This window comes from Streptomyces sp. NPDC094448 (assembly GCF_044763775.1).
Classification (GTDB): Bacteria; Actinomycetota; Actinomycetes; order Streptomycetales; family Streptomycetaceae; genus Streptomyces.
This window is the reverse complement of sequence record NZ_JBIWGU010000001.1, coordinates 2,048-59,718: the sequence shown is the minus strand read 5'-3', so window position 1 is coordinate 59,718 and position 57,671 is coordinate 2,048. Positions and strand designations below refer to the sequence as shown.

Sequence of the window (57,671 nt, the reverse complement as noted above, 5' to 3'; positions counted from 1 at the left end):
AGAAGGCGTCGGAGTCGGGGGTTGCCTCCTGCCAGGCGAGGAGGCGGGAGAGCCAGCCGGGCCGGGTGGGGTCGGCGCGCTCGCCGTCGGCCGTGGCGGCGGATTCGGCGGCGCCTTCGGCCGGGGAGTACGGATTGCCGAGGGCGATCACTCCGGCTTCGGCGACCCGGTGCATCTGGTGGGTGCGGATCAGGACTTCGGCGACCGCGCCGTCCGGGCCCGCGACCGCGGTGTGGAGGGACTGGTAGAGGTTGAACTTGGGGGCGGCGATGAAGTCCTTGAACTCGGAGACCACCGGATTGAAGCAGGTGTGCAGTTCGCCGAGGACCCCGTAGCAGTCGGCGTCCTCGGCGACCAGGATCAGCAGCCGGCCGAAGTCGGTGCCGCGGAGTTCGCCCCGTTTGGCGGCGACCCGGTGGACGGAGAGGAAGTGGCGGGGCCGGAGGTGGACCTCGGCGGTGATACCGGAGTCCCGCAGTACGGCGCGGAACCGTTCCGCGACTTCGTCGAGCACGGCTCCGGCGGCGGTGTTGTCCGCGATGAGCGCCCGGGTCCGCTCGTACTCGGCGGGATGGAGGATGGCGAAGGCCAGATCCTCCAGCTCGGTCTTGAGGGCCTGCACCCCGAGCCGTTCGGCAAGCGGAATGAGCACGTCCCGCGTGACCTTGGCGATCCGGACCTGCTTCTCGTGGCGCATCACCCCGAGGGTGCGCATGTTGTGCAGCCGGTCGGCGAGTTTGATGGACATCACCCGGACGTCGTTGCCGGTGGCGACGAGCATCTTCCGGAAGGTCTCTGGCTCCGCGGCGGCCCCGTAGTCGACCTTCTCCAGTTTGGTGACCCCGTCGACGAGGTAGCCGACTTCGGCGCCGAACTCCCGCTCCACCTGGTCGAGCGTCACCTCGGTGTCCTCGACGGTGTCATGGAGGAGGGAGGCCGTCAGGGTCGTGGTCTCGGCGCCGAGTTCGGCGAGGATCAGGGTGACGGCCAGCGGATGGGTGATGTACGGCTCGCCGCTCTTCCGGAACTGCCCCCGGTGGGACGATTCGGCGAGGACGTACGCCCGGTGCAGCGGGGCGAGATCGGCGTCCGGGTGGTGGGCGCGGTGCACATCGGCCACATGCCCGATGGCGTCCGGCAGACGGTGCCGGGCGGCCGGGCCGAGGAGGGCGGCACGGCCCAGTCGGCGGAGGTCGAGCCGGGGCCGGCCGCGTCGGCGGCTGTGGGCACCGGGATTGGCGGCCTCTGCACTCATGGGGCACCTCCGCGCGGGGACTTCGGAACGCTGGGCCCGGCGGTCGGCGGAGCGGTCGTGCCCCCGGGGCCGGTGCTTGATGCTACCGAGCCCACCACGTGGAGCAGTCCGGCTCTCGCCGAGCGTGAACCGGATCACCCGTTCGAGCGAAGCTCTATCCGCCGGCGGTTTCGGAGCGTACGAGCAGGGCAGCTCCGATGTGACCCTCTGCGACGATCACGGCGGGCCCCGTCATCTCGATCTCCCCGTCCGGCCGCTCCGTGATCACCAGCCGTCCGCCCGGCAGATCGACGGTGTACGTGACGGGGAGCCCGGTCAGCGACGGATCGGCGCCGTCGCGGCGCGCGGCCGCCACGGCCACCGCGCAGGCACCGGTGCCGCAGGAGCGGGTCTCGCCGGAGCCGCGTTCGTGCACCCGCATGGCGACGTGCCGTTCGCCCCGGTCGACGACGAACTCGACGTTCACGCCGTGCGGATAGACCTCGGCGGGGGCGTAGGCGGGCGCGGAGTACAGCGGTCCGGCCCGGTCGAGGTCGTCGACGAAGGCGACGGCGTGCGGATTTCCCATGTCGACGTTGCGCGCGGGCCAGCTCCGGCCGTCGACGGTGACGGTGACGCCCTCCTGCGGCAGCAGCGCCCGGCCCATGTGGACGGTGATGTCGCCGCCGTCGGGGTCGTCGGCCGTGCCCTTGGCGATATGGACCTTCTTGACCCCGCCGCGGGTGGCCACGGCCAGTTCACCGGGTCCGGTGAGGCCGGCGTGCTGGAGGTAGCGGGCGAAGACCCGGACGCCGTTGCCGCACATCTCGGCGACCGAGCCGTCGGCGTTGCGGTAGTCCATGAACCACTCGGCCCGGTCGGCGTAGCGGCGGGCCTCCGGGTGGGCGGCGGAGCGCACGACGTGCAGTACTCCGTCGGCACCGATCCCGGCCCTGCGGTCGCACAGCCGGGCGACGGCCTGCGGGGACAGGTCGAGGTCGTTGTCCGGGTCCGGGACGATGACGAAGTCGTTCTCGGTGCCGTGTCCCTTGAGGAAGGCGACGGGCGCCGTCCGGTGACCGGTCTGCTGCGGGTGCCGCTGGGGCTGTGCGGTGCTCACGTCGACCATCGTACGAGCTGGGCCGCCCTGGTGGACCGGACCGGGTTCGGCGGGAGGGGGCGGCCGCTCAGCGCAGGCGGGCGACGCGCCAGACGGCCAGGGCGACCATCAGGGCCGCCGCGCCGACGTAGAGCGCGAGAACCCGCCAGTCCGGGCGCTCGCCGGAGCCCCGGGACGGCAGTCCCGGCCAGGTGTGACCCACCCGGCGGGCGGCCATCACCCCCCAGCCCGCGGCGCAGCAGCTGATCAGGAGACCCAGCATGGCGACGACGGCGCCCGTCTCCCCCGTACCGAAGGCGAGCGGAAAGGCGAACATCAGGGAGCCGACGGCGGCGAGGACGACGATGGGTGCGAGCTGCCAGATCCTCAGCCGGCGCGCGGGGCGCAGCTCGACCTCGACCTCTCCGGCGATCAGCTCCCCGTCCTCGGGGCCGTCGGAGCTGAGACCGGGCGCGCCGTCGACGGCGTCGCGGGGTTGCTGCTCGGTGTCGTGAGGGCCGGCCTCCATCGCCACGCGCCCTCCCAACTCGGACTCCAGGTCGATCGTTGCTCGATGATGGCACGGCCGGGACGGCCCGGATGACGGGCATGGCGTCCCGATGCCATCACGTGATCAGGCTGTAACCGCTCGTTCGATCAACGCCAGCGCCCGATGCGGAAGTTCCGCGCGGTCGTCCGCCGCCCCACTGAGCCAATGCACCCGGGGATCCTTCCTGAACCACGAATCCTGACGGCGTGCGAAGCGCTTGGTGGTGCGTACGGTCGCCTCGCGCGCCTCCTCCTCGGTGCACTCCCCCGCCAGCGCGGCAAGGATCTGCTGGTAGCCGAGGGCGCGCGAAGCGGTGAGCCCGTCCCGCAGGCCCAGTTTCTCCAGGGCGCGCACCTCGTCGACGAAGCCCGCGTCCCACATCACGTCGACGCGCCGGGCGATGCGGTCGTCCAGCTCCGGGCGGGCGATGTCGACGCCGATCTGAACGGTGTCGTACACCGACTCGTGGCGGGGCAGCTGGGCCGTGAAGGGCTTCCCCGTGATCTCGATCACTTCGAGGGCGCGGACGATGCGGCGGCCGTTGCCCGGGAGGATCGCACGGGCCGCCTGGGGGTCGGCGGCGGCGAGTCTGGCGTGCAGCGCCCCGGGGCCGGACTCGTCGAGTTCGCGCTCCAGCCGGGCCCGGACCGCCGGATCGGTGCCGGGGAAGTCCAGGGTGTCGACGGCGCCGCGGACGTACAGTCCGGAGCCGCCGACCAGGACCGGGGTCCGGCCCTCGGCCAGCAGCCGGTCGATCTCGGCGCGGGCGAGCCGCTGGTATTCGGCGACGTTGGCGGCCTCGGTGACGTCCCAGATGTCCAGCAGGTGGTGCGGGATTCCCCCGCGCTCCTCGACCGTCAGTTTGGCGGTGCCGATGTCCATCCCCCGGTAGAGCTGCATGGAGTCGGCGTTGACGACCTCGCCGCCCAGCTCCCGGGCAAGAAAAACGCCCAGATCGGACTTTCCGGCCGCAGTGGGACCGACGACGGCGATGACCCGCGGGGCGGGGGCTGCACTACTCACCGTCCCAGTCTCGCAAACCCGGCGCCGTGTCCCCGAACGAGCGAGGTGACGGGGCGCCCGGGGCTTCGTTCCTGTTGCGGAGTCGCGGGCACCGTTTTGCGGACTCATGGGCCCGGACGGCGCGACAGGGCGCTCCGGGCGCCGCGGATCGCGGCCCGCACAGGAGCTGATGGAGTGCTGATGAGCGTTTTCTCATGGTTCGGCCGGAAGAAGAAGGCGAAGCAGGAGGCGGAGACGGGGTCGGCGGGGGCGCCCGCCGGGGATACGGCGCAGGCGCCCGGTGCCGGTGGGGAACCCGGCGAGGAGAAGGGTGCCGACGGCGGCGCCCCGGCCGCGGACGGGAGCACGGAGACCGCGGCGGACTCGGAGAGGGCTCCGGACGGCGCGGCGGAGACGCCGGCCCAGGCAGGGGTGGAGATCCCCCGTCAGCAGTCGGCGGGCGATGTCGAGGGCAGCGAGGCCGGGGAAGGCGCCCGGCAGTAGGCCGGACGCCTGGTCACGATCCGTCCCGAACGCGAAACCGGCGCGGATTTGTCACACTGGATGTCACCAGTCGCTCACGAGGGAAGGTGGCCCATGGGTCTCATGGACACGCTGAAGGCCAAGCTCGCCCCGGCCAAGGAGAAGGTCTCCGACCTCGCGCAGCAGCACGGGGGCAAGATTGAGCACGGTCTGGAGAAGGCCGCCAAGGCGGTCGACTCACGGACCAAGGGCAAGTACAGCGACAAGATCGAAACGGGGACCGGCAAGGCCAAGGAGGCCCTGGACCGGATCGCGCACAAGGACGACGGCGGGACTCCTCCGCCGCCCGCCTCTCCCCCGCCGGCCGCCTGAGGCCGGCCCCGTTACCGGTCACGGCCGAGGGCCGCGGAGCATTCCGCTCCGCGGCCCTCGGCCGTTGTTCCGGGCCCGGTCCGCCGCTGCGCCGGCCGCTGCTCCGTTCAGGTCCAGGTGGCGACGGTGTAGCCGACTCCGTACGGCGCGTCCTCCGCCAGCAGGGTGCCCGTCGGCCGGGTGCCGTCGGCCGCACCGGCCAGGATCTGCCAGGGCGCACGGCCCACGGCCTTGAGTTCATGGGCGAGGGTGGCGTCGAGTGCGTTCAGGGCCGCGATATCGGCGGTGCCGAGGGCCCGCGTGGCGGCTGCGTCGAAGGCGGCTGCACGCTCGTCGAGATACCCGGGCGCCTTGAGGGTCCGGCAGGCGCTGCCGTCGCCCATCACCAGCAGGGCGACCCGGGGGGCCCGGGCGGCCGTCTCCCGGCCTGTGACGGCACACTCCTCGGCCCCGAGCCGTTCGTCGACCGCGAGTCCCTCCACCGGGCAGCGCGGCCCGCCGGCCCGTGCGAGCAGCCAGGCGCCGACGGCGAGGGAGTACGGCAGGGGCCGCTCGCCGGGCTCTCCGGGTCCGAGGCGTACCCCGACGTCGACGCCGAAGCCCCCGAAGTCGCCGGTGGCCCCGGACGGATAGCGGCCGAGCGCGTCCGGCCCGGCGGTTCCCACCACGACGAGCAGCTCGGGTTCGGCCGCGGCGAGGGCTGCTACGGCGTCGAGACACGCTGTCCGTACGGGGTCCAGTTCGGCGGCGGCACCGGCGGCCACCTCGGGGACGAGGAGGGGCGGACACGGGCACACGGCGGCGGCGACAAGCATGATCGGCAGCCTAGTGCGTGCGTCCGCCGGGCCTGGTCGCTGCCGGTGCTTCCCGGCCCGCTGCATCCTGGTGCCGCAGGAGACGGTGCGGAAGCGGGCCCGGGGGCAGGCGGCCGGCGCCGGATGCGGCGCCGTACCTGATCCGGGCCGGGTGTCCCCTACTTCCGTACCCCAGCGCCTTCCGTGCTTTCCGTGCCTGCTGTGCCTGCTGTGCCTGCTGTGCCTGCTGTGCTTTCTGTGGATTCCCGTTTCCCGGGTCCTCAGACCGCGCCGCAGGCGGGCGTCGAGGCGGCGGGCAGGGGTGCGGGGATGCCGACCGAGGGCAGCCCCAGCATGACCCCGGCGGGCGCCGGTGCCGGCGCTTCGTTCCGCTTCTGCCAGGCGTCCCCGGCGCGGGTGCGCCGCACCGCGGAGACGGGCCCCTCCGCGAGCAGGTGGTGCGGAGCCGCGTAGGTGATCGCGACAGTGACCACATCGCCCGGCCGTACGTCCTCGTCCGGCTGGGTGAAGTGGACCAGGCGGTTGTCGGGGGCGCGGCCGGAGAGGCGGCGGGTGGCACCGTCCTTGCGGCCCTCGCCCTCGGCGACCATCACGTCGAGGGTCCGGCCGACCTGCTTCTTGTTCTCGTCCCAGGAGATCTCCTCCTGGAGCGCGACCAGCCGCTCGTAGCGCGCCTGCACAACCTCCTTGGGGATCTGCCCGTCCATGGTGGCCGCGGGGGTGCCGGGGCGCTTGGAGTACTGGAAGGTGAAGGCATTGGCGAAACGGGCCTCGCGGACCGTGTGCAGCGTCTGCTCGAAGTCCTCCTCGGTCTCACCCGGGAAGCCGACGATGATGTCGGTCGAGATGGCGGCGTGGGGGATGGCCGCACGCACCTTCTCGATGATCCCGAGGAAACGCTCCTGCCGGTAGGAGCGGCGCATGGCCCGCAGGACGGCGTCCGAACCGGACTGGAGCGGCATATGGAGCTGGGGCATCACGTTCGGCGTCTCGGCCATGGCGGCGATGACGTCGTCGGTGAAGTCGCGCGGGTGCGGGGAGGTGAAGCGGACGCGCTCCAGGCCCTCGATGCCTCCGCAGGCGCGGAGCAGCTTGCTGAAGGCCTCGCGGTCGCCGATGTCGGAGCCGTAGGCGTTGACGTTCTGGCCGAGCAGGGTGATCTCGGAGACGCCCTCGGCGACCAGCGCCTCGATCTCCGCGAGGATATCGCCCGGCCTGCGGTCCTTCTCCTTGCCGCGCAGCGCGGGGACGATACAGAAGGTGCAGGTGTTGTTGCAGCCCACGGAGATGGAGACCCAGGCGGCGTACGCGGACTCGCGCCGGGTCGGCAGGGTCGAGGGGAAGGCCTCCAGGGACTCCGCGATCTCGACCTGTGCCTCCTCCTGCACCCGGGCACGCTCCAGGAGAACGGGCAGCTTCCCGATGTTGTGCGTACCGAAGACGACATCGACCCAGGGGGCGCGCTTGACGATCGTGTCGCGGTCCTTCTGCGCGAGACAGCCGCCGACGGCGATCTGCATGCCGGGGCGCTGCGTCTTCCGGGGGGCGAGCCGGCCGAGGTTGCCGTACAGCTTGTTGTCGGCGTTCTCGCGGACCGCGCAGGTGTTGAAGACGACGACATCCGCGTCGCCGTCGGAACCCTCGGGGGCGCGGACGTATCCCGCGCCCTCCAGCAGACCCGAGAGGCGCTCCGAGTCGTGGACGTTCATCTGGCACCCGTAGGTACGAACCTCATATGTACGTGTGGCATCCACTGCGCCGCTCCGGTCCCTGCTGCTCATGCAACAAGAGTAGGCGTTGTCCGGCGTGCCCCCGGCCGGAACCCGGGCGAAGGCAGGACTGCAACGGGGTCGGAGCGGGCTCGGGTACGGGCGCGGGCCGGGCCGGGGCCGTACACCGGCGCGGGTACGGGCGCGAGCGCCGGAGCGGGTGCGGGCGCCGGCGCGGGTACGGGTACGGGCACTGTGAACGGGCGCGGTGCGGGTGCGAGCCGCGCCAAGCCGGACGGGCCGAGGCCGGGCGGGGCCGGGCGGGGCCGGACACCGGCGGACACCGGCGGGCAGCGCTGGGCAGCGGGCGGGCCTGCGGCGGCGAGCGGCAGCCGGCCCGCCCCGCCGGAGGCTGGAATTCCGTCTCTGGCGAGTCCTCGCCATCGGTCTGGTCATCACGGTGAGTAACTGACAGGATCGCAAGCATGTTCACCAACCTGCTCCGGACGGGGCGCCGGCGCGCGCTGACCGTGTCCGCCGCCGTGCTCGCGGCGCTCGGACTGATGCTGTGGTGGCTGCTGCCGCTCGGCGAGCCGGACCCCCGCGGCTCGGTGACCTTCAGCACCGGTGTCCAAAGCGGCGTCTACCAGCGGTACGGCGCACTGCTCCAGGTCGCCCTCGCCAAGGACCTGCCGGAGGTGGACATAGCGCTGCGGACGAGCGAAGGCTCCCAGGAGAATCTGGCCCGGGTGGCGTCCGGGGAGGCGGACTTCACCATCGCCACCGCCGACGCCGTCGCCAAGTACCAGCAGGACGGCAAGCCGGGCGCGGACCGGCTGCGGGGCTGCGCCCGGCTCTACGACGACTATGTGCAACTGGTGGTGCCCGCCGGATCCCGGGTCCGGAAGGTCGCCGATCTCCGGGGGCTGAAGGTAGGCGTGGGACAGCCGGGGTCCGGGGTGCGGCTGATAGCGGACCGGCTGCTGGCCGCCGCCGGGCTCGACCCCGCGAAGGACGTCACCGCCGCGCCGAACGGCATCGACACCGTCCCCCAACTGCTGGCGAACGGCACGATAGACGCCTTCTTCTGGTCCGGCGGGCTCCCCACCACCTCGGTGGAGTCGCTCTCGGAGCGCTTCCGCATACGTCTGGTCCCGCTCGGACGCGACCTGGTATCGAAGGTCCACAGCACCGGCAATCCGACGACGTACTACCGCTTCGCGGTCATGCCGCCCGATCTGTATCCCCTCACCCAGAGCGGGCTGCCGGTCGACTCGATGGCCGTAGCGAATCTGCTGGTGACCACGGACCGGATCGACCCGGCGCTGGTGGAAGGCTTCACCCGCACGGTGATCAAGAGCCGCGATCGCATAGGCAACACGGTCCACCCCGCCCAGCTCGTCGATCTCCGTACCGCCATCTACACCGATCCCCTGCCCCTGCACGAGGGGGCGCGGCGCTACTACCGCTCGGTCAAACCGTAGGGACGGGCGGGGTGCGGGGGACGGTCAGGGTGACCTTGAGGCCCTGTGGCTCGTGGTGTTCGTACGAGATCCGGCCGCCGCCCGCGGAGAGGAGGGCACGGGATATGGAGAGTCCGAGGCCGGAGCCCTTGATGTTCTGGTGGCGGTTGCTGCGCCAGAAACGGTCGCCGATCCGGACCAGTTCGTCCTCGGTGAGCCCGGGGCCGCCGTCGGTGATCACCACAGTGGTGGTGTCGCCCTGGGAGGCCACGGCCACGGTGACCGTCTCGCCCCGCGGGGTGAACTTCACCGCATTGTCGATCACCGCGTCCAGCGCGCTCGACAGGGCGATCGGGTCCACCCAGGCCGTGACGGCGCCGCCGTTGCCCATGAGCCGGACACCCTTGTCCTCGGCGACGGGGCGCCAGGAGGCCACCCGCTCGGCGGCGAGTGCGCCGATGTCCGCCAGTTCGAGGTCGGCGGCGGAGTGTTCGGCGAGCGCAAGGTCGAGCAGATCGTCCAGGACCTGGGCGAGGCGGCGGCCCTCGGTACGGACGGAGGCGATCTCCTCGTTTCCCTCGGGCAGTTCCAGGGCCAGCAGTTCGATCCGCAGCAGCAGGGCGGCCAGGGGATTGCGCAACTGGTGGGAGGCGTCGGCGACGAACGCCCGCTGTTGTTCGAGTACGCCCTCGACGTTGTCGGCCATCTCGTTGAAGGAGCGGGCCAGCCGGCGCAGCTCGGGCGGTCCGCCCGCGGCCGCGACCCGGGACTTCAGCCGGCCGGTGGCGATGTCGTGGGTGGCGGCGTCGAGTACCCGTACGGGACGGAGCACCCATCCGGTCAGCCGGAAGGCGGCGCCGACGGCGAGCAGCATGGCCGCCGCCTCGCCCGCCGCGATCAGCAGCCAGCCGCGGAGGGTCCGGGAGCGCAGATGGCCGGTGGGCGAATCGGTGAGGACGACGGCGACGACGTCCCCGTCCCGTACCACGGGCGAGGCGACGACCAGCCGGCCGTCGCGGTCCCAGGGCCACACCTGCGGCGGGTCCTGCGACCGGCGCCCCGACAGGGCCTCGCGGAACGCCTGCTGGCCCTCGCCCTCCGGCGGGACCCCCCAGTCCTGGGGAGCCCGCGCCAGATGCGATCTGCCGTTCCGCAGGAAGACACCGACGTGGATGCCGTAGGTGGAGTAGTAGCGGTTCAACTGGTCCTGGAGCGTGGAGAGCCGCTCGTCCTCGACGCCCTCACCGTCCGAGACGAACTGCGCCAGGGCCGCGAACCGCACGGTGTCGTCGATCCGGTCGACCACCACTTCCTGTTGCTGTGCCGAGGCAACGCTGACGGCCAGGGGGAAGCCGAGTGCCAGCAGCACCCCCGCCATGAGGACGATGAGCAGCGGCAGCAGACGAGTGCGCACGGTCCCGTCAGTCGCCCGGCGTCACAAGGCGGTAGCCGACCCCGCGGACGGTCTCGATCAGCGCGGGCATCCTCAGTTTGGAGCGCAGCGATGCCACATGCACCTCCAGGGTCCGGCCGGTCCCCTCCCAGCTGGTGTGCCACACCTCGCTGATGATCTGCTCCCGGCGGAAGACGACGCCCGGCCGCTGCGCGAGCAGGGCCAGCAGATCGAACTCCTTGCGGGTGAGCTGGACGGTCTCGCCGTCCACCCGGACGCGCCGGGTGGGCAGTTCGACGGTGACTCCGCCGAGCCGCAGCGCATCGTCCGCCGCTCCTGCGGGCCCCGAGGCGGGCGACTCGTCGCCTGCGGAGGTGCGCCGGGCCACGGCATGGATACGGGCCAGCAGTTCACCGGTGTCGTACGGCTTGACGACATAGTCGTCGGCGCCGAGGTTCAGGCCGTGGATCCGGGAACGTACATCGGCGCGCGCAGTCACCATGATCACCGGAGTGGAGGTGAGCTTCCGCAGTTTTCCGCAGACCTGGTAGCCGTCCTGATCGGGCAGTCCGAGGTCGAGCAGCACCACAGCGAAGGGCGGTTTGCCGGGGTGGGTCGCGGGGAGGACCGCCCGCAGGGCCTCTTCGCCGTTGCGGGCGTGCACCACGTCGAAGCCGTGCCGGGCGAGGACGGCCGACAGGGCCGCGGCGACATGGTTGTCGTCCTCGACGAGCAGCAGTCTCAACGGCCCCCCTCCGGTCCGTGGCACCCCGCCGCGGTACTGACCCCGCGGCCTCGGTCCTTCGATGTGTTCGCGCTCCCCGGTGATGGTGCTTGCCCGGCGCGCGGCATGGTGTACCTCGGCATCAAGGCCGATCCGGTACGGAGAGTCAAGAGGCATTCGGGAGACCGCCGGTTTCCGTTATCCACCCGGTACGCCGCCGGCCGCCTTCCTCACGCATCGTATACGGACGAGGCCGGATCGTTATCCTCAATTTCCGCTCAGATGTAATGACGCTGGTCGCACCGCGTCACTACTGTCCTCCCAACCGAGGAGGACGGGAGCTGTGGGCCGATGAGCGGAGTGTCTATGTCCAAGGTCGACGGGGATGCAGTTCCCGGCGCCGAGGGACTGGTCGTACTGAGCGATGTGAACAAGCACTTCGGTGCGTTGCACGTGCTCCAGGACATCGACCTGAACATCGCCCGGGGCGAGGTCGTCGTCGTCATCGGGCCGTCCGGTTCCGGTAAGTCGACGCTGTGCCGCACGATCAACCGGCTGGAGAGCATCGACTCCGGGTCGATCACGATCGACGGCAAGCCGCTGCCGTCGGAGGGCAAGGAACTCGCCCGGCTCCGCTCCGATGTCGGCATGGTGTTCCAGTCGTTCAACCTCTTCGCCCACAAGACGGTCCTGGAGAACGTCGTGCTGGGCCAGGTCAAGGTCCGCAAGAAGGACAAGGACGAGGCCGAGCGGCGGGCCAGGGAACTGCTGGACCGCGTCGGCGTGGGCTCGCAGTGCGACAAGTACCCGGCCCAGCTGTCCGGCGGCCAGCAGCAGCGGGTCGCGATCGCCCGGGCACTGGCAATGGACCCCAAGGTCATCCTGTTCGACGAGCCGACCTCGGCACTCGACCCAGAGATGATCAACGAGGTGCTGGAAGTGATGCAGCAGCTCGCCCGGGACGGTATGACCATGGTGGTCGTCACCCACGAGATGGGCTTCGCCCGCTCCGCTGCCAACCGGGTCGTGTTCATGGCCGACGGCCGGATCGTCGAAGAAGCCACACCCGACGAGTTCTTCAGCAATCCGCGCAGCGACCGCGCCAAGGACTTCCTGTCGAAGATCCTGCACCACTGACCCCGGTGGTCACGTCACCCCCCTGAACACACCGGCTGCCGCAGGAACGGCGCTTCCGGCCGGGCCCGAGGCCCGGCCGGTCCGTACCGCACCCTCACGGACCGGGCTCCGGCCCGTCCGCTCCGGCAGCCGATGGACCGCATGCACGCAACGGCGACCCACGACGCAAGGGATGTTCACATGAAGCTCCGCAAGGTATCCGCGGCCATTGCCACCGTTCTGACCCTCTCGCTCGCCGCGACCGCGTGCGGCGACGGAGACTCGGGCAGCGGCGGCAAGAAGATCACCATCGGGATCAAGTTCGACCAGCCCGGTATCGGCCTGAAGACCCAGGACGGCAAGTACACCGGCTTCGACGTCGACGTCGCGACCTACGTGGCCAAGGAACTGGGCTACGAGGCCAAGGACATCGAGTGGAAGCAGACCCCGAGCGCCCAGCGCGAGACGATGCTGGCCAACGGTGACGTCAAGTTCATCGCCGCCAGCTACTCGATCACGGACCAGCGCAAGGAGAAGGTCGACTTCGCCGGCCCGTACTTCCTGGCCCACCAGGATCTGCTGATCCGCAAGGACGAGACCGGCATCACCAAGGCCGAGGACCTCAACAGCAAGAAGCTCTGCTCGGTCACCGGGTCGACCTCCGCCCAGAACATGAAGGAGAAGATCGCCCCCAAGGCCGACCTCCAGCCCCTGGGCGGCTACTCCGAGTGCCTGACCGGCCTGGAGAACAAGTCGGTCGACGCGCTGACCACGGACGACGCGATCCTGGCCGGCTACGCCTCGCAGAAGGAGCACGAGGGCAAGTTCAAGCTGGCCGGTCTGAAGCTGAGCGACGAGAAGTACGGCATCGGCGTCAAGAAGGGCGACAGCGACCTCAAGGCCAAGATCAACAAGGCCCTGGAGAAGATGAAGTCCGACAAGTCCTGGGACAAGTTCGTCGAGGCCAACTTCGGTCCGTCCGGCTACCAGAGCGAGCCCGCGCCGGCGATCGACGCGAGCTGAGGCCATCGGTGACGCGCCGCCGGCCGGTCCGGCCGGCGGCGCGCGCCACCTAACCACCAGGAGAGATCGCGGGTCAACGTGTTCGATTTCCTCGATTCAGGGCAGTACGACCTGCTCGACGCGTTCTGGGTGACGGTCAAACTCACCGTCTACTCGGCAATAGGTTCCCTGATCTGGGGAACGATGCTGGCCGGTATGCGGGTCGGCCCGGTCCCCATGATGCGGGCCTTCGGCACCGGTTATGTCAACGTCGTCCGCAACACCCCGCTGACCGTGGTCGTCGTCGCCTGTTCGCTGGGCCTCGCCTCCACCATGGGCATCACGCTCGGTGGTGAGAACTTCGAGGACATCGGCTTCCGGATGGCCGTCCTCGGACTGACCGCCTACACGGGCACCTTCGTCTGCGAGGCGTTGCGCTCCGGCATCAACACGGTCCCCGTCGGCCAGGCGGAGGCCGCCCGGGCCCTGGGGCTGGGCTTCTTCCAGGTACTGACCCTGGTCGTCCTCCCCCAGGCGTTCCGCTCGGCCGTCACCCCGCTCACCAACGTCCTGATCGCCCTCACCAAGAACACCACGGTGGCCTCGGCGATCGGCGTGGCGGAGGCCTCGGCCCTGATGAAGACGATGGTCGAGAACGAGTCCGACGCGCTCTTCGCCGTCTTCGCCGTCTTCGCCTTCGGGTTCATCGTTCTGACCCTGCCGACCGGTCTGCTGCTGGGCTGGGTGGCCAAGCGAGTGGCGGTGAAGCGATGAGTTCCGTTCTGTACGACGAGCCGGGCCCCAAGGCGAAGGCCCGGAACATCGCCTACACCGTCGTATTCCTGGTCGGACTCGGCCTCGTCCTGTGGTGGGTCCTGTCCACCATGGCGGACAAGGACCAGCTCGCGGCGGACAAGTGGAGTCCGTTCGTCGAAGACTCGAAGGTCTGGACGACCTTCCTGCTCCCCGGTCTCTGGGAGACGGTCAAGGCAGCGGCCCTCGCCCTGGTCATCGCCCTTCCGCTCGGCGCGGCCCTGGGCATCGGCCGGCTCTCCGACCATGCCTGGGTCCGTGTCCCGGTCGGGGCCGTGGTCGAGTTCTTCCGCGCCATCCCGGTGCTGCTGCTGATGGTCTTCGCCTTCCAGGCGTTCGTGGAGTTCTCCGATCTGGAGTCGGAGATCCGTCCGCTGTACGCGGTCGTCACCGGCCTGGTCCTCTACAACGCCTCCGTGATCGCGGAGATCGTCCGGGCGGGCATCCTGTCCCTGCCCCGGGGCCAGACCGACGCCGCCCAGGCGATCGGTATGCGCAAGGGCCAGATGATGGTGTACGTCCTGCTGCCGCAGGCGGTCACCGCGATGCTGCCCGCGCTGGTCAGCCAGTTGGTCGTCATCGTGAAGGACACCGCACTCGGCGGCGCCCTCCTCGGCTTCACCGAGCTGCTGTACCAGAACCGGGCGATCACGGCGAACTACGGCGCCAACACGATCGCGGCCCTCACGGTCATCTCCCTCATCTTCATCCTGCTGAACTTCGCGCTCACCAGCTTCGCGAGCTGGCTGGAGAAGCGCGTGCGCCAGGGCAAGAAGAGCACCGGGGCGGTCGTCGCCCAGGACGGCGTGGAGGCCGGAGCCGGCGGCGGAGTCCGGTAGGACGGATCCGATACCCGGCGGGGGGCGGCGGTGCCATCACGGCACCGCCGCCTCCCCGCGTACCCGCTCCTCCGCACACCTCGCCCGCTCCCGCCCGTCGGCTGCCGTGAAGGGCGCCCGCCACCCGCTGTGAAGGGCACCCGGCACACCCCGGACGGTCCCGGCCCCACGCGTACCACCCCGCATTCCCTCCCCGCCCGATCCTCGGCTTTCTCCCCTCCCGGCGGCCCCCGCGCACCACCGATGGATCAGTGCCCGCCGTGGCGCTCCCCCGTCACTTGACGCAGGCACCCCCAGTAGGTTGCATACGTTCTGTGATCGCGCACCGGGGCTCCACCTCACCTTCCCCTACGTCACCAACCGCCCTCACGCCCCTCAGAGCCCGAGGAGTCACCCTGTGGACCCGGTGATCGTCGTCGGGGCCGGACCGGTCGGACTCGCGCTCGCACTCGCGCTGGGGCAGCAGGACGTGCCCTCAGTCGTCCTCGACGAAGGCACGGGCGGCGAGGAGCCGCGCCCCGCCCGGACCGTTGTGCTGCGCGCCGACACCACGGCGGCCATGGAGCGCCTCGGCTGTGCGACGGTCCGTGACGAAGGGGCCCGCTGGACGCACTGGCGTGCGATGCGCCGTAAGCAGGAGGTACGCCGACTGCCGCTGGGCGGGGACGCCCCGCCCTCGCCCCTGCACATTCCCCAGCACGCCCTGACGCGCGGACTGCGGGATGCCGTCGCCGCTCAGCCGCTGGTCCAGCTGGTCGCCGAGAGCCGGGTGGACGCACTGGAGCAGGACGGCGACACGGTCACCGTCCACACCCGCGGCCCGGACGGCACCTGGTGGCGGGGCAGTCATGTCGTGGGCTGCGACGGAGCCCGGTCGACGGTCCGCAAACTGCTCGGTATCCGCTTCCCCGGGCGTACGGCCGTGGAGCGGCAGGCAGTCGCCACTCTCCGTACCGAACTCCCCTGGCCGGACGAGGCGCTGCTGCACCGTCAGCCCCCCTGGCGGGGCGCCGGTGACGAGATCGCCGCCCGCCCGCTGCCCGACGATGTCTGGCGGCTGGACTGGCTGCTGCCGCCCGGCGGCGATCTGGTCACACCCGACACCCTGGTAGCACGGGTACGGGACACCCTCGCGGCCTGGTGCGGCGGCACCACACCGCCGTACGACCTCCTGGACACCGGTGTCTACACGGTTCACCACCGGCTGGCCCGGCGCTGGCGGGTGGACCGGGCCTTCCTGGCGGGCGATGCGGCCCATCTGCTGGGGGCGCTCGGGACCCAGGGGCTGGACGAGGGGCTCAGGGACGCCGAGAACCTGGCCTGGAAACTGGCGCACGTCCACCGGCACGGCGGCTCGGAGACCCTGCTGGACAGTTACCAGGCGGAGCGGCGGAGCGCGGTCGCCGCCCGGCTGCGCGCCGCCGACCAGGTACTGCCGTCGTTGCGCAGCGGCAGCGCCCTGCGGGCGAGACTGCCCGGTGCGGCCCGGCTCGAAGGTCTGCTCACCGACGCCCATCTCGGCCGGGGCCCCCTGGGGTCCCCCCCGGTCCATCACCATTCACCGCTTGCCCCGGACCGCTCTCCGGCCCATGTACCGATCGGGACGGAACCGGGTGCTCCGGTCGAGGATGTACGGATCACCGCGCCCGACGGCACCGCGGCCCGGCTCCGCGACCGGCTCGGGCAGGGGCAGCTCCTGGTGGTGCTGGTGGCCCCGGGCACCGGGGTGTGGGACCGGCGGCACTGGCAGAGCGCGGGCGTGATGCCCCGGCTGGCATCCGCGGTCTCGGCTCTCCCGGTTCCGGCGGAGTTGCTGGTCGCAGAGGAGTACCCCGGGGCCTCCGCGCACACCGTGCTGCTCGTCCGGCCGGACGGCCAGTTCGTCGCCGCCTTCTCCGGGGTACGGCCCGAGGAGCTGTACGAGGCGGCGGACGCGGTCCGCGGCGGCAGCCCCTCCGACACCCCCAGCGACCGCACCGCGGACGTCAATTGACCCCGCGGGGGCACCATGGTGTACTCCGTTTTGTGACCGGCACCGATGTACGCCTGTGGCGGAGGGTCCATATGGATCTCCTCCGCTACGCGGGCTGCGTGTGTCGACCGTCGTGCTGACCTCGCGTCCTTTCCTTCCTTTCGCGCGCCCCGCGGGCCTTGTGCGCGCCTGCGCGCGCGGACTTTCGCGAACATCCAGGACGGTTCCTCATGTCCCAGCCCGTGCCCGCATCCCCTTCGACTTCCGGCTCGGCCACCACGGTCTCCCGCGCTCATGCCCCCACCTCCGCCGAACTGCTGGACTTCGTCCGCGGAGCGGCGGCCGACCCCGAACTGATCGCCTCGCTTCCCCTCGACCCCGAGGGCCGTACCTGGGTCCGGCTCGACGGACCGGGCGGCAGCGAGGCCTGGCTGATCGGCTGGCCGCCCGCTACGGGCACCGGCTGGCACGACCATGCTGAGTCGGTCGGCGCCTTCGCGACCGCGGTCGGTGAACTGACGGAACACTCGCTGGCCGTACGGCTCCCGGCAGACGGCTGGAAGACCCTCGAACTGCGCGAGGACGTCGACCGCGGGCGGAAGCTGGGGGCCGGCCGGGGCCGGGCCTTCGGACGGCACCATGTGCACGAGGTACTGAACGCGTCCGACGCGCACGCCGTCTCCGTCCATGCGTACTACCCGCCGCTGCCGCTGATCCGCAGGTTCAGCCGCAGCGGCGCGGTACTCCGTCTGGAACAGGTCGAACGTCCGGAGGACTGGCAGTGAACAACCATCGTGTATCCGCCGTCGGCGGCGCAGGCAGTGACCGAGCCGCCGCGCCCATCGGTATCGACGTCCTGCTCGAACAGGTCAGGGAGGGCCTCGACCGGGTGGCTCCCCGGCAGGCGTACGACGAGGCGCGGAACGGCGCCCTGCTGGTCGACATCCGCTATGCGGCGCTGCGCGACCGGGACGGTCTCATCCCCGGGGCCGTCGTCGTCGAGCGGAACGAACTGGAGTGGCGGCTCGACCCGCAGGGCAGCCACCGTCTCCCGGAGGCCGACCACCACGATCTGCGGGTCGTGGTCGTCTGCAACGAGGGCTACGCCTCTTCGCTGGCCGCGGTCTCGCTCCAGCAGTTGGGGCTGCACCGGGCGACGGATCTGATCGGCGGCTTCCAGGCCTGGCGGGCCGCCGGACTCCCGGTGGAGAAGTGACCCGTCACCGGGTGAACCGGCGACGGACGAGCCGTCGAACGGCAGCCGTGGAGCAGGGAACGAACGGGGCGCCCGGAACGGACTGACGGTCCCCCCTTTCCCTGCCTTCTTTGGAGCGTCCTCCGTGGAGCAGGGGAAGGGGCCCGGTCCGCCGTACCGTGTGTCACGGCACCGCGGTCTCCCCCGCGGAGCGCGCCGCCGTACTCACGGCCGGGCCTTCGAAGCATCCCGGACCGGTCTACGGAAGACCTTCGAGGTCCAGGGCGTCGATGGCCTCGTCCAGGTCCGGCTCCCCCTCTTCCTCCAGCGCCCGCCGGACCACCCGGAGCGCCATGCCCTCCCCGTAGCCCTTGCGGGCCAGCATTCCGGCGAGCCGGCGGATCCTCCGGTCGCGGTCGAGGCCCCGGGTCGCCCGCAGCTTGCGCACGACCAGGGCCCGGGCGGTCTCCTCCTCGCTCTCGGAGTCGAGCCGGCCCATCGCCTCGTCGATCAGGACCGTGTCCACACCCTTGGTCCGCAGCTCGCGGGCGAGAGCACGGCGGGCGAGCCCCCGGCCATGGTGCCGCGACTCCACCCAGGCGTCCGCGAACGCGGCATCGTCGATCAGCCCGATGTCCTCGAACCGGGAGAGCACGTCCTCGGCCACCTCCGGCGGGATCTCCCGGCGGTGCAGCGCATCCGCGAGCTGCTTGCGGGTGCGCGGGGTCCCGGTGAGCAGGCGCAGGCAGATCGCCCGCGCCCGCTCCGCCGGATCCTGGGGCGACAGCGCCTTCCCGGCCCTCGACGAGTCGGCACTGCCGCCCGGCCATTCGGTGCGCCGGGTCACGGCTAGCTCTTGGCCGCCGCCGCCTTGGCCGGCTTGGCCTTGGTGGCGGGGGCGGGCACCGACTTCGCCGCGTCAGCGGCCGGGGAACCGCCCGCCGCGTCCGCGCCGGGCTCCCCGGCGGGAGCCTCGGGCCGGACGCCCACGCCCAGCTTCTCCTTGATCTTCTTCTCGATCTCATTGGCGAGATCGGGGTTGTCCTTCAGGAAGTTACGGGCGTTCTCCTTGCCCTGGCCGAGCTGGTCGCCCTCGTACGTGTACCAGGCACCGGCCTTGCGGACGAAGCCGTGCTCCACGCCCATGTCGATCAGACCGCCCTCACGGCTGATGCCCTGGCCGTAGAGGATGTCGAACTCGGCCTGCTTGAACGGCGGGGCGACCTTGTTCTTCACGACCTTGACGCGGGTACGGTTGCCCACCGCGTCCGTGCCGTCCTTCAGGGTCTCGATCCGGCGGATGTCGAGACGGACCGACGCATAGAACTTCAGCGCGCGGCCACCGGTCGTGGTCTCGGGCGAACCGAACATCACACCGATCTTCTCGCGCAGCTGGTTGATGAAGATCGCGGTGGTCTTGGACTGGTTCAGGGCGCTGGTGATCTTGCGGAGCGCCTGGCTCATCAGACGGGCCTGGAGACCCACGTGGGAGTCGCCCATCTCGCCCTCGATTTCGGCCTTGGGCACCAGGGCCGCCACCGAGTCGATGACGATGAGGTCGAGCGCGCCGGAGCGGACCAGCATGTCGACGATCTCAAGGGCCTGCTCGCCGTTGTCCGGCTGGGAGAGGATGAGGGAGTCGATGTCGACGCCCAGCTTCTTCGCGTACTCCGGGTCGAGGGCGTGCTCGGCGTCCACGAAGGCGACAGAACCGCCGGCCTTCTGCGCGTTGGCCACGGCGTGCAGCGTGAGGGTCGTCTTACCGGAGGACTCGGGGCCGTACACCTCCACCACACGGCCGCGCGGCAGCCCTCCGACGCCCAGGGCGACGTCCAGTGCCGTCGACCCGGTGGGGATGACCTCGATGGGCTCGTTCGGGCGCTCGCCCAGGCGCATCACCGCGCCCTTGCCGAATTGGCGTTCAATCTGTGCGAGCGCGGCGTCGAGCGCCTTCTCGCGGTCGGTTCCTGCCATGGGTTCCACCCGATTTGCTTGTGTCGATCGCTTCACGTCAAAGACGCTAACCCCTGCCACTGACAATGCGCCCCGACACCCGTCCCGCCTGTGGACAACCGCCCGGTGAGGCGGGGGCCGGACACCCCATAAGAATGGATGTTCGATTTTTGTGTCAAGCGCATCGCCCGGCGTGCCGCCCGAGCGGTGAGGCCGCCCGCCGGGGGGCGGCCTCACCGGGCGGCCGGTCCGGAGCCCACCCCGGTCCACGAGGACCGGGCATCGGGGACCGGGCCGTCAAGGGCCGGACCGGTGATACCCCGGGGCGCAGGAAATCCCGAGAGCTTTGTCAGTGCCCCCCTCTACTCTGAAGCTCGTTCGTGATCTGTGAGGGGGGACCTCGCGATCGCCCGTTTCCAAGACCCCGGCTCGCGGAACCGTCCGAGCCGGTCAGCGCGTAATCGCGAGGTGATGCGGCATGACATCCACGACATCCACGACCGAAGCGGCACAGGGCCCGCCCGAGTCCAGCAGCTTCCAGGTCGACCTGCGGGGCCTGGTCGATCTGCTCTCCCACCATCTGTACTCCAGCCCCCGGGTCTACGTCCGTGAGCTGCTGCAGAACGCCGTGGACGCGGTCACCGCGCGCCGGGCCGCCGACCCCGGGTGCCCGGACCGGATCCGGCTCTCCGCCGAAGCGGGCCGGGTCTCTGTCGAGGACAGCGGGATCGGTCTGACCGCCGACGAGGTCCACACCCTGCTCGCCACCATCGGGCGCAGCTCCAAGCGCGGCGGCGAGCACGGTCTGGAGTCCGCCCGCCGTGAGTTCCTCGGCCAGTTCGGCATCGGGCTGCTCGCCTGCTTCGTCGTGGCCCGTGAGATCCGTGTCGTCACCCGCTCCGCGCGTACTCCCGGCGCGGCCCCCGTGGAGTGGCTGGCCCGGGACGACGGCTCGTACACCGTGCGTACGCTGCCCGACGAGGCCCGCCCCGCCCCCGGCACCACCGTCTTCCTGGAGCCGCGCCCCGGTTCCGGGGAGTGGCTGGCCCCGGCCCGGGTGGAGGAGCTGGCGCGCGACTTCGGCTCCCTCCTGCCGTACGACATCGTCTTCGCGGACGGCAGCGGGGCGGAGCGTCCGGTGACCGACCGGCCCGCCGTCTGGGACCGCGACCACCCCACTCCGTCGGCCCGCCGGGAGGCGCTCGCCGCACACTGCGCGGCGCTGTTCGGCTTCACCCCGCTCGACACGATCGACTTCGACCTGCCGGTCGCCGGGGTCCGCGGCGTCGCCTATGTGCTCCCCGACCCCGCCAGCCCCGCGCACCGCGGCGGACACCGCGCCTACCTCAAGGGCATGCTGCTCACCGACCGGGCGGACAATCTGCTGCCGGAGTGGGCCTTCTTCGTCCGGGCCGTGGTCGACACCGACGCGCTGCGCCCCACCGCGTCCCGTGAGAGCCTCTACGACGACGAGACGCTGGACGCCGTCCGCGACGCCCTCGGCTCCGCCGTCCGCCGATGGCTGGCGGAGCTGGCCGCGGGCGATCCGCAGCGGCTCGCCGCCTTCCTGAGCGTCCACCACCTCGGGGTGAAGTCCCTGGCGCGGCACGATCCGGAGCTGTTCGGGCTGATGCTGCCGTGGCTGCCGTTCGAGACCAGCGACGGCCGCCTCGGTCTGGAGGAGTTCGCCGCGGCGCACGGGGAGATCCACTTCACCCGTACGGTGGAGGAGTTCCGCCAGATCGCCCCCATCGCCGCCGCCCACGGCCTGGGCGTGGTCAACGCCGGATACACGTACGACGCGGATCTGCTCGCCCTGCTGCCCACCGTGCGCCCCGCGGTGAAGGTCACCGAACTCGACGCCGGCGCCGTCACCGAGCGCCTCGACCCGGTGCCCACCGAGGCCGAACTGGCGCTGGCCGGCTTCCTCTCCACCGCCCGTGCCAGGCTCGACGCGGAGGGGTGCGATGTGGCGCTGCGTGCCTTCCAGCCCGTGACGGTGCCCGCGCTCTACCTCGACGACCGGCAGGCGCGCCACGAGCGGGACCGGGCCGCCGCCGAGGCGAACGCCGACTCCCTGTGGAACGACATCCTCGGTTCCCTGCGCGGATCGGCACCCCGCGCCCGTCTGGTGCTGAACCACAACAACCCGCTGATCCGCCGGATCGCCGCGCTGCCCGATCCGGAGCTGACCGCCACCGCCGTCGAGTCGCTCTACGGGCAGGCGCTGCTGATGTCCCAGCGTCCCCTGCGGCCCGCCGACTCCACCCTGCTCAACCGGGCCTTCCTCGGGCTCCTGGAATGGGCGACCCACCCCGCCACGGGCGGTTCCGCCCAGGAAGGCCGCTGATGAGCACGATGACCGCCGAGGAGATCCGCCTGGGTCTCTTCGAGAACTCCGACGCGCCGTACGGCCCCGCCCGCACCGCCCGTGCCGAGGCCCTCGGCGCCGCAGCAGAGGCCTCCGGGGACAGCGTCCTGTTCCGCCAGTCCCTCATGGGGCTGATCGACGCCTATGAGCACAGCGCCGAGCGCACCAGGATCCTGGTGCCCTTCGCCCGGCTCCTCCAGGAGTACGACCGGGATCCGGCGGCCTTCACCTCGTGGGAGGTCCACAGCCTGTTCTGGCGGTTCAAGTGGGTGACCGGCGGCATCCTCGACTCTCCGGACATCCCGCTGGCGGCTGTGGAGCGCTGGCTCACCGATATGGAGCGGCGCTACCGGCTCGCGGGCCACAGCGAGCGGGCGGTGCGCCAGGCCGAGCAGCTGCTCGCCGAGGCGATCGGGGACCAGGAGCGCACGGATCGCGCCTTCGCCGCCTGGCTGGCCGCCGGCCGCGACTCCATGAGCGACTGCCATGCCTGCGAGCTGAACGACCAGGGTCGCTATCGGGCCGTCCGAGGGGACGACGCCGGGGCGATACGGCTCTGGGGGCCGGTCCTGGCGGGCGACGAGGACTGCCTGGAGGAACCGCACCGGGTCCTCGCGCACTCTCTGCTGCCGCTGCTCCGCCTCGGCCGGGCCGACGAGGCACGGGCCAACCATCTCCGCGGCTACCGCATGGCCCGGGGCAACGAGAGCCTGCTCCGCTCCATCGGCGCGCACATCGAGTTCTGCGCCCTGACCGGCAACGAGTCCCGCGGTCTCGAAATCCTCGCCGAGCACGCCGGGCATCTCGGCGCCCTCGTCGACGTCGACGCCCAGCTCGACTTCGACGGCGGCATCCTGGTCCTGCTGCGCCGGCTGAAGGACACCGGCCACGGCGACCGGCCCACGGTGCCCCACGAGGGCGCGGTGCGGACCGCGGCCGAACTGTACGACCTGCTGTACGCGGACGCCGCCGCGATCGCCGCACGATTCGACGCGCGCAACGGCAACTCGCTGAAGTCGGACCGGTTCGCGGAGCGGATAGCCCGGCAGCCGCTGGCCGACGTGCTGCCGCTCGGGGTGCGCAGCCCGGCGCTGCCCGCCCCGGCGGCCCCGGACCGCGTTACCGCGGCCCCGGCAGGGGGTGACGGTGCCGCGCCCTCCTTCGCCGACCTCGTCGAGCGGGCGCGTACGGCCCGCCGCCGGGGGCATCCGTCCGCCCGCGCCCTGTGGACGGACGTGGCCCGCCGGGCCGGTGCGGACACCGCGGCGGATCCGGAGCTGGCCGCCGATCTGCTGGAGTTCGGAGCCTGGAGCGCGTACGAGGACGGAGCCGCGGATGCCGCGGAGCGCTTCGCCCGCGCCGCCGCCGCACAGCGCGAGGCCGGATCACCGAGCCGGGCCGCGTACGCGGATCTGGCGGCCGCGGGCAGCGCCGCCCGGGCCGGTGCCCCGGCTTCGGAGATCACGGAGCGGCTGGCGGCGGCCGTCCGGTCGGCCGCGGATCTCGACGCTTCGGACCCGATGCGTGAGCGCCGGACCGCCCTGGCGGGGCTCGCCGCGCTGCGCCTGGAATCGTTGCTGCGCCACCGGGAGCAGCACACCTCCGAAGACGGATCCGGGGAAGGCGCCGAGCAGGTCGACACCGTTCTCCGGGAGCAGCTCGATGCCTTTGTGGCTGACCGGAGCAAGGACCGGGCCGTCGCGGCCCCGGGTGGCACGACGGACGTCCTGGCGCAGGCGGAGCTGTTCCTCGCGCAGGTGCTGCTGCCGGCCGGGGAGCAGGATCGGGCCGTAGAGCTGCTGGCGTCGTCGGCGGAGCATTTCCTGGCGGCCGGGCGGCCTTGGGAGGCGGCCCGGCCGCTGGAGCTCCGGGCGCGGGTGGTCGCGGCGGGCGGGGACCCGGAGGCGGCCGAGGCCGACGTCAGGGCCGCGCTCGCCCACTCCGCCGAGGTTGTCGAGCCCGATGTACTGGGTTCCGTGCGGCTGACGCTGTCCGAGGTCCTGATGGAGCGGGAGGGTGCCGCGGCGGAGGCGGCGGAGCACGCCCTCGGCGCCGCCCACTGGTTCGACCGGGCGGGGCTCTCCACCGGCCCCGGGGCGCGGGCGAGGCTGCTGCTCGCCCGTGCGTACGCCGATACGGACCGGCCTGCCGAGGCCGCCGAGGTGCTGCACTCGGCCCTCCCCGATCTGGTGGAGACGTACGGCGGGGCCGGTGGCGAGGAGGTGGTACGGGCCCGGCGGCTGCTGGGGAGCCTGCTCAGCCAACTGGATGATCCCCGGGGCGCGGCGGAGCAGTATCTGCTGGCCGCCGAGGGCACTACCGCGTGGGAGGACCCCCGGCCGCAGGCGAGCCTGGCCCATTCGGCGGCCGAATGTCTCGGCGAGGCGGAGCTGACCGACGAAGCGAAGGCGGCCTATATGCGGGCGCTGGAGCTGTGGCGCCGGGCGGGGGACTGTGTGGTCTCCGAAGTGCGGGTGCTCCGTTCCCTGGCGTGGCTCGGCCTGCGGTACGACTCGCCTCCGGAGGAGTACGAGCGGGCCCGGAGGTTCATGGGCGAGGCGCTTGCCCTGGTCCAGGACTCCGAGGCCGCCGAGCTGCGGTACGAGTGGGCGGAGACCTGCTCTCAGCTGGCGCGGCTGCTGGACGCGGAGACACCGGACGACGGGGAGGAGCGTTCCGTGGCGCCCGCTGCCGCCGGAGAGGTGCCGACCGTGCCGGACCGGGACATCACCCTGCTCGACCGGGCGGCGGGGCTCTTCTCGGAGTTCGGGGCGGCCGCGCGCCACGACCGCTTCAACGTCCTGGCCCGGGCGGCGTGGACGGAGTACAACCGGAACCGGGTGGATACGGCGAAGGCCCGGATGACGGCGCTGGTGACGGAGCTGGAGGAGGCGGAGCGGGAGGGCGAAGAGACCGCAGAACTGCTGGAGCAGGCTCGCGAGATGCTCGACGAGATGGAATAGCCGATCCGGCACCGGGGTACTGGTGGGCGGCCGTGAACCGCCCACCCGGCTGCGGACCGGAGGCCCGCCGCAGGCCCCGGCCGCAGACCGCTCGGCGGCCGTGTCCGTCCGGCCGGACGGAGCCGTCGGTGGCCGGTCGGCATTTCGGTCGGTCGGTCGACAGCGGGCCGGGGTCCTTCGGCGGTTGGCCGTATCCGCTGCCGGGCGGTGAACACGACGTCCGGACCGGACCGGGCCCGTCCCCTGCCCACGGGGTTACGGCCCCGGCCGAGGGCCCGGGGGCCCGGTCGGGGCATGACTCCGACGCCCCGACCCGGCCGTCGAGGCGGCCCGGGCGCGACACCGGGGCCGGGCCCGGGGGCGGTCAGTCGGCGGTGCTCAGGCCGCCGTTCGGCTCGGCCGTCTCCGGCCGGTCCCGGCGCACCGCCACGGCCGGCCGGAACCGCCGCAGCAGCTGTCTGCGCCGCCGGCGGTGGCCCTGCACCCGGGCGTCGTCGGCCACCGTGTACCGCTTCACATAGGCCCCGAGGAACGCCTGGAGGGTGGCGACGGCCGGAATCGCGATCAGCGCGCCCACGGCACCCATCAGCGCCGTACCCGCTATGACCGAACCGAAGGCCACGGCGGGGTGGATGTCAACGGTCTTGGAGGTCAGCTTCGGCTGGAGGACGTAGTTCTCGAACTGCTGGTACACCACGACGAACCCGAGCACCCACACCGCGTACCAGGGGTTCACGGTGAACGCGAGCAGCATCGGGAGCGCCCCGGCCAGATACGTACCGATCGTCGGGATGAACTGGGACACCAGTCCGACCCAGATCGCCAGTGCCGGAGCGTAGGGCACCCCGAGGATCTCCAGCAGGACGAAGTGCGCGACGCCCGAGATGAGGGCCATCAGTCCGCGGGAGTACAGATAGCCCCCGGTCTTGTCGACGGCGATCTCCCAGGCGCGCAGCACCTCGGCCTGCTTGGCCGGGGGCAGTACGGAGCAGAGTGCCCGGCGCAGCCGCGGTCCGTCGGCGGCGAAGTAGAACGAGAAGAGGAAGATCGTCAGCAGTTTGAACAGCCCGCCGAGGACCGTGGCGGAGACGTCGAGTACACCGCTGGCGCTGTTCTGCACGTACTGCTGCAACCAGTCCGACTTCAGGACGCTGTCCTGCACCTCGACCCGGGACAGCTCGGTCTTGAAGGTGCTGTTGATCCAGTTGATCACCGAGTCGAGGTATTTGGGGAACTCGTCGACCATGGCCAGTATCTGGTCGGCCAGCATCGACCCGAGCATGACGACGAATCCGACGACGGAGATCAGGATCCCGAAGAACACCAGGAAGGTGGCGACCCCGCGCCGCATCCCGCGCGCCGCCATCCGCCCGACGGCGGGCTCGATGGCGAGGGCGAGGAAGAAGGCGATCAGGATGTTCAGCAGGAGCCCGATGAGCTGGTGAAAGGCCCAGACCCCGAGCTGGAAGCAGGCGTAGAGCGCCAGGGCGAGCACCATCGCGCGCGGCAGCCAGCGAGGCATCCGGGCAGGGCCGAGGCCGCCGCCGACCGCGGAGGGGGGCGGCGGGCCGGGCGGGGTCACGGACCGGGCGGGCCCGCCGTCGGCCGGGGTGTCCGCCCCGGGCGCGGGCGCGTCGACGGCGACCCCGCCGGACCGGGGCGGTCCGCCGCCCCCTATGCCTTCGGCAAGGGGAGGACTTCCGGCCGCCGGGCCCTGCGCGGGCACGGACAGCCGCCCGGACCGGCCGCCGTCCGGCTCGCCGGAGCTGCGGGAACTCCGTCTGCCACGATCGGCACGGTCCTCACCGGCACGGTCCGGGGAGCCGTCGTGTTCGTTGTCGTCGCGCTTGTCACTCGTCGGGGCCACCGGCCCAGTGTCGCGCACAAGTGGCCCGGCCGGGGACCCGCCCCGTTGGCCTGTGGATAAACCCTGATGGCCGGTGGGAGAGGAGTGGACGGCAGGCCCGGCGGGCTGCGCTCAGCGCCGGTCGGCCGGGACGTCGACGGCCGCGCAGACCGCGCGCCACACGTCCTTGGCCTCCCAGCCCGCGTCGAGCGCCTGGTGGACGGTCCGCCCGCCCAGCTCGGACATCACATGGTCCCGTGCGAAGGAGTCGGCGTACGCCGCACCGAAGTGGTCCGCCATCCGCTCCCAGAAAATCGTCAACCGCATGACGCCAGTATCCCGCGCAGGGGGTGCGCCCCGGCCCTCTCGCCGCCCCCGGAACCTTTCGGCTCTACGGTCGGACCATGGCCGAACCCGAGGAAACCCGTGAGGAAGGACCCGAGGTGGCCGCCGAGCAGGCGGCGGGCCCCGGGAAGAACGCCGCGGAGGCATTCGCCGAAGGGTCAGGGGATCCGTCCGGAAACCGGTTCCGGGCCGGTGAACGGGAGGGGCCGGACGGGTCCCCACCGCCGTCCTCGTCGCCGCTGGCACGCGCCGAACACTTCATCTGGCTCACCGCCCGCGTCCTGGAGCAGCGCCGTTTCGCGTACCACTTCCTGGGCGGCGGCGCCGATGGCGTCGACGCCGCCCTCTCCCCGTACCTCAACGAGGACGGCGGCTACGGCCACGCCCTCGAACCGGATCTGCGGGGCCCGGTGAGCCAGCCGCTGCACACCGCTCATGCGCTGCGCGTCCTGGACTCCATCGGACGCTGCGGCGGACTGCGCGCGGAGCGGCTGTGCCGCTATCTGACGGGGGTGTCGACCCCGGAGGGCGCGCTGCCCGCCGTCCACCCGTCCCAGCGCGGCTATCCGGCCGCGCCTTTCGTCCCGATCACCGACGATCCGCCCGGATCCCTGCTGACCACCGGCCCCGTCGTGGGGCTGCTCCACCGCAACGAGGTGTGGCATGCGTGGCTTTTCCGGGCGACGGACTTCTGCTGGTCCGTGGTCGAGTCGCTGGAGGCCTCGCATCCGTACGAGGTGGAGGCGGCGGTCGCCTTCCTGCACGGGGTTCCGGACCGGGCACGGGCCCGGAGGGCCGCCGACCGGCTGGGACGGCTGGTACGGGAGCAGGGGCTCGTGGTCCTCGACCCGGATCGGTCGGACGAGCATCCCGTGTCCCCCGGCTATGCCCCGGGGGAGCACCACTTCGCGTACGACTACGCCCGGGTGCCGGAATCGCCGGCCCGGCACTGGTTCACGGACGAGGAGATCGCACGGTCCCTCGACCATCTCGCCGCCGCGCAGCGCGAGGACGGCGGCTGGCCGGTGAACTGGCGGCAGTGGGCTCCGGGGACATCGCTGGAGGCGCGCCCCCTGGTGACCATCGAGGCGCTGCGGACCCTGCGGGCGTACGGCCGGTCCATCGGCTGAGCGGCGGGGCCGCCGGGGCAGGGGGCTCGGCGCGGCCCCCGGCGCGACCGGTCGACGGCTCGGACGCGTCCCGGCCGCGACAACTCGACCGGTCGGGCCGCCCGCCCGTCGGTTCGCCGAGCCGCCGGATCGTCGGATCGGTGAGTCGGCGGGTCGGTGGGTCGGCAGGTCGGTGGGTCGGTGAGCCGGCGGCCCGGTCGTGGGTCAGCCACCGATCGCCCGGATGCCCGCGGTGACCAGCACGGCCGCGGCAACCACCACGAGGAAGGGGGCGCGCAGCACCAGGGCGACGGCGGCGACCGCCAGCCCGGCGGCGCGGGCGTCGACCACCAGGGAGCCCGCCGTGCTGAAGGTCTGCTGGGCCGTGAGCGCGGCCAGCAGCGCGACGGGCACCAGAGCGGCGAGCCGCCGCACCAGAGGACGTTCCAGCACCTCGGCCGGTATCAGCAGGCCCAGCAGTTTCACCGCGTAACAGCCGACCGCGGTCACCGCGATCGCGATCCAGACGCTCATCGTCCCTCCTCCGCGGACCGCTGTCCGCCGTCGGTACCGCCATCGCCACGTCCCTTGTGCACGCCCTCGGACCCCGCACCGTGTCGTGCGGTACGGGTGTCCGCGGCGTCCTCGCCACGCGGACCGGCGCCGGGTATCGCGGTACGGGTGTCCATGGCGTCCGCCGTCGCCCGGCCGGAGGTGCGGCCCTTGAGCCACAGCACGGCGGGCGCGGCGAGCGCCGCCACCAGGACCGGCACCCCGGCAGGCAGCAGCGGCAGGAATCCGAGTCCGAGGAGGACCGCGAGCCCGGCCACGGCCCGTTCGGTGGCGGTACGGAGCATGGGGGCGAGCAGGGCGAGGAAGACGGCCGGTCCGGCCGCGTCCAGCCCCCAGGCATTGGTGTCGCCGATGGCCTCGGCGCCGATCGCGCCGAGGAAGGTCGTGAGGTTCCACAGGACGTACAGCGTCAGTCCGGTCACGGTGAAACCGAGGCGTACGGAACGTCTCGTCGGCTGGGCAAGCGCGACGGCCGTGGTCTCGTCGATCACCCAGTGGGCGGCGAACGGCCGCACGGCGCGGGGCAGGGCGAGCAGCTGCGACAGGCGCAGCCCGTAGAAGGCGTTGCGGATGCCGAGGAAGAAGGCCCCGGCGGCGGCCGTGAACGGGTTTCCGCCCGCCGCCAACGCCCCCACCAGGGCGAACTGGGACGCACCGGTGAAAACCAGCAGGCTCAGGGCACAGGTTTGGAGCAGGCTGAGGCCGGAGCCCGCGGCCGTGACACCGAACGCGAAGCCGGAGAGCCCGACCGCGACGCCCACCCCGAGGGCATCGCGTACGACGGCCGCGTCGGGCTTGGCGCCGGGGCCGTCCGCCGCGGCGGACGCACGACCGGTCCCGGCCCCCGGAGCACGACCGGTGCCGGAGCCCGGAGCACGACCGGTGCCGGAGCCCGGCGCGCGGCCGGCCCCGGCCCCCGGAGCGCGGTCGTCGCCGGTTACCGGAGCGCCACCGCCCCCGGAGCCCGGGGCGCGGTCGTGGCCGGCTCCCCGGGCGGGTCCGGCGGGTGGGCTGCTCTCCGGCGGGTCGGCCGGGACGGTCTGTTCTGCCATGGCAGGGACGGTACGCGGCCCGGCGCCCGCCGGTCTCGCGCGTTTCCGGCGCCCGGCCGCTGGGCCCGCCACCTGCGGGTACCGTGCCCCGCCCGGGGACGGGCACCGGATCCGCCCGGTTGAGCGGAGTTCCGGCCTCCGCCGCCCCGGCGGGTACCGGAGCAACGTACTCCGGAAGCCGGCGCCGACATGACGGAAGTCACCCGCCGCGGCGCCGGTCCACGGCCCGCCCCGGAGCGCATCCGGCCCTTGCGACAGGGCTCCGGCCCCGCTCCGGCCCGTCCGGCGGACCCGTCCCGCCCGATTGTCAGTGGCGGGGTGCACGATGGGGGGCATGGCCGGGAATGCGCTCGACTCGTTCTCCCCCGCGACCCGCGGCTGGTTCGCGGGCGCCTTCAGCGCGCCCACCGCGGCGCAGGAAGGCGCCTGGCGGGCGATCGGCGAGGGGTCGGACGTGCTCGTGGTCGCGCCGACGGGTTCGGGAAAGACGCTGGCCGCCTTCCTCGCCGCCCTCGACGGGCTGACGTCGGCTCCGCCGCCCGCCGACCCGAAGGCGCGCTGCCGGGTGCTCTACGTCTCCCCGCTCAAAGCCCTCGCGGTCGATGTGGAGCGCAATCTGCGCAGCCCGCTGACCGGGATCCGCCAGGAGGCGGTGCGCCTCGGACTGCCGGAGCCGGAGGTGCGGGTCGGAATCCGGTCGGGCGACACCCCGGCCGCCGAGCGCCGGTCGCTGGCCACCCGGCCCCCGGACATCCTCATCACCACGCCCGAATCCCTGTTCCTGATGCTGACCTCGGCGGCCCGCGATGCCCTCGCCGGGGTCGAGACGGTCATCCTGGACGAGGTCCACGCCGTCGCGGGCACCAAGCGGGGCGCCCATCTCGCCCTGTCCCTCGAACGGCTCGACGAGCTGCTGCCCCGGCCCGCCCGCCGGATCGGCCTGTCGGCGACCGTCCGGCCTGTGGACGAGGTGGCCCGCTATCTGTCGCCGCAGCGGCGGGTGGAGATCGTCCAGCCCCCGTCGGACAAGGAGTTCGACCTCTCGGTGGTGGTTCCCGTGGAGGATCTGGGCGAGCTGGGCGGTGCCCCGGCCGCCGAGGCGTCCGGGGGGCCGGGAGGCGGCGACGGGCCGTCCGTCTGGCCCCATCTGGAGGAGCGGATCGCGGATCTCGTCCAGGCGCACCGTTCGACGATCGTCTTCGCGAACTCCCGGCGGCTCGCCGAGCGGCTGTGCAACCGGCTCAACGAGATCGCGTACGAGCGGGCCGTGGGCGAGCGGCTGCCCGAGGGCGCCCCGCCAGCCGAGATCATGGCCCAGTCCGGCGCGGCGCGCGGTGCGCCGGCGCTGCTGGCCCGGGCGCACCACGGTTCGGTCTCCAAGGAGCAGCGGGCACTGGTCGAGGAGGATCTGAAGGCCGGCCGGCTGCCTGCCGTGGTGGCGACGTCCAGCCTGGAGCTGGGCATCGACATGGGCTCGGTGGATCTCGTCGTCCAGGTCGAGTCCCCGCCGTCCGTGGCCTCCGGGCTCCAGCGCGTCGGCCGGGCCGGACACCAGGTGGGCGCGGTCTCCCGCGGCGTGGTCTTCCCGAAGTACCGGGGCGATCTGGTCCAGTCGGCGGTGGTCACGGAACGCATGCGGTCCGGGGCCATCGAGTCGCTGCGGATTCCCGCCAACCCGCTGGACGTCCTCGCCCAGCAGCTCGTCGCGATCGTCGCCCTCGACGTCCGGCAGGTGGACGATCTGCTGGCGCTGGTCCGCCGGGCCGCGCCCTTCGCCGCCCTGCCCGAGTCGGCCTTCACCGCGGTGCTGGACATGCTCGCCGGGCGCTATCCCTCGGACGCCTTCGCCGAGCTGCGGCCGCGCGTGGTGTGGGACCGCATCGCGGGCACGGTGACCGGTCGTCCCGGTGCCCAGCGTCTCGCCGTCACCTCCGGCGGCACCATTCCCGACCGCGGACTGTTCGGCGTCTTCCTCGCCGGTTCGGCCGGGGAGAAGGGCGGCGGGGGCCGGCGGGTCGGCGAGCTGGACGAGGAGATGGTGTACGAGTCCCGGGTCGGCGACGTCTTCACCCTGGGCACCACCTCCTGGCGCATCGAGGACATCACCCGGGACCGGGTCCTGGTGACCCCGGCCCCCGGGGTGCCGGGCCGGCTGCCCTTCTGGAAGGGCGACCAGCTGGGAAGGCCCCTGGAGCTGGGCCGCGCGGTGGGCGCCTTCCTGCGGGAGGTGGGTGCCCTGGAGCCGGAGGACGGCAGACTGCGGCTGCTGGCCGCCGGTCTGGACGCCTGGGCGGCGGACAACCTCCTGGCCTATCTCGACGAGCAACGCCGCGCCTGCGGGCATGTCCCCGACGACCGGACGATCCTGGTGGAACGCTTCCGGGACGAGCTGGGCGACTGGCGCGTGGTGATCCACTCGCCGTTCGGTGCCCAGGTCCATGCGCCGTGGGCGCTGGCGATCGGTGCCCGGCTGGCCGAGCGTTACGGTATCGACGCCCAGGTCATGCATGCCGACGACGGCATCGTGCTGCGGCTGCCGGATGCCGATCTGATGGGCCTCGACCTGCTGGACCAGGACCCCTCGGGACCCGATCCGGTCTTCGATGACGGGCAGGCGCCCGTCGGCGCGGCGGACGCGGTCTTCGACCGCGGCGAGATCGGCGGGATCGTCACCGGCCAGGTCGGTGGTTCGGCGCTGTTCGCCTCCCGGTTCCGCGAGTGCGCCGCCCGGGCCCTGCTGCTGCCTCGGCGCAGCCCCGGCAAGCGCACCCCGCTGTGGCAGCAGCGGCAGCGCGCAGCGCAACTGCTGCAGGTGGCCGCCGAGTTCGGCTCTTTCCCGATCGTCCTCGAAGCCGTCCGGGAGTGCCTCCAGGACGTGTTCGACGTGCCGGGCCTGACGGAACTGATGGGCGATATCGAGGCCCGCCGGGTCCGGATGGTGGAGGTCACCACCACCGAGCCGTCCCCCTTCGCCCGTTCCCTCCTCTTCGGTTACGTCGCCCAGTTCCTCTACGAGGGGGACTCGCCGCTCGCGGAGCGCCGGGCCGCCGCCCTCTCCCTCGACTCACGGCTCCTCTCCGAACTGCTCGGCCAGGCGGAGCTGCGGGAGCTGCTCGACCCCGATGTCCTGGCCGAGCTGGAGCGCGAACTCCAGTGGCTGACCGAGGACCGCCGGGTGAAGGACGAGGAAGGCGTGGCGGATCTGCTGCGGCTGCTGGGGCCGCTGACCACCGCCGAACTGGTGGAGCGGGGGGCGGAGCCCGCGTGGGCGGAGGGTCTGGCCGCCGCCCGCCGGGCGATCCGGGTCAGAATCGCCGGGGCGGAGCACTGGGCTGCCGTCGAGGACTCCGGTCGGCTGCGGGACGCCCTCGGCACGGCCCTCCCGGTCGGTGTTCCGGAAGCCTTCACCGAACCGGTCAAGGACCCGCTGGGCGATCTGCTCGCCCGCTACGCCCGCACGCACGGGCCGTTCACCTCGGCCCGTGCCGCCGCCCGCTTCGGTCTGGGTACTGCCGTCACGAAAGGGACGCTGCACCGGCTCGCCGCGTCCGGCCGGATCGTCCTGGGCGAATTCCACCCCGCCCCGGCGGAGCCGGACTCCCCGGCCGGCGGACAGGAGTGGTGCGACGCGACGGTGCTGCGGCGGCTGCGGCGCCGCTCCCTGGCCGCCCTCCGGCACGAGCTGGAGCCCGTACCGCCCGCCGCGCTCGGAGACTTCCTCCCCCGCTGGCAGCACATCGGCGGCCGGGACCTGCGCGGCATCGACGGGCTGGCCCGCGCGATCGAGCAGTTGCAGGGCGCCGCCGTGCCCGCCTCCGCTCTGGAGAAGCTGATCCTGCCGTCCCGGGTCCACGGCTATGCCCCCGCCCTGCTCGACGAGCTGACGACCACGGGTGAGGTGGTCTGGGCGGGCGCGGGGGCCCTGCCCGGCAAGGACGGCTGGGTCTCCCTCTACCTCGCCGACGCGGCTCCACTGCTGCTGCCCCCGCCCCATCCGCTGGAGGAGACCGCGCTCCATGCGTCGGTGCTGGCCGCCCTCGCCCCGGGATACGGCCTGTTCTTCCGCCGGATCGCCGACCAGGTGCGGGCCACGACCCATCCGGAAGCCACCGATCCGGAGCTGGCGGACGCGGTCTGGGAGCTGGCCTGGTCGGGGCGGCTGACCAATGACACCCTCGCGCCGCTGCGCTCCCTGCTCGGCTCGGGCCGTACCGCGGGGGCGACCGCGCACCGGGCCCGGCGGGCCGTCCCCCGCGGCAGATACGGCGCGCTGACGGCGGGCGCCCGGCCGGTATCGCGCGGCGGTCCGCCGACGGTGAGCGGCCGCTGGTCGCTGCTGCCGTCCCCCGAGCCCGACCCCACGCACCGGGCCCACGCCCTGGCCCGGACCCTGCTCGACCGGCACGGGGTGGTGACCCGGGGCGCGGTGGCGGCGGAGGGCGTCGAGGGCGGCTTCTCCGCGGCATATCGCGTGCTGTCGGCCTTCGAGGACCGCGGGCAGGCCCGCCGGGGATATGTGGTCGAGGGGCTGGGAGCGGCCCAGTTCGCGATGGACGGCGCGGTCGACCGGCTGCGGGCCACGGCCGGGGCCCGGGAGCGGTCGGCGGGGCAGGAGGCCCCGCAGGCCGTGCTGCTGGCCGCGGCGGACCCCGCCAACGCCTACGGTGCCGCCCTGTCCTGGCCCGATCCGCCCGACGGGGCGGGCCATAAACCGGGACGGAAAGCGGGGTCCCTGGTGGTCCTCGTCGACGGCGACCCTGCGCTCTATCTGGAGCGCGGCGGCAAAACGCTGCTGGCCTGGCCCGACCCCGAATCCCCCGCGTTCACCGCCGCCGCCGCGGCGCTCGCCGAAGCGGCCCGTGCGGGCACCCTCGGCACGATCACGGTGGAACGCGCCAACGGCACCCCGGCCCTCACCTCCCCCATCGGCCGGGCCCTGGAAGCCGCGGGCTTCCACGCGACCCCGCGGGGACTGCGCCTCAGACCCTGACCGGCCCGGCTCGGATCCTGACCGGCCCCGTCTCGGACCCCGACCGCTCCCGGGCGCGCCACGGGACGGCCCCGGGCCGCGAGCTGTCCGCGGAGTGGCGCCGTCCGCCCGGAGGACGGGGCCCCGCGGCGCGCCCGGCCCTGCGGCCGGGGAAGTACTCGGGAAATCCCGACCACGCCGGGGCGCTCCCCCTCCGGGGCACCACCCGGGAAACCCCGAACCCTCGACCGTGCCCCAAGGGCCCCGAAGGACTCAGGGGGAAACTGCGCGTGCCGAGCGTCGCGGGCCGGGTGGGATCTGTCGGACACGGCCGCAGGACCGCCGGGACGGCAGGCTTGCGGTGCCCCGGCGGCGTAGGGCCCCGGGCACCGTACGGTACGGGGCCCGGGGACGCCCGCCCGGCGGTACGGTCCGGCCGCGCCCGCCCGGCAGCTCCCGCCGCCGCCCCTCGGCACGGGCCCGCGCACCCCTTTCGCGCATGATGGAACCATGCCCGAAGGAGACACCGTCTGGCTGACCGCGCGACGGCTGAACGACGCCCTCGCCGGGCAGGTGCTGACCCGGTTCGATCTGCGGGTGCCCCGGTTCGCCACGGCCGATGCGACCGGGCGGTCCGTGCTGGAGGTCACCCCGCGGGGCAAGCATCTGCTGACCCGTATCGACGGCGGACTGACGCTCCACTCCCATCTGCGGATGGACGGCTCCTGGCGCGTCTTCGCCGCCGGCGAGCGGTGGACCGGCGGCCCGGCCCATCAGATCCGGGCGGTCCTCGGCAACCGGGAGCGGACCGCGGTCGGCTACCGTCTGCCGGTGCTGGAGCTGCTGCCGACCTCCGAGGAGGAACGGATCACGGCCCGGCTGGGCCCCGACCTCCTCGGCCCCGACTGGGACGCCGACACCGCGGTGGCGCGGCTGCGGGCCGATCCCGCCCGCAGCATCGGCGAGGCCCTGCTCGACCAGCGCAACCTCGCGGGAATCGGCAATGTGTACCGCTGCGAGCTGGCGTTCCTGGCCCGGGTCACCCCCTGGCTGCCGGTCGGTGACCTCTCCGCGGAGACGGTTGGGCGTCTGGTCGCCACCGCGCACCGGCTGCTGATGGCCAACCGGGACACCTTCGAGCGCCGCACGGTCCCCGGCACCGGCCGCCGCCGTCCGCTCCTCTATGTGTACGGCCGCCCCGGCGCCCCCTGCCTGCGCTGCGGCGGGCCCATCGCCACCACGTCCCGGAGAGGTCCGGCCCCGACGGCCGCCTCCGGCGACGAACGGGTCACCTACTGGTGCCCCGGCTGCCAGCGCGGCCCCGGTCCCGGCCCCGGTCAGCATAGTTGACGTACCGTCAGATCCGGCCGTACGGTCCGGGCATGCCTTTCACGGCGTACGACCTCACCGGCCGCTCCGCGCTGATCACCGGCTCGGACGCGCCGGCCTTCACCACCGGCCGGATCATCCGCCCCAACGGGGGTGCCACCATGCCCTGGTGACCCTCCCCACCCACCGGTTCAGCGCCGCCCGGCCGACGCACCCCGCCGGGGCCCGCGGTGGGGCGTGACATGCACGGGGAGCAGGCCCAGCCCCCAGCCGCCCGCCGCGATGACGCCCTCCAGCAACCCGGTCCGCTCCGGGACCAGTGCCAGCCTGAGCACCGCCCACCACCACAGGGCACCACCCGCCAGCCCGGCCAGTACGAGTCCGAAGACGGCCACGGGCCGGGTGGTCCACCGGTGTCGCACCACGGCAGTCTCCCTCCGGACCTCACGACCGACCACGCCGTCACGCCGTCACGCCGTCACGCCGTCACGCCGTCACGCCGTCACGCCCGAAACGAACGCCGCGATGCCGCGATGCTGCGGCGACGTGACGTCACAACGGCATCACCGTGGACGGCGCGGACACCACCGCAGGGGCACCGGAACGCCCGGCTCCCCCGTACCGCGCGGGATCACCCGCTCTCGGCCTGGAACATCCACGCATGCTTTTCAAGATCGGCGGTCAGCCCGATGATGATGTCCTGACTGACCGGGTCCGGGTCCCCGGTCACGCCGATCCGCTCCCGCATCCGTGCGATCACCGCGCCCAGCGCGTCCACCATGATGCGTACCGCGTCGGTGTCCTTGACCCAGCCCTCGGGGATCCCGCCGATCGCGCTCTGCACGGCCACGGTCGAGGCCCGCCCGTCCGGCGGCACCCCGATCGCGGAGCACCGCTCCGCCACGGTGTCGGAGTGCAGCCGCGCCGTGTCGACGACCTCGTCGAGCTGGAGGTGGACGGACCGGAAGCGCGGGCCCATGACATTCCAGTGGACCTGCTTGGCCACCAGCCCGAGGTCCACGAGATCCACCAGCGCCCCCTGGAGTGCCGTCCCCACGCTCTTGAGGTCGGCGTCGGACAGCGGGCTCTTCACAACAGACATGTGTCCTCCACTCGGTCACCGTCCCTCCCACCATGACATAGCACCCGGGAGGGAACATTTCGACGAGTGGCGCCTGCCCCGCGGACCCGGCGGGAAACCCCACGGCGAAAATCCCGGCGGACGGCCCCGGACAGCAGAAACCCCGGCACCGAGCACCCTTCACGGGGGTACGCAGTACCGGGGCCGAGCCCATGACGGCGGGCCGTCCGGCGCAGCCGATGCCGGGAGCGCCGGAATCACCTCCGCGGGCAGGGCCCGCGGAACCGGCCGACTGCCGCCGGATCAGGCCGCGACGACGTCGACGGCTTCCGCCGGAGCCTTGATGGTCACCCGCTCGGTCGGCACACCCGCCACCGACGTCACGGAGACGGAATTCAGCATCGGGCGCACCGGTGCGGGCACCGGCTCGGCCGCCGCCGACCGTGCCAGCTCGGCGAGCGAGAGTTCGTCGCTCACTTCCCGCATGAGTTCGGACATCCGTACGTCCAGCGCGTCGCAGATCGCGGAGAGCAGCTCGGAGGAAGCCTCCTTCTGCCCCCGCTCCACCTCGGAGAGATAGCCGAGCGAAACTCGGGCGGACGAGGAGACTTCGCGCAGAGTACGGCCCTGGCGCTGGCGCTGCCGACGCAGCACGTCACCCAGCAGGCGACGGAGCAGAATCATCGGTGGCTCCCTCCTCGGACCGCGTAGCCGCATCCTTCACGCCCCACCGTACCGCCTCGCGCTGCGGCCGTGCGGGGAGCGATGACGTGTTCACTCAGGGCTGCAAACATCAATTCCCCCCGTTCTGTTCCGTATCCTGTGCCCGCGCATTTCCGTGCAGTTCGCCGACGAGCAGCTCCAGCACGCTCCGTACACTCTCTCTACGGATTTCCGCCCGGCTGCCGTTCAATCGCAGCGCAGTCACTTTCTCACTTCCGTCCGGTCCCGAAACAGCCACGAAGACCGTCCCGGCCGGCTGCCCGTCCTGCGGTCCCGGCCCGGCGACCCCGGTCGTGGCGATGCCCCAGTCCGACCCCAGCGCGGCCCGTACGCCCGCCGCCATCTGCCGTGCGACCTCGGAATCCACCGGGCCGCGCTGCGCCAGAAGGGTCGCACCGACTCCGAGGAGCGCCCCCTTCAGATCCGTGGCGTACGCCGTGACGGAGCCCCGGAAGGAGCGTGAGGAGCCGGGTACGGCCGTCAGCTCGGCGGCCACCAGCCCACCCGTGAGGGATTCCGCGACCGCCAGCGTCTGATCACGCTCCGCGAGCAGCTCAAGGGCTCGGCGCGCGGCCGCATCGGCCGTCATCGCGGGTCCGGGCCCGCACCGCGCTCCTTGGCCAGCCCCCTGCGGCGCAGGGAGATCGCCTGGCGCACGTAATCCAGACCGGTGACCACGGTCAGCACGACGGCCACCGCCATCACCCAGAAGCGGAGGGTGGCCAGGGGGCCGGTGAGCGCCAGAACGTACATGCCGACGGCCGTGCCCTGGGCCAGGGTTTTCATCTTTCCGCCGCGACTGGCCGGAATCACTCCGTGGCGGATCACCCAGAACCGCATCAGGGTGATCCCCAGCTCGCGGAAGAGGATCACGCCGGTGACCCACCAGGGCAGATCGCCGAGGGCGGAGAGGCTGATCAGCCCCGCGGCCATGATCGCCTTGTCGGCGATCGGGTCGGCGATCTTGCCGAAGTCGGTGACCAGGTTGTACGTCCGGGCCAGATGACCGTCGAAGATGTCGGTGATCATGGCGACGGCGAAGGCCGCCCAGGCCCAGGCGCGCCAGACCGGGTCGTATCCGCCGTCCTGGAGCAGCAGCACCACGAACGCCGGGACGAGTACCAGCCGCAGCATGGTCAGCAGGTTGGCGATATTCCAGAGGCTGGCCTGGTTGACGGCCGCAGCGCCCAGCTTTCCGCCGGGCGGCGTCGGCCGGCCGGGCCGACCGCCCCCCGCGGACGCCGGCACTCCGGTCATCTGCCCGCCTCCTCGCCGGCGGCGCGCCGACCGCCGTCCGCCGAGAAGGGGCGGGCACCGAGCCCGGTGGCGCCGGAGATCAGGGCGTCGAGGGCGGAGGTCCCCCCGGCGGCCGTCGCCGTCGCCGGGGCGGGTCCCGGCTCGCCGGGCAGACCCGTGTACTCGGCGACCAGGTCGACGCCCTCGGTGGCGACGGCCTTGGCCAGCACCATCCGGCCGGGCGCGAGCCCCTCGGCGGAGGTGAACACGATCTGTCCGTCGGTCTCGGGCGCCTGGTGCGCGGCCCGTCCGACGGCGGCGGTGCCCTCGTCGAGTCCGTCGCCGGTGCCGTCCGCGACGGACTCGACGAGGACCTCCAGGGTCTCCCCGAGCCGTTCGTCGGCGCGCTGGGCGGTCAGTTCCTCGGCGAGCCGGGAGAGATGCGCCAGCCGCTCGGCGACGGTGTCCTCGTCGAGCTTGTTCTCATAAGCAGCGGCCTCGGTGCCGTCCTCGTCGGAGTAGCCGAAGACGCCGATGGCGTCGAGCCGGGCGTGGGTGAGGAAACGCTCCAGCTCGGCGAAGTCCGCCTCGGTCTCGCCGGGGAAGCCGACGATGAAGTTGGAGCGCACTCCGGCCTGCGGGGCTCTGGTACGGATGGTCTCCAGCAGCTCCAGGAAGCGTTCGGTGTCACCGAAGCGGCGCATCGCGCGCAGCACGCCGGGGGCGGAGTGCTGGAAGGACAGATCGAAGTAGGGCGCGATCTTGGGCGTAGCGGTGAGGACGTCGATCAGGCCGGGCCGCATCTCGGCGGGCTGGAGGTAGCTGACCCGTACACGTTCAATACCGTCGACGGCCGCCAGCTCGGGCAGCAGCGTCTCCAGGAGCCGGATATCGCCGAGGTCCTTGCCGTAGGAGGTGTTGTTCTCGGAGACCAGCATGATCTCCTTGACGCCCTGCTCGGCCAGCCAGCGGGTCTCGCCGAGGACGTCGGCGGGGCGCCGCGAGATGAAGGAGCCGCGGAAGGAGGGGATGGCGCAGAAAGTACAGCGCCGGTCGCAGCCGGATGCCAGCTTCACGGAGGCCACCGGGCTGCTGCCGAGCCTGCGGCGCAGGGGGGCGCGCGGTCCGGATTCGGGTGCGAGCCCCGCCGGGAGGTCCACGGGGGCGCCGTGCCCGGGGAGGGCCACATCGGTGGCGGACTGGCGTTCGGCGGGGCTCAGGGGCAGCAGCTTGCGCCGGTCGCGCGGGGTGTGCGCGGCGTGGATGCCGCCGCTGAGGATGGTCTGGAGCCGGTCGGAGATATCGGCGTAGTCGTCGAAGCCGAGGACGCCGTCGGCCTCCGGGAGGGCGTCGGCCAGCTCCTTGCCGTACCGCTCGGCCATGCAGCCGACCGCTACCACGGCCTGGGTGCGGCCGTGGTCCTTGAGGTCGTTGGCTTCCAGCAGGGCGTCGACGGAGTCCTTCTTGGCGGCCTCGACGAAGCCGCAGGTGTTGACCACGGCGACATCGGCATCGGAGGCGTTGTCGACCAGATCCCAGCCGTCCGCTGCCAGACGGCCTGCTAGCTCCTCCGAGTCCACCTCGTTACGGGCGCAGCCAAGAGTGACAAGGGCGACGGTACGGCGTTCGGGCATGGGCTCAAGACTACTTCGTCCGGACCCGCCGATTCGCCCCGAGCCTCGCCGGACGGGGGCGCCGGGCCGGCGCCCCGCCGCCCCGCCCCTGTCGAGGGCCCGTGATCCGCTCCGTACCCGGCCGTACGGTCAGCCCGCTTCGGGGTCGCCCTTCGTGTACGAGAGCCGCTCGACCTGACCCGTCTTGAACTCGCCGTCGATCTTCTTGCCGTTCACATACAGCTCGATGGCTCCGGCGTTCCCGAGGATGAGGTTGATCCGCCGGTCGTCCTGGAAGGTGCGGGTATCGCCTTCGGCGAGGGTGCCGTCGAAGATCTTCCTGCCGTTGGCGGCCTTGGCCGAGATCCAGCTCTTGTCCTTGACGACGGTCAGCTTGACGGTGACCTTGTCGGCGGGGGCAGCGGCGATCGCGGAGTCCGAGGGTACGGGCCCGGGGGCGTCGGTGGCCCCTCCTGACGGCGGGGCCGTCCCGGCACCGGTCGACCGCTCGGCCTGCGGGCCCTTGGCGATCTGGCCCTTGCCGCCTTCGTCGTCCCCGCCGCTGAAGAGGGTGAAGCCGACGAAGCCGATGACGGCGACGATCGCCGCGACCATGGCCGCGGTCCAGTTGGGGCGGCGCGGCTCGGGACGGATCCGCTCGGCCTCGAACAGCGGGGCGGCGGGGGTCGGCGCCGGCCGCCCGCCGTGTTCGGAGTCGTACTGGGCGACCAGGGGTGCGGGGTCGAGTCCGACGGCCCCGGCGATCATCCGGATATGGCCACGGGCGTAGACGTCGCCGCCGCTACGGGTGAAGTCGTCCTGCTCGATCGCCTGGACGATCGGCACGCGGACGCGGGTGGTGGCGCTGATCTCGTCGACGGTCAGTCCGGACGCGATACGGGCCTGCTGCAGCACACGGCCGATGGAGAGCCGGTCCTCCGGGACGGAAGGCCGGTCGTCTTCGGGGGAGTTGCCGATGGACACGGGGGTGCCTTTCGAGCGTGTAACCACCTGCTGGAGGTTCAGTCTACGGGTGGTACGAAAGGGTGGGGCAACCGGGCGGAAGGAGTCTGTACGCCATCCGAAGGGCCGGTGCACCGGGGGTGTCGAGGGGGAGTTTCCACTGCCACTCTCTCCAACTTGACGTCCGGGCAAGGGAAACGGTTGCCCTGTCGTCCCGCGGGAGTGCGGGCGTCCCGCCCGTCCCGCACCGCGGTCGAAGCGCGCTCCGGCGCGTCCGCCCCCTCGGCGTGTCGCGCCGGGCGCACCCCGGCGGGTGATAAGGCCCGGAGCGGTGCCCCGGCCCGTACCGCCCGCTGCCGTGCGCGGGCCCGGACCGCCGCGGACCGTACCGCCCGGTGCCGTTCACGGCCCGCCGGGTCACAGCCCACCGGGTCACAGCCCACCGGGTCAAGGCCCGCCCGGTCATGGCGCCGACTCCCCTCTGATCACCGCCAGCACCTCGTCGAGTTCGTCCGGTTTGATCAGGACGTCGCGCGCCTTGGAGCCTTCGCTCGGGCCGACGATGTTCCGCGACTCCATCAGGTCCATCAGCCGTCCGGCCTTCGCGAAGCCGACCCGCAGTTTCCGCTGGAGCATGGAGGTCGATCCGAACTGGGTGGAGACCACCAGCTCGGCCGCCTGGCACAGCAGGTCGAGATCGTCGCCGATGTCCTCGTCGATCTCCTTCTTCTGTTTGCCGCCGACGGTGACGTCGTCCCGGAAGACCGGCGCCATCTGTTCCTTGCAGTGCCGGACGACCTCCGCGACCTCGCCCTCGGTGACGAAGGCGCCCTGCATCCTGACCGGCTTGTTGGCGCCCATCGGCAGGAACAGCCCGTCGCCCTTGCCGATCAGCTTCTCCGCGCCCGGCTGGTCGAGGATGACGCGGCTGTCGGCCAGCGACGAGGTCGCGAAGGCCAGCCGCGAGGGCACATTCGCCTTGATGAGCCCGGTGACGACATCGACGGACGGCCGCTGGGTGGCGAGCACGAGATGGATCCCGGCGGCGCGCGCGAGCTGGGTGATCCGGACGATCGCGTCCTCCACATCGCGGGGCGCGACCATCATCAGATCGGCCAGCTCGTCCACGATGACCAGCAGATACGGATACGGGGACAGCTCCCGCTCACTGCCTTCGGGCAGCTTCACCTTCCCGGCCCGGATCGCCTCGTTGAAATCGTCGATATGCCGGAATCCGAAGGCCGCGAGGTCGTCGTAGCGCAGGTCCATCTCGCGGACGACCCACTGGAGGGCCTCGGCGGCCCGTTTGGGGTTGGTGATGATGGGGGTGATCAGATGCGGGATGCCCTCGTACGCCGTCAGTTCGACCCGCTTGGGGTCGACCAGCACCATCCGGACGTCGTCGGGGGTCGCCCTTATCATGACCGAGGTGATCAGGCAGTTGATGCAGGACGACTTGCCGGAGCCGGTCGCGCCCGCCACCAGGATGTGCGGCATCTTGGCGAGATTGGCCATCACATAGCCGCCCTCGACGTCCTTGCCGAGCGCGACCAGCATCGGATGGTCGTCCTCCGCCGCGTCCGCGAGCCTCAGGACATCCCCGAGGTTGACCATCTCCCGGTCGGTGTTGGGGATCTCGATGCCGACCGCCGACTTGCCGGGGATCGGCGAGATGATGCGTACGTCCGGGCTGGCGACGGCGTAGGCGATGTTCTTGGTGAGTGCCGTGATCCGCTCGACCTTCACCGCCGGGCCCAGCTCCACCTCGTACCGGGTGACCGTCGGTCCGCGGGTGAACCCGGTGACGGCGGCGTCGACCTTGAACTCCCGGAAGACATTGGTCAGCGAGGCCACGACGGTGTCGTTGGCGGCGCTGCGCGTCTTGCCGGGGCCGCCGCGCTCCAGCAGTTCGAGGGAGGGCAGGGAGTACGTGATGTCCCCGGCGAGCTGGAGCTGCTCGGCCCGCGCGGGCAGCGGGGACGGTTCGGGCGCCGGTTTCGTCAGATCGGGTACGGGGGACCCCGCGGCCGGTGCGGCCTTCCGCGGCCTGGCGGGCCGGGGCTCCTCCGGCCGGTCGGCGTCCCGGGCGGGCGGTACCGGTGTCCCGGCGCGCCGCAGATCGGCGGTGACGTCCTTGGTCAGATCGGCCACCAGCGGCGACGGGGGAAGGCCGTTGTACACGGCCCCGTCGAGCGCCGCGGCCGCGGCGGCCGCCACGTCGACGGCGTCCATGGGCCGGTGCAGGGCGGGCTGGACGGAGCCCCGGCGGGATGGGCGCCGGGGCGCCGGCTCCGACGGTTCGGCCTCGTCGGGGTCGTACACCGGCTCGCCGCCGCGCCGGGCGGACGTCCGCCGCGGGCGTCCGCCGGAGCCGGATACGGAATCGCGCCACTGCTCGTCGTAGCGCCGGTCGTCGTCGCCGTCCTCCGTCCCACCGAAGGCACCGGGCTCCGGTCCGGGCCGGACGAGCCCCAGTCCGACCCCGAGCAGTCTCAGCCGCTGGGGAATGGCGTTGACCGGCGTCGCGGTGGTGACCAGCAGTCCGAAAACGGTCAGCAGCACCAGCATGGGTACGGCGAGGACCTCGCCCATCATGAAGATCAGCGGCTTGGACGCGGCCCAGCCGACCAGACCGCCCGCATCCTGGAGGGCGCCGCTGCCCTCGTCCCGGCCGGGTGATCCACAGGCGATGTGGACCTGTCCGAGGACGCCCACGACGAGTGCGGAGAGCCCGATCACGACCCGTCCGTTGGCATCGGGCTGCTGCGGATAGAGGATCAGCCGTACGGCGATCACCCCGAGCAGTATCGGCACGATCAGATCGAGCCGGCCGAAGGTGCCGGTGACCAGCATTTCGACGAGATCGCCGACCGGGCCGCTGAGATGCGACCAGGTGCCGGCGGCGACGATCAGCGCGATCCCGATGAGCAGCAGGGCGAGCCCGTCCTTGCGGTGGGCCGGGTCGAGCCCCTTGGCCCCGCGCCCTATACCGCGGAACACCGCTCCGACGGCACGGGCGGCCCCCATCCAGAGGGCGCGCGCCAGCCGGTACACGCCCCCGGTCGGCGAAGGCGCCTTCTTGGGCGGCGGTTTCTGTGCCGCGGACTTCTTGGCCGGTGCCTTTTTGGCGGGTGCCTTCCTGGCCGCCGCGGCCTTCTTCGCGGGCGCCGCTTTCTTGGCCGCGGGCGCACCGCTCGTACGGCCGGGGCGCGGCTTCGCGGTGCCCGCTGTGTCCTGGGAACCCTTGCCGGACGTACGTGAGGCCATGGGGGTGAGGTTACCGGTGCGAGCGGCGGTGGACACGTGTGCCCGTCGCTTCACCCCAACGTGTCGTCCGCCGGAGGGCGCGAAGGTGACGCCGGATCAGCGGCCGGGCCCGGCCGGGGCACCGGGCTCCACCGGTCCGGACCGCTCAGTTCGGCGAGGGCACCGCGGACGGGGTCCCCGCTCCCGGCTCCAGCGCGTCCAGGGCCCGGCGCAGACCGGTCAGTTTGCGCTCCAGATGGGCGGCGGTGGCAACGGCCGCGGCATCGGCGGACTCGTCGTCGAGCTGCTTGGAGAGCGCCTCGGCCTGCTCCTCGACGGCGGCGAGCCGGGCGGACAGCTCCGCGAGCAGTCCCACCGCTTCCTTGCCCGGCGAATCGGGCACCGCCCGGCCGCCGCTTTCGAGCTGGAGCCGCAGCAGTGCGGCCTGCTCGCGCAGTTGGCAGTTCTTCATGTACAGGTCGACGAAGACGGAGACCTTGGCCCGCAGCACCCAGGGGTCGAACGGTTTGGAGATGTAGTCGACCGCTCCTGCCGCATAGCCGCGGAAGGTGTGGTGCGGACCATGGTTGATAGCGGTCAGGAAGATGATCGGAATATCGCGGGTCCGCTCACGCCGCTTGATGTGCGCGGCGGTCTCGAATCCGTCCATGCCGGGCATCTGGACGTCCAGCAGGATGACTGCGAAATCGTCCGTCAACAGCGCCTTGAGCGCTTCCTCCCCGGACGATGCCCGGACCAGTGTCTGATCGAGCGCGGAGAGAATGGCCTCCAGCGCCAGCAGATTCTCCGGCCGGTCATCGACCAGGAGGATCTTGGCCTTCTGCACCATGCCCCGTCCTCCTCGCCCCGGATGGGCATCTCCCCGGCCTCGTGAGCGCGGGGTACGCACCGGGCGCCGCCCCAGGGAACGGCTCCCTTGCGCCGCCCGCCCTTGTGCCGGTCATGGTAGCCGCACCCCGCCCGCCGCCACACCCTGTCACCAGGATGTCACTGTGCACAGAGCAGAAACGTCCCGGGAGACCAGAAGGTTCCCCGAAAACCACTGTCCCACACACCTTCAGGCAGACTCAGTCAGTAACTGACAGATAAATGATCGGGTTTACCGGCAGGTCGGCCAACTCCGTAACCGCTGCCGCTCACTCCCCGCGCACGATTCACCGGTCACCCCTGCCTCATCCACTGCTCCATCACCGACAGCAGATGATCGGGATCCACCGGCTTGGTCACATAGTCGGACGCTCCCGACTCGATCGCCTTCTCCCGGTCGCCCTTCATCGCCTTCGCCGTCAGCGCGATGATGGGCAGCCCCGCGAACTGCGGCATCCGCCGGATCGCCGTCGTCGTCGCATAACCGTCCATCTCCGGCATCATGATGTCCATCAGTACGACCGTCACATCGTCATGCTGCTCCAGCACCTCGATGCCCTCCCGGCCGTTCTCCGCGTAGAGCACCGAGAGGCCGTGCTGCTCCAGCACACTGGTCAGCGCGAAGACATTGCGGATGTCGTCGTCGACGATCAGCACCTTCTCGTTGTCGAAGGCGAAGACCCGGCGCGGCTCCGCCGACGCGTCGGCATCCGCCGGAAGCTGCTCCCCGACGGCCTGCACCACCCCACCCGGCGCGACGGGCCCCTGGGCCCCGTTTCCGGCGCCGCTCGCGGCAGCGGCGGGCAGGGCCGGATTCTGCGGCAGACCACCCAGCGCCTTCCGGCGCCGCCGGAACAGCGCCGCGGGCCCCGGATCCCCGGGAATCATCCGCTCCGGCCGCTCCGGCGGCCCGCCGGCCTCCAGCGCCATACCGTCTCCCGCACCCCCGGACTGGGCGGCCGTCGCCACCGGGTGCAGCGGCAGATAGAGCGTGAACGTCGAACCGCGGCCCGGCTCGCTCGCCGCGTGGATCTCCCCGCCCAGCAGCCGCGCGATCTCCCGGCTGATCGACAGCCCGAGCCCCGTACCGCCGTACTTCCGGCTCGTCGTCCCGTCGGCCTGCTTGAACGCCTCGAAGATGACCCGCATCTTCCCGGCCGCGATACCGATACCCGTATCGGTGACGGAGAACGCGATCAGCTCCGCGTCCGGATCCCGCAGCGAACCGCCCTCCAGCAACTGCTCCCGGATCGACGCCGGCACATCGGTCCCCGCGGGACGGATCACCAGCTCCACCGCCCCCGAATCGGTGAACTTCACCGCGTTCGACAGGAGATTGCGCAACACCTGGAGCAGCCGCTGCTCGTCGGTGTGGAGCGTCGCAGGCAGCTCCGGCGAGACCCGGACCGAGAAATCGAGCCCCTTCTCCGCGGTCAGCGGCCGGAACGTGGCCTCCACATAGTCCACCAACTGCACCAGCGCGATCCGGGTCGGACTGACGTCCATCTTCCCCGCCTCGACCTTCGACAGGTCGAGGATGTCGTTGATCAGCTGGAGCAGATCGGAGCCCGCGCCGTGGATCGTCTCGGCGAACTCCACCTGCTTCGGCGAGAGATTGCCCTCCGCGTTGTCCGCCAGCAGCTTCGCCAGGATCAGCAGGGAGTTCAGCGGGGTGCGCAGCTCGTGCGACATATTCGCGAGGAACTCCGACTTGTAACGCATCGAGACCGCGAGCTGCTCGGCCCGCTCCTCCAGCACCTGCCGGGCCTCCTCGATCTCGGTGTTCTTCACCTCGATATCGCGGTTCTGCTGCGCCAGCAGCTCGGCCTTCTCCTCCAGCTCGGCGTTGGACTCCTGGAGCGCCTTCTGCCGGTTCTCCAGCTCCGCCGACCGCTCCCGCAACTGCTCGGTCAGCTCCTGCGACTGCTTGAGCAGAACCTCCGTCTTGGTGTTCACACTGATCGTGTTGACACTGGTCGCGATCATCTCGGCGATCTGGTTCAGGAAGTCCCGCTGGATATGCGTGAACGGCTGGAACGACGCCAGCTCGATCACCCCGAGGACCTTCCCCTCGAAGAGCACCGGCAGCACGATCACATACGCGGGCGAGGCCTCCCCGAGCCCCGAGGAGATCTTCAGATAGCCCGGCGGCACATTGACCTGGATCGTCCGCTTCTCCTCTGCGGCCGTGCCGATCAGCGTCTCGCCCGGCCGGAACGAGGTCGGCATCAGCCCCGCCGAATAGCCGTAGCTCGCCCGCATCTGGAGTTCGTACGAGGTCTCCTCCTCGCCCGACACATCCGAACTGCCGCCCGTGGGCATCGCCAGGAAGAACGCGCCGTGCTGCGCCGACACCACCGGCGTCAGCTCGCTCATGATCAGCGACGCCACATCGTCCAGATCCCGCCGGCCCTGCATCAGACCCGAGATCCGGGCCAGATTGCCCTTCAGCCAGTCCTGTTCCTCGTTGGCGAGGGTGGTGTCCCGCAGATTGGCGATCATCGTGTTGATGTTGTCCTGGAGGACTTGGATCTCTCCTGCCGCGTCCACATCGACCTTGAGGTTCAGATCCCCGCGTGTCACCGCCGTGGCCACCGCCGCGATCGCCCGCACCTGCCGGGTCAGGTTCCCGGCCATCTCGTTCACCGACTCCGTCAGGTCCCGCCAGGTCCCGTCCACGTCCCGGACCCGGGCCTGACCGCCGAGCTGACCGTCCGTACCCACCTCGCGGGCCACCCGGGTGACCTCACCGGCGAACGCCGACAGCTGGTCGACCATCGTGTTGATGGTCGTCTTCAGCTCCAGGATCTCCCCCCGGGCGTCGATGTCGATCTTACGGGTCAGATCGCCCTTGGCGATGGCCGTGGTGACCGTGGCGATCTGCCGCACCTGCCAGGTCAGATTGGAGGCCATCGAGTTCACCGACTCGGTCAGGTCCTTCCAGGTCCCCGACACCCCGGGTACCTGCGCCTGACCGCCCAGCTCGCCCTCGGTGCCCACCTCGCGGGCCACCCGCGTCACCTCGTCCGCGAACGACGACAGGGTCGTCACCATCGTGTTCACGGTCTCCGCCAGCTCCGCGAACTCCCCGCGCGCCTCGACCGTCACCTTCTTCGTCAGATCACCGTTGGCGACCGCCGCCGACACCCGGGCGATGTTCCGCACCTGGTTGGTCAGGTTGTTCGCCATCAGATTGACGTTGTCGCTGAGGTCCTTCCAGATACCGGTGACGCCCCGCACCCTGGCCTGACCGCCGAGCACGCCCTCGGTGCCCACCTCGCGGGCGACCCGCGTCACCTCGTCCGCGAAGTCCGACAGCTGGTCGACCATCGTATTGACGGTCGTCACCAGTTCCAGGATCTCGCCCTTGGCATCCACGGTGATCTTCTTCGACAGATCGCCCTTGGCGACCGCCGTGGTGACCTCCGCGATACTCCGCACCTGGGACGTCAGATTGTTCGCCATCGAGTTGACGGACTGGGTGAGGTCCTTCCAGGTGCCGGAGACGCCCTGGACCTCGGCCTGACCGCCGAGCATGCCCTCCGTACCGACCTCACGGGCCACCATCGTGACCTGCTCCGCGAAGTCGGACAGCTGGTCCACCATCGTGTTGATGGTGTTCTTCAGCTCCAGGATCTCGCCCCGCGCGTCGACTTCGATCTTCTGCGACAGATCACCCCGCGCGACCGCCGTGGCGACCTGAGCGATATTGCGGACCTGGTCGGTCAGATTGCCCGCCATCCCGTTCACGGAGTCCGTCAGATCGCGCCAGACCCCGGCCACCCCCGGCACCTGGGCCTGGCCGCCGAGCCGGCCTTCCGTACCCACCTCACGGGCCACCCGCGTCACCTGGTCGGCGAAGGCCGACAGCTGGTCCACCATCGTGTTGATGGTGTTCTTCAGCTCCAGGATCTCGCCCCGCGCATCCACGTCGATCTTCTGCGACAGATCACCCCGCGCGACCGCCGTCGTCACCTGCGCGATCTGCCGCACCTGCCAGGTCAGGTTCCCGGCCATGAAGTTGACGGAGTCCGTCAGCTCCTTCCAGGTGCCGCTGACGCCGTCGACCCGCGCCTGACCGCCCAGCCGGCCCTCGGTGCCCACGTCCCGCGCCATCCGGGTGACCTGGTCCGCGAAGGAGGAGAGCTGCGCCACCATCGTGTTGACGGTGTTCTTCAGCTCCAGCATCTCCCCGGCCACGTCGACGGTGACCTTCTGCGACAGATCGCCGTTCGCCACCGCCGTCGTCACCTGCGCGATGTCCCGCACCTGGCCGGTCAGGTTGCGGAACGCGGTGTTCACCGAGTCGGTGAGGTCCTTCCAGGTCCCCGCCGCACCCGGCACCCGCGCCTGACCGCCGAGCCGGCCCTCGATGCCGACCTCCCGGGCCACCCGGGTCACCTCGGATCCGAAGGACTGGAGCTGGTCCACCATCGTGTTGACGGTGTTCTTCAGCTCCAGCATCTCCCCGGCCACGTTGACCGTGACCTTCTGCGACAGATCACCGTTCGCCACCGCCGTCGTCACCTGCGCGATGTCCCGCACCTGGGTGGTGAGATTGCGGAAGACCGTGTTGACCGAGTCGGTGAGGTCCTTCCAGGTCCCGGCCGCACCCGGCACCTGGGCCTGACCGCCGAGCATCCCCTCCCCGCCGACCTCGCTGGCGACCCGCGTCACCTCGTCCGCGAAGGTCCGCAGCGTCTCCGTCATCTGGTTCACGGTCTCGGCGAGCTGGGCCACCTCGCCGCGCGCGTTCACCGTCACCTTCTGCGACAGGTCGCCGTTCGCGACGGCCGTCGTCACCTCGGCGATCGCCCGCACCTGCGACGTCAGATTCCCTGCCATCGTGTTGACCGAGTCCGTCAGGTCCTTCCAGACCCCCGCCACCCCGGGCACCTCGGCCTGGCCGCCGAGCAGCCCCTCCGTGCCCACCTCGCGGGAGACCCGGGTGACCTCCGACCCCAGCGACTGGAGCTGGTCCACCATCGTGTTGACGGTGTTCTTCAGCTCCAGCATCTCGCCGGCCACGTGCACCGTGACCTTCTGCGACAGATCGCCCTTGGCGACCGCCGTGGTGACCAGCGCAATGTCCCGCACCTGCGCGGTCAGCCGCTGCGCCATCGTGTTGACCGAGTCCGTCAGGTCCTTCCAGGATCCCGACATTCCGCGCGCCTGGGCCTGGCCGCCGAGCTTGCCCTCCGTACCCACTTCCAGCGCGACCCGCGTCACCTCGTCCGTGAACGCGGACAGCTGGTCCACCAGGCTGTTGACCGTCCGCGCCACCTTGAGGAACTCTCCGCGCAACGGCCGTACCACCCCGTCTGTGCCCTGGGACCGCAGCTCCATGCGCTGTTCGAGATCGCCGTCGGCCACCGCCGACAGGACCCGGCCGACCTCGGACACCGGCCGCGCCAACTCGTCCACCAGCGCGTTCGACGCGTCGATCGCGGCCGCCCAGGAGCCTTCACAGGCCCCGGTCTCCAGCCGCTCGGTGAGTTTGCCCTCCCGGCCGACGACCCTGCGGACGCGCGCCAGCTCACCCGTGAGGTGCAGATTCCGGTCCGCGACCTCGTTGTAGACGGCCGCGATCTCGGCCATCACATCGTCGCCCGACACGGTCAGCCGCTTGCGGAAGTTCCCGTCCCGCATCGACGTGAGCGCGGCCAGTAGCCGGTTCAGGGCGACCGAGTCCACCTCGGTCGTCCCATTGCTCCGGGACCGTCCGCCTTGTGTGCGCGTGTTTTTCGCCCGCGCCGCCACGCCAGACTCCACCGTGTCCCTCCCGCAGGGGTTGACCGTACTATCCGAGCTCGTATCGGGTGAGTGTCCAGTGTTTCACCCGTGCCGAACCAGGCCATAACAGTTCGGCAGCTTCGCGCAAACGTCCCCGCCCCCGCAGGGCGGAAACAACGGCGACCGGCACTCGCTCGGACTGCGAAGGTAAGTAACCTGGCATCCGGCTGTCCAACCGCCCCGGTCCGCCCGGCCGGGGCGACTCGGGCGCAAGCACAGGGACCGGGCGCCGGGAGGGACGGGCCGATCATGGCAGAGCCGGGTGTCGAGACGCGTACGAGGAGTTCAGTGATCACCGCTCGGGCAGCCGCCTCCTTCGACCCCGTCGGCAGGTCCGTGGCGACCGCCCGCGCCTTCGTCCGCGACACCCTCCAGGGTTGGGGGCACTCCGAGATCATCGACGATGCGGTAGTCCTGACCAGCGAACTCGTCACCAATGCCATCGTCCACGCGGGGACCTCCGCCGACGTCCTGTGTCTGCGCACCGACGAGCACGTCCGCATCGAAGTGGCCGACCGCTACCCCGAGCGCGAGATCCCGCTCCAGGGCAGCCATGTCCTCGCCCCGCTGGACAGCGAGAACGGCCGCGGACTCCAGTTGTGCTCCGCCCTCGCCTCCCGCTGGGGCGTCGAGTACACCGCAACGTTCAAACAGGTCTGGTTCCAGCTCGACCTCCCCCAGCGCCCTGTCGGTACGCGCTCCGCGGGCCCCGCCCTGCCGACCGCCCTGCTGCCCGTCGCCGACGAACGCGTCCGTGTCGCCGTGGCCCAGATCGACCGCACCGGCTCCATCGCCGTCTGGAACGAGGACGCGAAACACCTCTTCGGGTACGCAGCGGACCAGGTCATCGGCAAACCGCTGGCCGACTTCGCCGCCTGGCCGCACACTCCCGGCATCGGCACCGGGATCGCCGAGGCCCTCCAGCTCTCCCGCTGGGAGGGCAGCTACGGCATCCGGGACACCGAGGGCCGCGTCATCCCCGTCTACGCCTCCCATCTCCGGGTCCGCGATACCCACGGCGAACCGTCCACGGTCTGTCTGCTGGTACGGGACGACGAGCGCGCCGTCCTCCAGACCCCGGCCCGGATCCCCGTCGTCGACAGCGGAACCGAATCGCACTCCGCGGACCCGTTCGAGGTCTTCATCGGCTCCCCCGCGCCCGACGACCTCGACGGGCTGCTCCAGCGCACCGTCGAACGCGCCCGCGACATGCTCGACGGCGACGCCGCCTTCCTCCTGCTGGCCACGGACGACGAGACCGAACTGGAGGTCCGGGCCACCACCGGGCTTCCGTCCGCCCGCCAGCGTTTCGCCCGGGTCCCCGTCGAAGCCGGCACCGGACGGTACGGCTCCGCCCGGATGCCCGCGGTCCACGACGACCTCACCTCCGTCCCCGGCGCGGTGCCCCTCCTCAACACCACCGGCATGCGGTCCGTGGTCACCGTCCCGCTCAAGGTCGAGGGCCGTCTCACCGGCTCCATCGGGGTCGCCGCGGAGTCCGCAGGCCGCTACACCAACGAGGAAGCCCTGCGACTCCAGTTCGCGGCCGACCGGATCGCCCTCGCCGTCGAATCGGCCCGCCTCGGTGAGCTGGAACGGCTGCGCCGCGGCTCCCTCTCCTTCCTGGTCGAGGCATCCGACCTGCTCGCGGGGACGCTCGACAAGGACCAGACGCTGGCTCTGATGGCCCAGATGACGGTCCCGACCCTGGCCACCTGGTGCGCCGTCTACACCATCGCCGACCAGGCCTCCGTGCCCTATCTGAGCTATGTCCTCCACGAGGACGAGGACCGTATCGACGGGCTGAAGGCCCTGCTCTCCGAGATCGCCCCGCCGGGCCCGGTATCCACGCCCGGTGTCAGCGCCTGGACCGCCCCGGCGAAGGCCGCCCAGCAGGCTGCGCTGGAGACGTCCAAACGCGAGCTGGGGCTGGGTTCTTCCTCACCGGTCTCCTCGGGTATCGGAAGCACCCTCGCCACCGCGGCCGCGGTCGGCGGCGAGACCGTTGTGCTGCCGTTGTTCGCCCGCAACCGGGCGATCGGCATGCTGATTCTCGGCAAGCCGACGGACGAGCATTTCCGCCAGGAGATCCTGGAGCTGGCCGAGGATCTGTCCCGCCGGGCCGCCCTGGCCCTCGACAACGCCCGTCTGTACTCGGAGCGGGTCGCCATCAGCCAGTCCCTTCAGCGCAGTCTGCTGCCGCCGGAGTCGCCGCAGATCCCCGGTGTCGAGGTGGAGGTCATCTACCGGGCCGCGGGCGAGGGCAACGAAGTCGGCGGCGACTTCTACGACGTCTTCCCCATCCGGGACGGTGCCTACGGCTTCGCCATCGGTGATGTCTGCGGTACGGGCCCGGAGGCCGCCGCGGTCACCGGTCTCGCGCGGCACGCCCTGCGGCTGCTGGCCCGCGAGGGCTTCGGCGGCCCCGCGGTCCTGGAGCGGCTGAACGCCGCCATCCTCGACGAAGGCACTCGCAGCCGCTTCCTCACCCTTCTCTACGGCGAGTTGTGGCCGCAGGAGGACGGCAGCGCCCGGCTGAAGGTGGTCTGCGCGGGCCATCCCCTGCCGCTCCGGCTCCGCCCGGACGGCACGGTGGACTCCCCCGCCGAGCCCCAGCCGCTGCTGGGCGTCATCGAGGATCTGGAGCTGTACGAGGAGTCGGTGACCCTGTCTCCCGGCGATGTGCTGCTCTGTGTCACCGACGGCATCACCGAACGCCGCGAGGGCAGCCGCATGCTGGGAGACGACGGCCTTGCGGACGTTCTGACGGGCTGTACGGGCCTGACGGCCGGTGCGGTCGCTTCCCGGGTCATGCGCGCGGTGGAACGCTTCGCCGCCGAGCCCGCCTCCGACGATATGGCCATCCTGGCCCTTCGTATCCCGGAGCCCCGTAAGCCCTGAGGGGCCGGCGCCTCCATGGAAACGAAGAAGGCCCCCGCCTGATGGCGGGGGCCTTCTTTTGTACTGAGCCCCAATACGGAATCGAACCGTAGACCTTCTCCTTACCATGGAGACGCTCTACCGACTGAGCTATTGGGGCCTGCTGCGCTGTGGCAACGAGGTAAATCATATCCTGAGTTGGGGGTGCTCTGAACCATCCGGCGCAGGAAGATCACCGAACCCGTCCCCGAGTGTCTCCGCCGGCCTCTGCCGGGGCGTGCTCGGCAGGACGCCGCCCCGCAGACAGCTCCTCGCGGGCACTCTTCCCGCCCGGAAATACGGATCCGGAAATGCAGAAAGGCCCCGCACACTGTGCGGGGCCTTCCCATCAAAAATTGTTCGGCGGCGTCCTACTCTCCCACAGGGTCCCCCCTGCAGTACCATCGGCGCTGAAAGGCTTAGCTTCCGGGTTCGGAATGTAACCGGGCGTTTCCCTAACGCAATAACCACCGAAACACTATGAAACAAACAACCCGGCAATTTCACGGGTCGTTGCCTCAGAACTAACACAGTGGACGCGAGCAAATATGGACAAGCCCTCGGCCTATTAGTACCGGTCACCTCCACCAGTTACCTGGCTTCCAGATCCGGCCTATCAACCCAGTCGTCTACTGGGAGCCTTAACCCCTCAAAGGGGGTGGGAGTCCTCATCTCGAAGCAGGCTTCCCGCTTAGATGCTTTCAGCGGTTATCCTTTCCGAACGTAGCCAACCAGCCATGCCCTTGGCAGGACAACTGGCACACCAGAGGTTCGTCCGTCCCGGTCCTCTCGTACTAGGGACAGCCCTTCTCAAGACTCCTACGCGCACAGCGGATAGGGACCGAACTGTCTCACGACGTTCTAAACCCAGCTCGCGTACCGCTTTAATGGGCGAACAGCCCAACCCTTGGGACCGACTCCAGCCCCAGGATGCGACGAGCCGACATCGAGGTGCCAAACCATCCCGTCGATATGGACTCTTGGGGAAGATCAGCCTGTTATCCCCGGGGTACCTTTTATCCGTTGAGCGACGGCGCTTCCACAAGCCACCGCCGGATCACTAGTCCCGACTTTCGTCCCTGCTCGACCCGTCGGTCTCACAGTCAAGCTCCCTTGTGCACTTACACTCAACACCTGATTACCAACCAGGCTGAGGGAACCTTTGGGCGCCTCCGTTACCCTTTAGGAGGCAACCGCCCCAGTTAAACTACCCATCAGACACTGTCCCTGATCCGGATCACGGACCCAGGTTAGACATCCAGCACGACCAGAGTGGTATTTCAACAACGACTCCACAACCACTGGCGTGGCCGCTTCACAGTCTCCCACCTATCCTACACAAGCCGAACCGAACACCAATATCAAACTGTAGTAAAGGTCCCGGGGTCTTTCCGTCCTGCTGCGCGAAACGAGCATCTTTACTCGTAGTGCAATTTCACCGGGCCTATGGTTGAGACAGTCGAGAAGTCGTTACGCCATTCGTGCAGGTCGGAACTTACCCGACAAGGAATTTCGCTACCTTAGGATGGTTATAGTTACCACCGCCGTTTACTGGCGCTTAAGTTCTCAGCTTCGCAACCCCGAAAGGTCACTAACCGGTCCCCTTAACGTTCCAGCACCGGGCAGGCGTCAGTCCGTATACATCGCCTTACGGCTTCGCACGGACCTGTGTTTTTAGTAAACAGTCGCTTCTCGCTGGTCTCTGCGGCCACCCCCAGCTCAAGGCGTAAAGCCCATCACCAGGAATGGCCCCCCTTCTCCCGAAGTTACGGGGGCATTTTGCCGAGTTCCTTAACCATAGTTCACCCGAACGCCTCGGTATTCTCTACCTGACCACCTGAGTCGGTTTAGGGTACGGGCCGCCTTGAAACTCGCTAGAGGCTTTTCTCGACAGCATAGGATCATCCACTTCACCACAATCGGCTCGGCATCAGGTCTCACCCTTGTATGTGTGACGGATTTACCTACCACACGGGCTACACCCTTACCCCGGGACAACCACCGCCCGGGCTGGACTACCTTCCTGCGTCACCCCATCACTTACCTACTACCACCTCGGTTCAGCGGCTCCACCACTCCCCATCACTCCGAAGAGATCAAAGGCGGCTTCACGGCCTTAGCATCAGAGGATTCGATACTGGGCGCTTCAAAGCGGGTACCGGAATATCAACCGGTTGTCCATCGACTACGCCTGTCGGCCTCGCCTTAGGTCCCGACTTACCCTGGGCAGATCAGCTTGACCCAGGAACCCTTAGTCAATCGGCGCACACGTTTCCCACGTGTGTATCGCTACTCATGCCTGCATTCTCACTCGTGAACCGTCCACCACTGCCTTCCGGCGCGGCTTCACCCGGCACACGACGCTCCCCTACCCAACCCAACGCCCGTTGGGGCTATATGTTGGATTGACACGACTTCGGCGGTACGCTTGAGCCCCGCTACATTGTCGGCGCGGAATCACTTGACCAGTGAGCTATTACGCACTCTTTCAAGGGTGGCTGCTTCTAAGCCAACCTCCTGGTTGTCTCTGCGACTCCACATCCTTTCCCACTTAGCGTACGCTTAGGGGCCTTAGTCGATGCTCTGGGCTGTTTCCCTCTCGACCATGGAGCTTATCCCCCACAGTCTCACTGCCGCGCTCTCACTTACCGGCATTCGGAGTTTGGCTAAGGTCAGTAACCCGGTAGGGCCCATCGCCTATCCAGTGCTCTACCTCCGGCAAGAAACACACGACGCTGCACCTAAATGCATTTCGGGGAGAACCAGCTATCACGGAGTTTGATTGGCCTTTCACCCCTAACCACAGGTCATCCCCCAGGTTTTCAACCCTGGTGGGTTCGGTCCTCCACGACCTCTTACAGCCGCTTCAACCTGCCCATGGCTAGATCACTCCGCTTCGGGTCTTGAGCGCGCTACTA

Annotated in this window: 40 protein-coding genes, 1 tRNA gene, 2 rRNA genes and 1 pseudogene (2 of these 44 running past the window's edge); 17 read left to right on the top strand and 27 right to left on the bottom strand. The window is 71.0% G+C overall.

Features of this window, described 5'->3' with window-relative positions; all coding sequences use genetic code 11:
- The 4 genes from ACIQ9E_RS00225 to miaA form a co-directional block, all read right to left on the bottom strand.
- Positions 1 to 1,255, bottom strand: the 5' portion of a protein-coding gene (locus tag ACIQ9E_RS00225) for a RelA/SpoT family protein (protein ID WP_403699534.1). 899 nt of this gene lie to the left of the window's left edge; 1,255 of the gene's 2,154 nt are visible here — the first part of the coding sequence; its start codon is at positions 1,253 to 1,255; its stop codon lies off the left edge, out of view.
- Between the two features lie 154 nt (positions 1,256 to 1,409).
- Complete coding sequence (dapF, locus tag ACIQ9E_RS00220) at positions 1,410 to 2,363, bottom strand: diaminopimelate epimerase (RefSeq protein WP_403699531.1); 954 nt, start codon at positions 2,361 to 2,363, stop codon at positions 1,410 to 1,412.
- Positions 2,364 to 2,421: 58 nt separating this feature from the next.
- On the bottom strand, positions 2,422 to 2,862 hold the full coding sequence (locus ACIQ9E_RS00215) for a hypothetical protein (protein WP_403701242.1): 441 nt from the start codon (positions 2,860 to 2,862) through the stop codon (positions 2,422 to 2,424).
- 105 nt (positions 2,863 to 2,967) lie between these two features.
- Positions 2,968 to 3,906, bottom strand: coding sequence for a tRNA (adenosine(37)-N6)-dimethylallyltransferase MiaA (gene miaA, locus ACIQ9E_RS00210; RefSeq protein ID WP_403699527.1), 939 nt, complete (start codon positions 3,904 to 3,906; stop codon positions 2,968 to 2,970).
- Positions 3,907 to 4,086: 180 nt separating this feature from the next.
- On the opposite strand from miaA, the gene ACIQ9E_RS00205 reads away from it, so the two are divergent.
- The gene (locus ACIQ9E_RS00205) at positions 4,087 to 4,389 is read left to right on the top strand and encodes a hypothetical protein (protein WP_403699524.1); all 303 of its coding nucleotides are present in this window, start codon (positions 4,087 to 4,089) and stop codon (positions 4,387 to 4,389) included.
- 93 nt (positions 4,390 to 4,482) lie between these two features.
- A complete protein-coding gene (locus tag ACIQ9E_RS00200; RefSeq protein WP_006346168.1) occupies positions 4,483 to 4,740 on the top strand; it encodes an antitoxin in 258 nt (85 codons plus the stop codon).
- Between the two features lie 107 nt (positions 4,741 to 4,847).
- On the opposite strand, the gene ACIQ9E_RS00195 is transcribed toward ACIQ9E_RS00200, so the two are convergent.
- On the bottom strand, positions 4,848 to 5,555 hold the full coding sequence (locus ACIQ9E_RS00195) for a class III extradiol dioxygenase subunit B-like domain-containing protein (RefSeq protein WP_403699520.1): 708 nt from the start codon (positions 5,553 to 5,555) through the stop codon (positions 4,848 to 4,850).
- Between the two features lie 260 nt (positions 5,556 to 5,815).
- A complete protein-coding gene (miaB, locus tag ACIQ9E_RS00190) occupies positions 5,816 to 7,336 on the bottom strand; it encodes a tRNA (N6-isopentenyl adenosine(37)-C2)-methylthiotransferase MiaB (protein WP_403699518.1) in 1,521 nt (506 codons plus the stop codon).
- Between the two features lie 413 nt (positions 7,337 to 7,749).
- Between miaB and ACIQ9E_RS00185 the strand changes: the two genes are divergently transcribed.
- Entirely contained in the window at positions 7,750 to 8,748 is a 999-nt protein-coding gene (locus tag ACIQ9E_RS00185) for a TAXI family TRAP transporter solute-binding subunit (RefSeq protein WP_403699515.1), read from the top strand.
- Here the strand turns inward: ACIQ9E_RS00185 and ACIQ9E_RS00180 are convergent.
- Positions 8,738 to 10,141 (bottom strand): sensor histidine kinase, encoded by a 1,404-nt coding sequence (locus ACIQ9E_RS00180; RefSeq protein ID WP_403699512.1) that lies wholly within the window; start codon positions 10,139 to 10,141, stop codon positions 8,738 to 8,740. The genes ACIQ9E_RS00185 and ACIQ9E_RS00180 overlap by 11 nt on opposite strands.
- Before the next feature lie 7 nt (positions 10,142 to 10,148).
- Complete coding sequence (locus ACIQ9E_RS00175) at positions 10,149 to 10,865, bottom strand: response regulator transcription factor (RefSeq protein WP_403699509.1); 717 nt, start codon at positions 10,863 to 10,865, stop codon at positions 10,149 to 10,151.
- A gap of 345 nt (positions 10,866 to 11,210) precedes the next feature.
- Here ACIQ9E_RS00175 and ACIQ9E_RS00170 point away from each other — a divergent pair, with 345 nt between their 5' ends.
- The 8 genes from ACIQ9E_RS00170 (at position 11,211) to ACIQ9E_RS00135 (ending at position 17,802) form a co-directional block, all read left to right on the top strand.
- Positions 11,211 to 11,981 carry an amino acid ABC transporter ATP-binding protein gene (locus tag ACIQ9E_RS00170; protein ID WP_403701239.1) on the top strand — a complete coding sequence of 257 codons (771 nt, stop codon included), beginning with the start codon at positions 11,211 to 11,213 and terminating at the stop codon, positions 11,979 to 11,981.
- Positions 11,982 to 12,161: 180 nt separating this feature from the next.
- Entirely contained in the window at positions 12,162 to 12,983 is an 822-nt protein-coding gene (locus ACIQ9E_RS00165) for a glutamate ABC transporter substrate-binding protein (RefSeq protein WP_403699506.1), read from the top strand.
- Between the two features lie 78 nt (positions 12,984 to 13,061).
- Positions 13,062 to 13,736 (top strand): amino acid ABC transporter permease, encoded by a 675-nt coding sequence (locus ACIQ9E_RS00160; RefSeq protein ID WP_403699503.1) that lies wholly within the window; start codon positions 13,062 to 13,064, stop codon positions 13,734 to 13,736.
- The gene (locus tag ACIQ9E_RS00155; protein ID WP_403699500.1) at positions 13,733 to 14,614 is read left to right on the top strand and encodes an amino acid ABC transporter permease; all 882 of its coding nucleotides are present in this window, start codon (positions 13,733 to 13,735) and stop codon (positions 14,612 to 14,614) included. Before ACIQ9E_RS00160 ends, ACIQ9E_RS00155 begins: the two co-directional genes overlap by 4 nt.
- A gap of 397 nt (positions 14,615 to 15,011) precedes the next feature.
- Entirely contained in the window at positions 15,012 to 16,607 is a 1,596-nt protein-coding gene (locus tag ACIQ9E_RS00150; RefSeq protein ID WP_403699497.1) for an FAD-dependent monooxygenase, read from the top strand.
- 32 nt (positions 16,608 to 16,639) lie between these two features.
- The gene (locus ACIQ9E_RS00145) at positions 16,640 to 16,726 is read left to right on the top strand and encodes a putative leader peptide (RefSeq protein ID WP_338116662.1); all 87 of its coding nucleotides are present in this window, start codon (positions 16,640 to 16,642) and stop codon (positions 16,724 to 16,726) included.
- Positions 16,727 to 16,816: 90 nt separating this feature from the next.
- Entirely contained in the window at positions 16,817 to 17,371 is a 555-nt protein-coding gene (locus ACIQ9E_RS00140; RefSeq protein ID WP_403699494.1) for a cysteine dioxygenase, read from the top strand.
- Positions 17,368 to 17,802 carry a rhodanese-like domain-containing protein gene (locus ACIQ9E_RS00135; RefSeq protein WP_403699491.1) on the top strand — a complete coding sequence of 145 codons (435 nt, stop codon included), beginning with the start codon at positions 17,368 to 17,370 and terminating at the stop codon, positions 17,800 to 17,802. The genes ACIQ9E_RS00140 and ACIQ9E_RS00135 overlap by 4 nt, the downstream gene beginning before the upstream one ends.
- A gap of 238 nt (positions 17,803 to 18,040) precedes the next feature.
- Here ACIQ9E_RS00135 and recX read toward each other — a convergent pair whose 3' ends face one another.
- Entirely contained in the window at positions 18,041 to 18,628 is a 588-nt protein-coding gene (gene recX, locus ACIQ9E_RS00130; protein WP_403699488.1) for a recombination regulator RecX, read from the bottom strand.
- A 2-nt stretch (positions 18,629 to 18,630) separates the two neighbouring features.
- Positions 18,631 to 19,755, bottom strand: coding sequence for a recombinase RecA (gene recA / locus ACIQ9E_RS00125; protein WP_403699485.1), 1,125 nt, complete (start codon positions 19,753 to 19,755; stop codon positions 18,631 to 18,633).
- 457 nt (positions 19,756 to 20,212) lie between these two features.
- Here recA and ACIQ9E_RS00120 point away from each other — a divergent pair, with 457 nt between their 5' ends.
- A complete protein-coding gene (locus ACIQ9E_RS00120) occupies positions 20,213 to 22,084 on the top strand; it encodes an HSP90 family protein (RefSeq protein ID WP_403699482.1) in 1,872 nt (623 codons plus the stop codon).
- Entirely contained in the window at positions 22,084 to 25,068 is a 2,985-nt protein-coding gene (locus ACIQ9E_RS00115) for a tetratricopeptide repeat protein (RefSeq protein WP_403699479.1), read from the top strand. The genes ACIQ9E_RS00120 and ACIQ9E_RS00115 overlap by 1 nt, the downstream gene beginning before the upstream one ends.
- Before the next feature lie 364 nt (positions 25,069 to 25,432).
- Here ACIQ9E_RS00115 and ACIQ9E_RS00110 read toward each other — a convergent pair whose 3' ends face one another.
- Positions 25,433 to 26,590, bottom strand: a complete 1,158-nt coding sequence (locus tag ACIQ9E_RS00110; protein ID WP_403701236.1) for an AI-2E family transporter — start codon at positions 26,588 to 26,590, stop codon at positions 25,433 to 25,435.
- 456 nt (positions 26,591 to 27,046) lie between these two features.
- Positions 27,047 to 27,241 (bottom strand): DUF3046 domain-containing protein, encoded by a 195-nt coding sequence (locus ACIQ9E_RS00105; protein ID WP_040913910.1) that lies wholly within the window; start codon positions 27,239 to 27,241, stop codon positions 27,047 to 27,049.
- Between the two features lie 77 nt (positions 27,242 to 27,318).
- On the opposite strand from ACIQ9E_RS00105, the gene ACIQ9E_RS00100 reads away from it, so the two are divergent.
- On the top strand, positions 27,319 to 28,389 hold the full coding sequence (locus ACIQ9E_RS00100; RefSeq protein WP_403699476.1) for a hypothetical protein: 1,071 nt from the start codon (positions 27,319 to 27,321) through the stop codon (positions 28,387 to 28,389).
- Between the two features lie 204 nt (positions 28,390 to 28,593).
- On the opposite strand, the gene ACIQ9E_RS00095 is transcribed toward ACIQ9E_RS00100, so the two are convergent.
- Together ACIQ9E_RS00095 and ACIQ9E_RS00090 are read right to left on the bottom strand one after the other, a co-directional pair.
- Complete coding sequence (locus ACIQ9E_RS00095) at positions 28,594 to 28,902, bottom strand: AzlD domain-containing protein (RefSeq protein ID WP_403699473.1); 309 nt, start codon at positions 28,900 to 28,902, stop codon at positions 28,594 to 28,596.
- The gene (locus ACIQ9E_RS00090; protein ID WP_403699471.1) at positions 28,899 to 29,993 is read right to left on the bottom strand and encodes an AzlC family ABC transporter permease; all 1,095 of its coding nucleotides are present in this window, start codon (positions 29,991 to 29,993) and stop codon (positions 28,899 to 28,901) included. The genes ACIQ9E_RS00095 and ACIQ9E_RS00090 overlap by 4 nt, the downstream gene beginning before the upstream one ends.
- 334 nt (positions 29,994 to 30,327) lie before the next feature.
- On the opposite strand from ACIQ9E_RS00090, the gene ACIQ9E_RS00085 reads away from it, so the two are divergent.
- Together ACIQ9E_RS00085 and ACIQ9E_RS00080 are read left to right on the top strand one after the other, a co-directional pair.
- On the top strand, positions 30,328 to 34,983 hold the full coding sequence (locus ACIQ9E_RS00085; RefSeq protein ID WP_403699468.1) for an ATP-dependent helicase: 4,656 nt from the start codon (positions 30,328 to 30,330) through the stop codon (positions 34,981 to 34,983).
- A 489-nt stretch (positions 34,984 to 35,472) separates the two neighbouring features.
- On the top strand, positions 35,473 to 36,312 hold the full coding sequence (locus ACIQ9E_RS00080; RefSeq protein ID WP_403699465.1) for a DNA-formamidopyrimidine glycosylase family protein: 840 nt from the start codon (positions 35,473 to 35,475) through the stop codon (positions 36,310 to 36,312).
- 170 nt (positions 36,313 to 36,482) lie between these two features.
- On the opposite strand, the gene ACIQ9E_RS00075 is transcribed toward ACIQ9E_RS00080, so the two are convergent.
- The 10 genes and pseudogenes from ACIQ9E_RS00075 to ACIQ9E_RS00030 form a co-directional block, all read right to left on the bottom strand.
- Entirely contained in the window at positions 36,483 to 36,716 is a 234-nt protein-coding gene (locus tag ACIQ9E_RS00075; RefSeq protein ID WP_403699462.1) for a hypothetical protein, read from the bottom strand.
- A gap of 206 nt (positions 36,717 to 36,922) precedes the next feature.
- Complete coding sequence (locus tag ACIQ9E_RS00070) at positions 36,923 to 37,393, bottom strand: Dps family protein (RefSeq protein ID WP_403699459.1); 471 nt, start codon at positions 37,391 to 37,393, stop codon at positions 36,923 to 36,925.
- Between the two features lie 282 nt (positions 37,394 to 37,675).
- A complete protein-coding gene (locus ACIQ9E_RS00065; RefSeq protein WP_006346196.1) occupies positions 37,676 to 38,056 on the bottom strand; it encodes a helix-turn-helix domain-containing protein in 381 nt (126 codons plus the stop codon).
- Between the two features lie 109 nt (positions 38,057 to 38,165).
- Complete coding sequence (locus tag ACIQ9E_RS00060; protein ID WP_403699455.1) at positions 38,166 to 38,684, bottom strand: CinA family protein; 519 nt, start codon at positions 38,682 to 38,684, stop codon at positions 38,166 to 38,168.
- A complete protein-coding gene (gene pgsA / locus ACIQ9E_RS00055) occupies positions 38,681 to 39,352 on the bottom strand; it encodes a CDP-diacylglycerol--glycerol-3-phosphate 3-phosphatidyltransferase (RefSeq protein WP_403699452.1) in 672 nt (223 codons plus the stop codon). Before pgsA ends, ACIQ9E_RS00060 begins: the two co-directional genes overlap by 4 nt.
- 158 nt (positions 39,353 to 39,510) lie before the next feature.
- Positions 39,511 to 40,965: pseudogene (rimO, locus tag ACIQ9E_RS00050) on the bottom strand (30S ribosomal protein S12 methylthiotransferase RimO); the annotation flags it as partial.
- A 129-nt stretch (positions 40,966 to 41,094) separates the two neighbouring features.
- Complete coding sequence (locus ACIQ9E_RS00045; RefSeq protein WP_403699449.1) at positions 41,095 to 41,928, bottom strand: helix-turn-helix domain-containing protein; 834 nt, start codon at positions 41,926 to 41,928, stop codon at positions 41,095 to 41,097.
- 441 nt (positions 41,929 to 42,369) lie between these two features.
- Entirely contained in the window at positions 42,370 to 45,174 is a 2,805-nt protein-coding gene (locus ACIQ9E_RS00040; RefSeq protein WP_403699446.1) for a DNA translocase FtsK, read from the bottom strand.
- A 145-nt stretch (positions 45,175 to 45,319) separates the two neighbouring features.
- The gene (locus ACIQ9E_RS00035) at positions 45,320 to 46,003 is read right to left on the bottom strand and encodes a two-component system response regulator (RefSeq protein ID WP_403699443.1); all 684 of its coding nucleotides are present in this window, start codon (positions 46,001 to 46,003) and stop codon (positions 45,320 to 45,322) included.
- A 332-nt stretch (positions 46,004 to 46,335) separates the two neighbouring features.
- Positions 46,336 to 51,813 carry a HAMP domain-containing protein gene (locus tag ACIQ9E_RS00030; RefSeq protein ID WP_403699440.1) on the bottom strand — a complete coding sequence of 1,826 codons (5,478 nt, stop codon included), beginning with the start codon at positions 51,811 to 51,813 and terminating at the stop codon, positions 46,336 to 46,338.
- A 270-nt stretch (positions 51,814 to 52,083) separates the two neighbouring features.
- Between ACIQ9E_RS00030 and ACIQ9E_RS00025 the strand changes: the two genes are divergently transcribed.
- The gene (locus ACIQ9E_RS00025; RefSeq protein WP_403699437.1) at positions 52,084 to 54,735 is read left to right on the top strand and encodes a SpoIIE family protein phosphatase; all 2,652 of its coding nucleotides are present in this window, start codon (positions 52,084 to 52,086) and stop codon (positions 54,733 to 54,735) included.
- A gap of 66 nt (positions 54,736 to 54,801) precedes the next feature.
- Here ACIQ9E_RS00025 and ACIQ9E_RS00020 read toward each other — a convergent pair.
- The 3 genes from ACIQ9E_RS00020 to ACIQ9E_RS00010 all read right to left on the bottom strand — a co-directional run.
- Positions 54,802 to 54,874: transfer RNA gene (locus ACIQ9E_RS00020), tRNA-Thr, on the bottom strand.
- Between the two features lie 237 nt (positions 54,875 to 55,111).
- Positions 55,112 to 55,228, bottom strand: a 5S ribosomal RNA gene (gene rrf / locus ACIQ9E_RS00015).
- Positions 55,229 to 55,301: 73 nt separating this feature from the next.
- Positions 55,302 to 57,671: ribosomal RNA gene (locus ACIQ9E_RS00010) — 23S ribosomal RNA — on the bottom strand (it continues 730 nt past the right edge of the window).

Excerpts from the sequence above, each read along its gene's own strand:
- dapF (WP_403699531.1), bottom strand. The coding sequence starts at position 2,363 with ATGGTCGACGTGAGCACCGCACAGCCCCAGCGGCACCCGCAGCAGACC.
- ACIQ9E_RS00215 (WP_403701242.1), bottom strand. The coding sequence starts at position 2,862 with ATGGAGGCCGGCCCTCACGACACCGAGCAGCAACCCCGCGACGCCGTC.
- ACIQ9E_RS00205 (WP_403699524.1), top strand. The coding sequence starts at position 4,087 with ATGAGCGTTTTCTCATGGTTCGGCCGGAAGAAGAAGGCGAAGCAGGAG.
- ACIQ9E_RS00200 (WP_006346168.1), top strand. The coding sequence starts at position 4,483 with ATGGGTCTCATGGACACGCTGAAGGCCAAGCTCGCCCCGGCCAAGGAG.
- ACIQ9E_RS00195 (WP_403699520.1), bottom strand. The coding sequence starts at position 5,555 with ATGCTTGTCGCCGCCGCCGTGTGCCCGTGTCCGCCCCTCCTCGTCCCC.
- miaB (WP_403699518.1), bottom strand. The coding sequence starts at position 7,336 with ATGAGCAGCAGGGACCGGAGCGGCGCAGTGGATGCCACACGTACATAT.
- ACIQ9E_RS00185 (WP_403699515.1), top strand. The coding sequence starts at position 7,750 with ATGTTCACCAACCTGCTCCGGACGGGGCGCCGGCGCGCGCTGACCGTG.
- ACIQ9E_RS00170 (WP_403701239.1), top strand. The coding sequence starts at position 11,211 with ATGTCCAAGGTCGACGGGGATGCAGTTCCCGGCGCCGAGGGACTGGTC.
- ACIQ9E_RS00165 (WP_403699506.1), top strand. The coding sequence starts at position 12,162 with ATGAAGCTCCGCAAGGTATCCGCGGCCATTGCCACCGTTCTGACCCTC.
- ACIQ9E_RS00155 (WP_403699500.1), top strand. The coding sequence starts at position 13,733 with ATGAGTTCCGTTCTGTACGACGAGCCGGGCCCCAAGGCGAAGGCCCGG.
- ACIQ9E_RS00140 (WP_403699494.1), top strand. The coding sequence starts at position 16,817 with ATGTCCCAGCCCGTGCCCGCATCCCCTTCGACTTCCGGCTCGGCCACC.
- recA (WP_403699485.1), bottom strand. The coding sequence starts at position 19,755 with ATGGCAGGAACCGACCGCGAGAAGGCGCTCGACGCCGCGCTCGCACAG.
- ACIQ9E_RS00120 (WP_403699482.1), top strand. The coding sequence starts at position 20,213 with ATGACATCCACGACATCCACGACCGAAGCGGCACAGGGCCCGCCCGAG.
- ACIQ9E_RS00115 (WP_403699479.1), top strand. The coding sequence starts at position 22,084 with ATGAGCACGATGACCGCCGAGGAGATCCGCCTGGGTCTCTTCGAGAAC.
- ACIQ9E_RS00110 (WP_403701236.1), bottom strand. The coding sequence starts at position 26,590 with ATGCCTCGCTGGCTGCCGCGCGCGATGGTGCTCGCCCTGGCGCTCTAC.
- ACIQ9E_RS00105 (WP_040913910.1), bottom strand. The coding sequence starts at position 27,241 with ATGCGGTTGACGATTTTCTGGGAGCGGATGGCGGACCACTTCGGTGCG.
- ACIQ9E_RS00100 (WP_403699476.1), top strand. The coding sequence starts at position 27,319 with ATGGCCGAACCCGAGGAAACCCGTGAGGAAGGACCCGAGGTGGCCGCC.
- ACIQ9E_RS00095 (WP_403699473.1), bottom strand. The coding sequence starts at position 28,902 with ATGAGCGTCTGGATCGCGATCGCGGTGACCGCGGTCGGCTGTTACGCG.
- ACIQ9E_RS00090 (WP_403699471.1), bottom strand. The coding sequence starts at position 29,993 with ATGGCAGAACAGACCGTCCCGGCCGACCCGCCGGAGAGCAGCCCACCC.
- ACIQ9E_RS00085 (WP_403699468.1), top strand. The coding sequence starts at position 30,328 with ATGGCCGGGAATGCGCTCGACTCGTTCTCCCCCGCGACCCGCGGCTGG.
- ACIQ9E_RS00080 (WP_403699465.1), top strand. The coding sequence starts at position 35,473 with ATGCCCGAAGGAGACACCGTCTGGCTGACCGCGCGACGGCTGAACGAC.
- ACIQ9E_RS00070 (WP_403699459.1), bottom strand. The coding sequence starts at position 37,393 with ATGTCTGTTGTGAAGAGCCCGCTGTCCGACGCCGACCTCAAGAGCGTG.
- ACIQ9E_RS00065 (WP_006346196.1), bottom strand. The coding sequence starts at position 38,056 with ATGATTCTGCTCCGTCGCCTGCTGGGTGACGTGCTGCGTCGGCAGCGC.
- ACIQ9E_RS00060 (WP_403699455.1), bottom strand. The coding sequence starts at position 38,684 with ATGACGGCCGATGCGGCCGCGCGCCGAGCCCTTGAGCTGCTCGCGGAG.
- pgsA (WP_403699452.1), bottom strand. The coding sequence starts at position 39,352 with ATGACCGGAGTGCCGGCGTCCGCGGGGGGCGGTCGGCCCGGCCGGCCG.
- ACIQ9E_RS00040 (WP_403699446.1), bottom strand. The coding sequence starts at position 45,174 with ATGGCCTCACGTACGTCCGGCAAGGGTTCCCAGGACACAGCGGGCACC.
- ACIQ9E_RS00035 (WP_403699443.1), bottom strand. The coding sequence starts at position 46,003 with ATGGTGCAGAAGGCCAAGATCCTCCTGGTCGATGACCGGCCGGAGAAT.
- ACIQ9E_RS00025 (WP_403699437.1), top strand. The coding sequence starts at position 52,084 with ATGGCAGAGCCGGGTGTCGAGACGCGTACGAGGAGTTCAGTGATCACC.